We start from the raw sequence: 56,482 nt of genomic DNA on the forward strand, positions 1-56,482 counted from the left end.
GACCCCGAGGTGCGCGCACGCGTCGAGGCGGTCGAGCGCGCCGTGGCCTCCCAGGTGAGCCGCATCCTCGCCGAGGACACGCGCGTGGGCGACGCCGAGGCCGAGATCCTCTCCCGCGGCCTCGTGGCGTACGTGCTCGGCGCCGCTCGCCACTGGGCGGACCGGCTCGAGGCGGGTCGCCGCCCGGACGCCGCGCGGACGGCCGCGATCGTGGACGCCCTGCTGTGGACCGGGCTCTCCCACCTGCCCACCGGACGCGCCGCCTGACGGGGAGGGCGCCGCCGCCTCCGCGGATGCCGCCCGGTTACGCCACGCGCGTGAACCCCGCCCCCGCCGCATGAGGCGACAGGGCCGTCCCGTAGGCTGACCGCACATCCGCCGCGCGGACGCGTGTCCGCGCAGCGAGGAGTCCACGCACGAGGGAAGAGTGAGGTCCACCCATGGAGATCCGCATCGGAGTGCAGCACGTCGGCCGTGAGGTCGTCCTGGAGAGCGAGCAGACCGCCGAGGAGGTGCGCGCCCTCGTGGACGCCGCCCTCGCCGCCGGCTCCCTCCTGAGCCTGACGGACGTCAAGGGCCGCCAGGTCGTGGTCCCGGGCTCGAACATCGGGTTCGTCGAGATCGGCGCCAAGAAGTCCGGCCCCCTGGGCTTCGCGGCCTCCTGATCTGCGGGCCGCGCCGCCATGCCCCACCACGCCGTCGAGGTGCGCGGGTCTGAGGACGCCGCGCTGACCGAGCGTCTGGCCGCCCTCCGGGTCGAGCTCGACCTGCCGGGCGGCTTCGCCGCGCCCGTGCTCGCCGAGGCCGAGGAGTCCGCCGCCGCGGTGCTCGCCTCCCTCGGCTCGGACGCGGAGCGGGTCGACCTCACGGCCGTCCCCTTCGTCACCGTGGACCCATCCGGGTCCACGGACCTCGACCAGGCGCTGCACATCGCGGCCGCCGAGGACGGTCGGCTCACGGTGCGCTACGCGATCGCCGACGTGCCCGCCTTCGTCGCGCCCGAGGGCGAGGTGGACCGCGAGGCCCGGCGTCGCGGCCAGACCGTGTACCTGCCGGACGGCCGCGTCCCCCTGCACCCAGAGGTGCTGAGCGAGGGCGCCGCGTCGCTGCTGCCCGACGTCGACCGTCCCGCGTTCGTGTGGACGTTCACGCTCGCCGTGGACGGGGCCGTGGAGCGCACCGCGCTGGTGCGCTCCCGCGTGCGATCGCGGGCCCAGCTCACGTACGAGCAGGTGCAGGCCTTCCTGGACTCCGCGGACGCGCCCGAGGCGGCGGCCTGGCCGGAGGAGCTCCGCGCCTCGATCGCCCTGCTGCCGGAGGTCGGACGACGGCGCACCGCGCAGGAGGTCGCCCGCGGCGGCGCGTCCCTGAACATGCCGGACCAGGAGATCCACGTGGTGGACGGCCGGTACGAGATCAGCCAGCGCATCCCGCTGCCGGCCGAGGACCACAATGCCCAGCTCTCCCTGATGACGGGCATGGAGGCGGCACGCATCATGCTCGACGGCGGCGTCGGCGTCCTGCGCACCATGCCCGCCCCGGACACCGAGGCGGTCGCCGCGTTCCGCGCCCGCACCCGCGCGCTGGGGCATCCGTGGGAGGAGGGCGCCGACTACGGGGCCTACCTGCGCACCGTCGACCCCCGCGAGCCGCGCCACCTCGCCGTCCTCCACGCCGCCACGTCCCTGTTCCGCGGAGCCGGGTACACCGCCTTCGACGCCGAGGCCGAGGATCCCGCCCTGCGCGCCCTCCCCGCGGATCCCGAGCAGGCCGCCCTGGCCGCGCCCTACGCGCACGCCACCGCACCCCTGCGGCGCCTCGTGGACCGCTTCGTGCTGGCCGTGTGCCACGCCCTCGTGAGCGGCGCGCCGGTGCCTGCGTGGGCCCGCCGGGCGCTGCCCGAGCTCCCCGCCCTGATGCAGGACGCCGGCCGGCGCGCCTCGGCCGCGGACCGCGCGGCCGGCGACCTCGTGGAGGCGGCCGAGCTCTCGGAGCACGTCGGCGCCGAGCTGGAGGGCGTCGTCGTGCGCTCCGGCGGGGAGTCCGCGGACGTGCAGCTCGCCCAGCCCCCCGTGGCCGTGCGCGTGCCGGCCGCGGCGGAGCCCGGCACCCGCGTGCGGATCCGGATCGACGCGGTGGACGTGGCCTCCGGGAAGGTCACGGCCACCGGGGTAGACTGGCCCCACAGCTCACGCTGACCCCTGGGATGACCGGTCGCATCTGATCACCCACGAACCCCACTCGCCGCAGCGCTCCACGGTCCCTCGTGTCCGAGGCTCCTCGGCGGGTGACCGACCTGCCGGATCCGGCATGGCCCGCCTTCGCACGGCGCGGTCGAGACCGAGTCCAGGGGGCATCGCCCCCGCCCTTCCGCGATCGGCTCCACCACCGCGCGCACGGCGTGGCCGGGCCCACCCGCCCGTCGCTGCGACGCACGAGACGATCGCGAGTCACCATGACCGAGAACACCACCCCTGACACCGCCCAGACCGCCGCGGACGACGTCGACCCCGCGGTCGCCGAGATCGCCCGCGAGACGCTCACCGAGGACACCGTCCCGGCGGCCCCCGAGCAGACCTTCGCCGACTTCGGCGTGCACCCCGCCATGGTGGAGGCCCTCGAGGGCAAGGGGATCGTGCACCCCTTCCCCATCCAGTCGATGACCCTGCCCGTGGCCCTCGGCGGCCACGACATCATCGGCCAGGCCAAGACCGGCACGGGCAAGACCCTGGGCTTCGGCCTGCCGGCGCTGCAGCGCGCCATCGGCCCGGGCGAGCCCGGTTGGGACAGGCTGGAGGCCGCGGGCACCGCCGGCGCCCCGCAGGCTCTGATCGTGGCCCCCACCCGCGAGCTCGCCGTCCAGGTGGCCGGAGACCTCGTGTTCGCCGCGTCGAAGCGGCCCGTGCGCATCGCCACCATCTACGGCGGCCGCGCCTACGAGCCGCAGATCGAGGAGCTGCAGCGCGGCGTCGAGGTCGTCGTCGGCACCCCCGGCCGCCTGATCGACCTGCTGCGCCAGAAGCACCTGCGCCTGGACCACGTGAACACGGTGGTGCTGGACGAGGCGGACGAGATGCTGGACCTCGGCTTCCTCCCGGACGTCGAGACCCTGCTCTCCGCGGTCCCGGGCAAGCGCCAGACCATGCTGTTCTCGGCCACCATGCCCGGCCCCGTCGTCGCCATGGCGCGCCGCTACATGACGCAGCCGACCCACATCCGCGCCTCCGACGGCGAGGACGAGGGCCTGACGAAGAAGGACATCCGCCAGCTCGTCTACCGCGCGCACCACATGGACAAGGACGAGCTCGTGGCCCGCGCGCTGCAGGCGAACGGCCGCGGCCGCACCATCATCTTCACGCGCACCAAGCGCACCGCCGCCCGCGTGGCGGACGAGCTGGTCTCCCGCGGCTTCGCCGCCGGTCCGCTGCACGGCGACCTGGGCCAGGGCGCCCGCGAGCAGGCGCTGCGCGCATTCCGCAACGGCAAGGTGGACATCCTCGTGGCCACCGACGTCGCCGCGCGCGGCATCGACGTGGACGACGTGACCCACGTGTTCAACTTCCAGGCCCCCGAGGACGAGAAGACCTACGTGCACCGCGTGGGCCGCACCGGCCGTGCAGGGCACAAGGGCATCGCCGTGACCCTCGTGGACTGGGACGACCTGCCGCGCTGGAAGCTGATCGACAAGGCCCTGGGCCTGGGCCAGCCCGAGCCGCCGGAGACCTACTCCTCCTCCCCGTGGCTGTTCGAGGACCTCGACATCCCCAAGGGCACCAAGGGCCGCCTGCCCAAGGACAAGCGCACCCTCGAGGGCCTGAGCGGCGAGCGCCTCGAGGACCTCGGCGGTCCTGAGTCCACGCCCCGCGCGGGCCGCGGCGGGGACCGCGAGCGCGGCGGACGCGACGGCGCCCGCGAGGGCGGTCGAGGCCGTGGCGCCCGGGACGAGGACCGCAACCGCGGCGGCCGGGACGGCGAGCGTGGTGGCCGTGACGCCGAGCGGGAGGGCTCCCGCGACGGCGGCCGTGGTCGAGGACGCGGTCGGGGCGGGCGTCCCTCCGCGGGCGCCGCGGTGAACGGGCGCCCCGCCGAGGGCCGCGCGGACGAGCGCCCCCGCCCCGAGCAGGCGGAGCAGAAGGCCTCGCGCTCCGCGGATCGCGCGCCCCGCGCCGAGCGCGTCGAGAGCCCCGCTCGTGCTGAGCGGTCCGAGCGCGCCCCGCGCACGGAGGGCACCGGCCGCCGGGCCGAGTCGCGGTCCGAGGGCCGTGCGGAGCGCCCCGCGGCGGAGGCCGCGGCTCCCCGTTCCGCGGGCACCGAGCGTGCCCCGCGCACGGAGCGCGCCGAGCGGCGCGCGGAGGGCACGAGCGACCGTCACGCCCGCCGCCGCGAGCGCAGCCGCGCCCGCATGGAGGCCCGCAAGCGCGGCACCACGCGCTGAGCCTCCCCGCCCGGCTCCGCAGCGCTCGTGGCGCCCCCGCGACCCCTCCGACGGCCGATCCGGCGCGCGGAGGGGTCGCTGCGGCTCCAGGGTCGATCACGGGTGCGGCCGGGGCCCCGGGAGTGAGAAGGGACGGTCGGGCTCACCCCCGCACGACGGCGGCGCCGGTCCCCTGCCGCTCGATCTCGGCGAGGACGTCCTCGCCGGTCGTGAACTCGCCGATCAGGTTGGGCTTGCCGGCCCCGTGGTAGTCCGAGGAGCCCGTGACGATGAGGCCGTGGCGGTCCGCGAGCTCCCGCAGCCACGCGCGCTCCGGCTCGGGGTTGTCCCGGTGGTCGGCCTCGAGGCCGGCCAGGCCCGCCTCGATCATGGACTCGATGACCTCCACGCCCACCACCCGGCCGCGCATCGTCGCCCGCGGGTGGGCGAACACGGGCACGCCGCCCGCACCTCGGATGAGCTCGACGGCGACCGCCGGGTCCGGGGCGTGGTGCGGCACGTAGTACTTGGAGCGGCCGGTCAGGATCGTGGCGAACGCCGCGGAGCGGTCCGGAACCACGCCGAGGGTGACGAGCGCGTCGGCCAGGTGGGGGCGGCCGATCGTGGCGCCCTCCGCCGCGTGCTCCTGCACGAGCTCCCACGTGAGGGGGTAGTCCTCCCCCAGCCGTGCAGCCATCTCCTGCGCCCGCGTGAGGCGCGCCGAGCGCGCGGCCGTGAGCTCGCGCAGCAGGGTCGGGTCCTCGGGGTCGTGGAGGTAGGCGAGCAGGTGCACGCTCGTGCCGTCGGCGGCCATGCAGGACATCTCCATGCCGGGGACGAACGTGAGTCCCTCCTCGAGCGCCGCCTGCGCGGCCTCGGCCCAGCCGGAGGCCGTGTCATGATCGGTGAGGGCCAGTCCGTCCAGGCCTGCGCGGGCCGCGGCCCGCACCACGTCGGCGGGCGGCTGGGTGCCGTCGGACTCCGTGGAGTGGGTGTGCAGGTCATAGCGCGCCATGAGTCCCCAGCGTAGGCGGTGCCATGATGGTGGGCATGACCGACTCCGCACAGCACCCCGCCGACCCTGCTCCCGAGGGCGGTCCCGCCGCCGAGACCAGCCCGGCCCCCCAGCCCCTGGCCGAGCGAGTGGAGAACCGCTCCCAGCGCCCCAGCTCGGACGCCTTCCGCGCCTTCATGGCCTCGGGCTGGGCGCCCGCCTCACAGGACCTGCCCGCCGCCGACGCCGTGGCCCCCCACGCCGCGCGCCGCCGCGCCGCACTCTCCGCCCGCTTCCCCGGCGAGCGCCTCGTGGTGCCCGCGGGCCGGCTCAAGGTCCGCTCCAACGACACCGACTACCGCTTCCGGGCACACTCCGCGTTCGCGCACCTCACGGGCCTGGGCGTGGACCACGAGCCGGATGCCGTGCTCATCCTCGAGCCCACGGACCCCGGGGTGGGCGACGACGGGGCCGACCACGAGGCCACCCTGTACTTCCGCCCCCTCGCGGGGCGCGACTCGGAGCAGTTCTACGCCGACCCCCGCGCGGGCGAGTTCTGGATCGGACCCCGGCCCACCCTGGCGGAGATGGCCGCCCGCACCGGGCTGCGCACCGCCGGCCTCGAGGAGCTCGAGTCGGCCCTGACCAAGGACGCCGGGCAGGGGCAGGTCCGCCTGCTGGCCGAGTCCGACCTCGACGTGGACGCCCAGGTGGCCGCCGCCCGCACCGCGGCCGGCCAGGACCCCGCGGCCGCCCAGGCCGCCGACGTCGAGCTCGTCGAGTTCTGCTCCGAGCTGCGCCTCGTGAAGGACGAGTGGGAGGTCGACCGCATGCGCGCCTCGGTGGCCGCCACGATCGCCGGCTTCGAGGACGTCGTCCGCGCCCTGCCGCGCGCGGTGGGCCACCGCCGCGGAGAGCGCGTCGTGGAGGGCGCCTTCTTCGCCCGCGCCCGCGAGGAGGGCAACGACCTCGGCTACGACACGATCGCCGCCGCCGGGAACAACGCCACCGTGCTCCACTGGATCCGCAACACCGGGGAGGTCCGCGACGGCGACCTCCTGCTCCTGGACGCGGGCGTGGAGGACGACTCCCTCTACACCGCGGACATCACCCGCACCCTCCCGGTGAACGGGGCCTACACGGAGGTGCAGCGCCGCGTGTACCAGGCCGTGCTGGACGCCGCCGACGCCGCGTTCGCCATCGTGAAGCCGGGCATCCGCTTCCGCGAGATCCACGCGGAGGCCATGCGCGTCCTCGTGGATCGCCTCTCCGCGTGGGGCCTGCTGCCGGTCTCCGCCGAGGAGGCGCTGTCCGAGGAGGGCCAGCACCACCGCCGCTGGATGCCGCACGGCACCTCCCACCACCTCGGCCTGGACGTGCACGACTGCGCGCAGGCCAAGCGGGAGCTCTACCTCGACGGCGTGCTCGAGCCGGGCATGGTGTTCACGATCGAGCCGGGGCTGTACTTCAAGGCCGAGGACCTCGCGATCCCGGAGGAGTACCGCGGGATCGGCGTGCGGATCGAGGACGACGTCCTCGTCACGCAGGACGGCGCGGAGAACCTCTCCGCCGCCCTGCCCCGCGCCCCCGAGGACGTGGAGGCCTGGATGGCGCGCCTCCAGGGGTGATCGGCGCGGGGGGCTCTGGCTAGGCTCGCGGGCATGACCGCCCACCTCGTCTCCGAGCTCACCGACCTGCGGGAACGCCTCCTCGACGCCGAGGCCGAGCACGCCGCCCTCATCGAGCGCGTGCGCGAGCGCCACCGGCCCTCCGCCCGCAACCTCGTGCACTACGTGGCCCTGCGCGGCACGGACCTGCGCCCCCTCCAGGACGCGCTCAGCGAGGTGGGGCTCTCCTCCCTCGGGCGCATGGAGGCGGGGGTGCTCGGCCACCTGGACGCGGTGCTCCGCGCGGTCCGCGCGGTCCGCGCGCTGGACGGCGCGCCTGCGGCCGAGCCCGACGACGGCGCGCCGTCCGCGCTCACCCCCGCCGTGGGGCGGGAGATCCTCGAGCGCAACGCGAACGCCCTGCTGGGCCCGATGCGCCAGGACCGGCAGACCCGCGTGATGGTCACCATGCCGAGCGAGGCCGCCACGGACCCGGAGCTGGTGCGCGGCATGGCGGCGGCGGGCATGGACCTGGCCCGCGTGAACTGCGCCCACGACGGGGAGGACGCGTGGGCCGCCATGATCGACACGCTGCGCGGCCTCGGCTCGGAGGAGCGCCCCGCACCGCGCGTCGCGATGGACCTGGCCGGGCCCAAGCTGCGCACGGGCCCGCTCGAGCCGGGGCCGCGGGTGCTCAAGGTGAAGCCCTCGCGCGACGACGGCGGCCAGGTCCTGGAGCCGTCCCGGGTGTGGCTCGGCGCCGCTTCGGACGGGGCCGGGGAGCACCCGGCGGGGGACGGCGTCGTCGTGCCCCTGCAGGACCCGGACGTGCAGGTGCTGGCCGCCCTCGAGCCGGGCGACGAGGTGGACCTGAAGGACGCGCGCGGATCCCGCCGCACGCTGATGGTGGAGCGCGTGAGCGGCGCCGGACTGCTCGTGAGCACGGTCCGCACCGTGTACTGGGAGACCGGCATGCGGGTGGACACCCCGCACGGGCCCCTCACGGTCGGCGAACTGCCCCCGCTCGAGCAGAGCATGCGGGTGCAGGTGGGCGAGGACGTGGTGCTCACCCGCTCGATGCAGGCGCGCCCCGCCGTCGCCGCCCCGCCCTACCGCATCGGCTGCTCCCTCGAGCAGGCCTTCCGGGACGTCTCCGTGGGCGAGCGGGTGTGGATCGACGACGGCCGGATCGGCGGCGAGGTGACCGCCAACGACGGCGAGGAGATCACCCTGACGGTCACGAACGCCGGGCCGGCGGGCGCCAAGCTGAAGGCCGAGAAGGGGATCAACTTCCCCGACACCGCCCTCGAGATCCCCGCGCTCACGGCGGAGGACCTCTCCCACATCCCGTTCGTGGCCTCCCACGCGGACATGGTCAACATGTCGTTCGTGCGCTCGGCCGCCGACGTCGCCCGCCTCATCGAGGCGCTCGAGGAGCAGGACGCGAAGGACGTGGACGTCACCCTCAAGATCGAGACGGTGGCCGCGTTCGAGCAGCTGCCGCTCATGCTCCTGGAGGCCATGCGGTGGAACGACGTGGGCGTGATGATCGCCCGCGGCGACCTCGCGGTGGAGGCCGGATTCGAGCGCATGGCCGAGCTCCAGGAGGAGATCCTGTGGCTCTGCGAGGCCGCCCACGTGCCCGCGATCTGGGCCACGCAGATCCTCGAGTCGCTGGCCAAGAAGGGCCTGCCCTCGCGCGCCGAGATCACCGACGCCGCGATGGCCCAGCGCGCGGAGGCCGCGATGCTGAACAAGGGCCCCTACATCGAGGACGCGATCACCTCGCTGGGCGACATCCTCGCCCGCATGGGCGGTCACACCCGCAAGAAGGGGGACATGCTGCGGCGGCTGGAGTCCTGGAGCCTCTGAACGGGACGGCGGTCCCCCGACGACGACGGCCCGGCCCCTCGGGGGACCGGGCCGCGGTGTGCGGGGCGGCGCGTCAGGCGCGGTGGGAGCCGCCCTCGGCCGGAGGCTGCGGCCCGGGGCGGCCGCCGCGTGCCTCGATGAGGCGCGCGACCTCCTCGGGGGGCAGGCTCACGCCGTAGGAGCGGTCGAGGCCGGCCGGGGCCGCGGGCGTGCCGGCCGGGGCCGACGGAGCGGGCGTGCCGGCGTCGTGGTCCGCGGGAGCGGCCTGGTCCGGGGCCGCCGTGATGGGGGCCGGAGCCGCCGGCGCGGGGGCCGCCGGGGCCGGGCGGGCGGTGAGGCCGAGCTCCTGGCGGGCGCGCGCGGCGTGCTCGAAGGCGATCACGAGGTCGTAGCCGGCGGGCACCACGGCCTGCGAGGAGGCGAAGCCGTGCCGGCCCTTGCGCAGCGCGAACCCGATCACCCCGAACAGCAGCCACACGGCCAGGCCCAGCAGCGCCGAGGTGAGGATCTGGAGCGGCCCTCCCGACGGGTCCAGCAGGAGGAGGAACGCGCCGATCAGGGCGCCGAACATCAGGCCCCGCACGCCCGCCCCGAGCGCCACCTGCGCGTAGTTGAGGCGGCCGCGCACCCGCTCCACCACGCGCAGGTCCTTGCCGACGATGGAGACGGCGCTGACCGGGAAGTCCGTGGCGGCCAGCCGGTCCACCTGCTCGCGCGCCTCGGTGTACGTGGAGTAGGTGGCCACGAGCTCTCCGCGGGGCAGGCCCGTGTCGCCGGATCCGGGGGCGGGGCTGGACATCATGAAGGACATGTCCCCATTGTGCCTGGCCGCGGGCGCGGAGGCCCGGGAGTCCGCCCATTGCGGACACCCGCCCCACCGGGCGGGCGCGGAGAGGACCCACTAGGCTGGCCCGGTGAACTCCCCCAAGATCTTCGTGGCCCGCCTGCTGGGCCTGGACGTGTTCGACCCGCTGGGCGACCGTCTGGGCCGGCTGCGCGACGTCGTGGTCCTGGACCGGGGCGGGGTCGCCACCCCCGTGGCCACCGGCCTGGTGATCGAGGTCCCCGGCAAGAAGCGCGTCTTCGTGCCCATGACCCGTGTGACCTCCATGGACTCGGGCCAGATCATCACCACGGGCCTCATCAACCTGCGCCGCTTCTCCCGCCGCGGCGGGGAGCAGACCGTCGCGGGCGACCTCTTCGACCGGCGCGTGCGCCTCACGGACGGCTCGGGCGAGGCCGTCCTCGAGGACATCGGGCTGGAGCAGCAGCGCAACGGCGACTGGCTCGTCTCGGACATGTACGTCCTGCGCCCCACGGGCCGCGGCGCCTTCGGCCGCCCGCGGGGAGAGCACCTGCTCCTCACGTGGGACGAGGCCCGCTGGGCCGGGCAGGCCGAGCCGCAGGGGGCCACGAGCTTCGTGGCCGCCCACGAGGACCTCAAGGCCGCCGACCTCGCGGACATGATGCACGAGATGCCGGAGAAGCGCCGCGTGGAGGTCGCCAACGAGCTCCAGGACGAGCGCCTCGCGGACGTCCTCCAGGAGCTGCCCGACGACGACCAGGTCCAGATCCTCTCCCACCTGGACATCGAGCGCGCCGCGGACGTCCTCGAGGAGATGGACCCCGACGACGCCGCGGACCTCCTCCACGAGCTGCCCGACTCCCAGCAGGAGCTGCTCCTGGAGCTCATGGAGCCCGAGGACGCCGAGGACGTGCGCCGCCTGCTCGAGTACGAGGAGGACACGGCCGGCTCCGTCATGACGCCCGTGCCCGTGATCCTCCCGCCCGAGGCGACCGTGGCCGAGGCCATGGCCACCATCCGGCAGCACGAGATCTCCCCCGCGCTCGCCTCCCTCGTGATCGTGGCCCGCCCGCCGCTGGAGACGCCCACGGGACGGTTCCTGGGCGTCGTGCACTTCCAGCGCCTCCTGCGGTACCCGCCGCCCGAGGCGATCGGCAACATCATGGACAAGGACCTCGAGCCGGTCTCCGACCTGGCCCCGCTGGCCCACGTCACCCGCGAGCTGGCCACGTACAACCTGACGTCCATCCCCGTGGTCAACGCCCAGCACCGCGTGGTGGGCGCCGTGAGCGTGGACGACGTCCTCGACCACATCCTCCCGGACGACTGGCGCGCGATGGACCCGGACGACCATCCGGCCGCCGCCGGCTGACCCCTCCCGCACCACCCCCCGAACCGCATCGACCGCACGGACCGCACCGAAGGAGTGAGCATGTCGCAGACCACGAGGGAGCCTCGCGAGACCCGGGGCACGGGCCTGGACACGCCGCTGAGCGCGCGCCGACGCCGAGTGCCCCGCTTCAGCCCCAACCCGGACGCCTTCGGGGAGGCCACCGAGGGCATCGCCCGGTTCATGGGCACGCCGCAGTTCCTCGTGTGGATGACCCTGTTCTGCCTCCTGTGGGTCGGCTGGAACAGCTACGGGCCCGAGGGCCTGCGCTTCGACTCCGCGGCCCTGGGCTTCACCGCGCTGACCCTCATGCTCTCGCTCCAGGCCTCGTACGCGGCCCCTCTCCTCCTCCTCGCCCAGAACCGCCAGGACGACCGGGACAAGGTGTCCATGCGCGAGGACCGCGACCGGGCCGAGCGGAACCTCGCGGACACGGAGTACCTCACGCGGGAGATCTCGGGCCTGCGCATCGCGCTGCAGGACGTGGCCACCCGCGACTTCGTCCGGGGCGAGCTGCGCGGCGTGCACGAGGACCTGATCGGCGAGCTGCGCGAGTCCCTCCGCGAAGAGCTCCGCGCCGAGATGCGCGCGGACCTGCTCTCCCCCGCCTCGGACGGCGGGGACGCCGCCGGCTCCGTGAAGAAGGCGAAGAAGAAGAAGTCCCGGGACCGCGACGGCGGCGCGCGGCCCGGCGGGGACGCCGACGACGCCCAGACCACCACGCTCGCGATCATCGCGGCCCAGGAGGCCGCCGAGGAGGCCGCCGCTCGCGTCCGGGAGGGCGACGCCGCCCCCGGCCCGGACGCGACCGGCCCGAGCGCCACCGGATCGACCGCGGCGGACGGACGGCGATGACCGAGTCCCCGCAGGCCGACGCCGGCCTCCCGCTGCCCGCCGTCCGCACCGAGCTCGAGCGGGCCGTGCTCGCGGCCCTGGCCGACGTCGTCGACCCGGAGATCCGCCGCCCCGTCACGGAGCTCGGCATGGTGGAGTCCGTCCGCGAGACCGCCCCGGGCGAGGTCGAGGTGGCGGTGCTGCTGACCATCACGGGCTGCCCCCTGCGCGGGACCATCGAGGCCGACGTCACGGCGGCCGCCGCCGCGGTGCCCGGCTGCCGGTCCGTGGCGGTGCGCGTGGGCGTCATGACCCCCGAGCAGCGCCGCGCCCTGCAGGACTCGCTGCGCGGCGCGCGCCCCGCCAACCCGTTCGCCGCGGGCTCGCTCACCCGCGTCCTGGCCGTCGCCTCGGGCAAGGGCGGCGTGGGCAAGTCCACGGTCACCGCCAACCTCGCCGTCGCCCTCGCCGAGCGGGGCCTGGCGGTCGGGCTGATCGACGCCGACGTGCACGGCTTCTCCATCCCCGGGCTCCTGGGCGTGAACGCCTCCCCGACCCGTCTCGAGCAGCTGATCCTGCCGCCCGTGGCCCGCGGTGTGAAGGTCATCTCGATCGGGATGTTCCTGGACGCCGACCGACCGGTCGCGTGGCGCGGCCCCATGCTGCACCGGGCGCTGGAGCAGTTCGTGACGGACGTGCACTGGGGCGACCTCGACGTGCTGCTCGTGGACCTGCCGCCGGGCACGGGCGACATCGCGATCTCCGCGGCCCAGCTGCTGCCGGACTCCGAGCTCGTGGTGGTGACGACCCCCCAGCACGCCGCCGCCCAGGTGGCCGCGCGCGCGGGTCAGCTCGCGCAGCAGACCGGCCAGCGCGTGGCAGGCGTGGTGGAGAACATGGGCCCCATGGCCCTGCCGGACGGCACGGTGCTGGACGTGTTCGGCACGGGCGGCGGCGCCGAGGTGGCGGAGCGGCTCACCGGCGCGCTCGGTGCGGACGTCCCCCTGCTGGGCTCGGTGCCGCTGGATCCGGCCCTGCGCGTGGGCGGGGACACCGGCGCCCCCGTGGTGGCCTCGGCACCGCAGAGCCCAGCGGCGCGCGCCCTGCTGGCGATCGCCGAGCGGCTCGCGGTGCGCCCCCGCAGCCTGGCCGGGCGCCGGCTGCCGTTCAGCCCGCGCTGAGCGCCGGGATCAGCGCGGCGATCAGGTGGCGTCGACGTCGAAGGGTGCGGGCGCCAGGCCGAGCAGCTCGAGCGGATCCGGGCCCGCGGCTGCCGGGACCGGAGCCGGGCGCCCCTCGGCCACCATGGCCTCGGCGCGGCCGGAGGCCATGAGGGCGACGGCCGCGCCTCCCACGACGGCGGTCCCGGCACCCGGGACGACGGCGGCGGCCACGGTGGCGAGCTCGGCGTCGGGGGCGGCGGTGCCCGTGGCGGACGCGACGGCGGTGGACTCGACGTCGGTGGCCTCGGCGGCGCTGCTGCCCGTGCCGCCCGGGCGGCGGAAGAGGGAGCGGGGGTCCATGTCCGCGATGTCCTGGCGGGTCAGCCCGCCGTGGAGGTCCTCGGGGGCCACGCCCGTGAGCGCCTGGGCCCGGTGCGCGGCGGTGGAGGAGCCGCTGCCGCCCACCGGCTCGGTGAGGGCCTCGCGGATGATGCGGCGGGGATCGTACTGACGGGGGTCGTACTTGCGCCAGTTGACCTCGTCGAAGTCCGTCCCCGTCTCCTCCTTGAACTGCGTCTTGGCGCCCTCGGCCATGTCCCGCATCCGGCGGAGCCACTGGGTGAAGGCGCGGGTGTACTCCGGGAGCTTCTCCGGACCGAGGATGATCACGGCGAGCACCAGGAGGACGATGAACTCAGATCCGTTGATTCCTGCCACGGTGGAGACTCTACTAGAGGCTCACCGACGCCCCACCGCGAGGATGCCGGCCACCCGGCCCATGCTCGGAACGGCCTCGACGATCCGCTCGAGGCCGCGCTCGAGGCGGTCCGTCACGGCGTCGTCGCGCCGCAGCTCGGTGAGGCCGGACCGGTCCGAGACCACGAGGAGGGTGAGGAGGGGCTCCGCCTGCTCGCGTGGCAGCGTGGACTCCACGCGGTAGGCCGCCTGCGCCGTCGCGAGGTCCGCGATCCACCCCTCTCCGGACGGGTCGTCCGTCAATCGGTAGGCGACACCGCCGGGGAGCCGCCTCCCCGGCATTGCGGCGTCCTCGCGCCCCGACGCACAGCCGCGGGGCACAGCGGTCGCGGAGCGCGAGCGGCACTCGTGCACCGTGACCGCCGGCTCGGCGCGCCCCCAGACCACCGCGACCTCCAGCAGGTCCGCCGCCTGCTCGCCGCGCACCTCGAGGGGCTGCAGGCCTGCGCCGGTCAGGGACGGCACGGTCCAGCCGAGGCCGCGGAGCTCCTCCACGGTGGCCCCCGGGGAGGACGCGGCGGCGGACTGGCGCTGGACGACCCCCAGCGCGTCCGTCGGACCGGCCTGCGCCCGGGCCACGCCACGCGGCGCGCCGGCCACCCACACGGCCGCGAGGAGCCCGCCCAGCAGGACGACCATGGCCAGCGCCAGCACGACGAGGCGGCCGGACACGCCGCGCACGGGGAGCACGGGATGAGTCACGGCCGCGGGGCGGGCGTCCACGGAGCGCGCGGCGTCCAGGACGCGGGCCCGCTCACGGGCGGTCCGGGCGCAGTCCGGGCAGCGGGAGAGATGGGCCGCCAGCCGGCGGCCCGCCGGGCGCGAGAGCACGCCCTCGAGGTAGGCGTCCAGGTGGCGCAGCGAGTGATGAGGGCTCATCCCGCCCCACCTCCTCCTGGTGCGCCGACTCCCGGACCGGAGGGCCGGGGACCACGCCGACGCCGGTCCAGTCCGCCCATCATGGACGGCACGTCTGAGAGAAGTCTGAATCGTCCCCCCCGGTTCTTCCGTACACTGGGGCGGCATCCGGCCCGGTGCCGGCCGTCCGCGGAAGCCCGCGGCGCCGCCGTCGCCGGACCACCCCGCCCACCCCCGGAGAGAGCGCCCATGACCGCCCTGCACCCCCAGCCGACCGCCAAGCACGCCTCGTGGACGTACGCGGAGACCCGGCTGGAGGAGGACGCGGTGCTGCTGCGGGCACGGGAGCGCTCGGCCGAGCTCGGGGTGGCGCCGGTCAGCGAGGGCGCGGCGGCGCTGCTCACCGTGCTGGCGGCCACGCGCGCGCCGGGCGCCGTCGTGGAGATCGGCACCGGCGCGGGGGTCTCGGGCCTCGCTCTGATGCGCGGGCTGCCCGAGCGCACCGTCCTGACCACCGTGGACCCGGAGGCGGACGTGCAGCATGCGGCGCGGGAGGCCTTCTCCGAGGCGCACCTGCCGAACGGCCGCACCCGCATGATCACGGGACGCTCCCGCCTCGTGCTGCCGCGCCTGACCACGGGCGCCTACGAGATGGTCGTGGTGGACGGCGATCCGGCCTCCCGCGCGTTCGACGTGGACCAGGCCGCCCGCATGCTGGCCCCCGGCGGGCTGCTGGTGGTCCTCGACGCCCTGGACCACGACCGCGTGCCGCGTCCGGCGGTGCGCGAGCCCTCCACGGTGTCCGCCCGCGCCGTGGACCGCGGCATCGCCGAGGACGAGCGGTGGATCTCCGCCGTGGTCCCCACGGGCACGGGCATGCTGCTGGCCGTGCGCCGCTGACGCCTGCCGAGGAGCCCGGAGAAGCACGACGCCCCGCGCACCGGTCAGCGGTGCGCGGGGCGTGCGGCGTTCGGGGCGGTCAGCCCTGGGTGACGCCCTGCAGGCACTCCTTGAGCTCCTGCGCCTCCTCGGCGTTGATCTCCAGGACGAGGCGCCCGCCGCCGTCGATCGGCACGCGCATGATCAGGCTGCGTCCCTCCTTGGTCACTTCCATGGGACCGTCCCCGGTGCGAGGCTTCATGGCGGCCATTGCGACTTCCCTTCTGATGGTGTTCCCGTGTCGGCGCCGCCGGCGGATGTCGCAGACGGGCCCGGTGCCTTCGGCCCCCGCACGCGAGGCGTGGCGTGACCGGTCACACGCCCATTATCGCGGATCGCGCTGGCTGTCGCCACACGAGCCGGCAGGAGCGGCGGCGGCACGCTCCTCCTCGAGCTCGGCGATCCGGCGCTCGCGCCGGGCGAGGCTCTCCTGCAGTGCGGCCACCACCGCGTCCACTTGGTCCCGCTGGTAGCCCGGCACTGCCACGGCGAGGCGCACGTGGTCCACGTCCTGGGCCCGGGGGTCCGCGGGCAGGAGCACGGGGTGGCGGTGCTCGACGCCGGCGGGCGCGTCCGCGCGCAGGGTCGCGCGGCCCGTCGCCGCCGCCACGAGGGCGGCCACGGCCACCACGAGGGCGAGGACGAGGGCGATCCAGATCGGCTGGCTCATGCCCGGCCCCCCTGCTGGACCGCGGCCATGAGCGCCACGGCCTCCTCCGCGGTGTCCACCACGGAGAGCAGGTCGACGTCGCCGGGCGAGATCATCCCGCGCGCCTCGAGGGCCCCGCGGATCCAGTCCACCAGGGGACCCCAGAACGCACGGTCCACCAGCACCACGGGGAAGCGGCTCACGGTGCCGGTCTGCACGAGGGTGAGCGCCTCGAACAGCTCGTCCAGGGTACCGAAGCCGCCGGGCAGCACGATGAAGCCCTGCGCGTACTTCAGGAACATGACCTTCCGGGCGAAGAAGTACCGGAAGTCCACGCCGATCCCCACGTAGGGGTTCAGCCCGGTCTCGAAGGGGAGCTCGATGCCGAGGCCCACGGACACGCCGCCCACGTCGTGCGCGCCGCGGTTGGCGGCCTCCATGGCCCCCGGACCGCCGCCCGTGATGACGGCGAAGCCGGCCTCGGCGAGGCGACGCCCCACCTCGCGGGCGAGCGCGTACTCGTCGGTGCCCTCCCCCGTGCGGGCGGAGCCGAACACGGAGACGGCGGGGCCGAGCTGCGCCAGCGTCCCGAAGCCCTCCACGAACTCCGCCTGGATGCGCAGCACGCGCCACGCGTCCGACGTCGTGGAGGCCACGTCCGAGACCGGCGGCGCCGTCATGCCCGACTGGCGGGTGTCCAGCAGGAGCTGGTCGAAGGTGGGGGCGGCAGCCGCGGCGCCGCTCAGGATCTGCCCGCCGCGGCGCACGGGCCCTCGATCGGGGTCCGCGGGCTGGGACGGGTGTGTCTGGTCGGCCATGGCCCCCACCCTAGCCAGTCGGGCCCTCTGGTCGCCCCCGTGGCGCAGGCCCGCGCTCCCCGCGCACCCGGGAGATATCCTGCGGTGACATCCGCCGCCCAGCGCGGCGCGCCGTCGACCCCCAGGAGACCCCGTGCCGTCCGCTGCGTCCCCCGACCGCCACCGCCTCGCCCGTGCCCGGCGGGCAGCGGCGACGGCCGCCCTGGCCGCCACGGTGGCGCTGGTGTCCGGATGCTCCGCACCGGCCGCGCCCGAGGCCCCGCAGCCGCCCGAGGCGGCGGGGCCCGAGACCACCGCGCCGGTGGCCCCCACGCCTCCTGCCGGGCCGGGGACGCCCGTCGAGACCTCCTCCTCACCGCGCTCCGCCACGCCGGCCCGGACGACGAGCACCACGGACGCCACCGACGGCGCCTCCGCCGCGCCCACGCCCCGGCCGCGCGCGGACGGCGTGCTGCGGATCGCCCTGCCCGGCGACCGGCCCGGCCTGAGCACGGGCGAGAGGGACGACACCCCGGACGGGTTCGACGCCGACGCCGCCCGCGCCACGGCCATGTTCCTCGGCTACGAGGAGCGTCAGGTCCAGTGGGTCTGGCTCGGCACGCGCTCCCCCGCCGACGCCCTCTCCGCCGGGATCGTCGACCTGGCGGTCGGCGGGGTGCCCCTGACGCCGGCACCGGACGAGCCCATGGACGTGGCCGGCCCGTACCTGTCCGCCCGCCTGGGCGTGCTCGTGCCGGCGGACTCGTCCGTCGCGGAGCCGGCAGACCTGGAGGGCGGCACGGTCTGTGTGGAGTCCGGCTCCCCCGCCGCGGCCGCCCTCCGCGCCGAGGTCCCCGGTGAGGTGGAGCTGCTCGTGCAGGGCGGCGCCGCCGAGTGCCTCCCGGCGCTGCGCACGGGGCGGGTGGATGCGATCGCGGGCGACGAGCCTCTGCTGGGCGCGCTGAGCCGGGCGGACGAGGCGCCGGAGGCGCGCCTGCTCGACGCCGACCTCGGGGCCGCCCAGTACGGCGTCGGCCTGCCGGAGGACTCCACGCTGTGCGACGACGTCACAGCGGCCCTCGCCTCGCACCGCGCCGACGGCGGCTGGGCCCGGTCCGCCGAGGCTCTCGAGCGCGCCAGCGGGGTGCCGCTGTCTCCACAGCTGCGGCTCGCCGCCCTCCCGGATCCCGACCGCTGCGACCGCTCCCCCGCGCAGGGCGCCCAGTGAGCTGACGGGCGGGGATCGAGGCCGTCAGCCCGCCAGGAGCGTGATGCGCCGCACGGCGTCCTGTGACATGGACTATATTCTCTGCATGACCCACCACACCCCGGACACCGCCCACGGCGCCCATGCCGTCGGCACGGTGGCCTTCGGCGCACCGTCCGAGGCGCTCATCCGCCTCGAACACGTCAACAAGCACTTCGGCGAGTTCCAGGCGCTCAAGGACATCGACCTCGCCATTCCGCGCGGTCAGGTGGCGATCGTCCTGGGCCCCTCGGGCTCCGGAAAGTCCACCCTCTGCCGCACCATCAACCGCCTCGAGACCATCGACGACGACGGCGGCCGCATCCTCATCGGCGGCCAGCCGCTGCCCACCGAGGGCAAGGGGCTGGCCCGTCTGCGGGCCGAGGTCGGCATGGTGTTCCAGTCCTTCAACCTCTTCGCCCACAAGTCGATCCTCGAGAACGTGACCCTCGGGCCGATCCGGGTCAAGGGCAAGAAGAAGGCCGAGGCGGAACGGCATGCGATGGAGCTCCTGGAGCGCGTGGGCGTGGCCCCCCAGGCCAAGAAGATGCCCGCCCAGCTCTCCGGCGGCCAGCAGCAGCGCGTGGCCATCGCCCGCGCCCTGGCGATGGAGCCGCAGGCCCTGCTGTTCGACGAGCCCACCTCGGCCCTGGACCCGGAGATGGTGCAGGAGGTCCTGGACGTCATGGTCCAGCTCGCCCAGGAGGGCATGACCATGGTGGTCGTGACCCATGAGATGGGCTTCGCCCGAAAGGCCGGCGACCGCGTCATCTTCATGGCCGACGGCGCCGTCCTCGAGGACACCGACCCCGAGTCCTTCTTCACGGCTCCGCAGCACGAGCGGGCGAAGGACTTCCTCGGCAAGATCCTCACCCACTGACGCCCCGCGGTCCCGGCACGCCGCCTGGCCCTCCCTGTCCTCTCCCACCCGCACCTGATCCCAGGAGACACCATGATCACCAAGAAGCTCGCCTCCATCACCGCCGTCGCCGCGGCCGCCGCCCTCTCCCTGACCGCCTGCTCCCCGTCTGTGTCGAGCGACTCCGGCGCCTCCGCGTCCGGCTCCGCCTCGGGCAGCGCCTCCGCGGGGTCCTCCGACTCGCTGCGCATCGGCATCAAGTTCGACCAGCCGGGCCTCGGCTTCCGTGAGGGTTCGAACGCCCCCACCGGCTTCGACACGGATGTGGCCCGCTACGTGGCCCAGAAGCTGGGCGTGGACGAGGACAAGATCGAGTGGGTGCAGACCCCCTCCGCCAACCGCGAGAACGCTCTGGAGAACGGCGAGGTGGACATGATCTTCGCCACCTACTCGATCACCGACGCCCGCAAGGAGCGCGTCGACTTCGCGGGGCCGTACTTCGTGGCCGGCCAGGACCTGCTGGTCCGCACCGACGAGACCGGCATCACCGGCCCGGACGACCTCGACGGCAAGAACCTCTGCTCCGTCACCGGCTCCACCTCCGCCCAGAAGATCAAGGACAAGTTCGCCTCCGGGGTGAACCTCGTGGAACAGGGCGGCTACGCCGAGTGCGTGACCTACCTCGAGTCCGGCCAGGTGGACGCCGTCACGACGGACGACATCATCCTCGCCGGCCTCGCCGCCACGGACGCGAACAAGGGCAAGTTCAAGGTGGTGGGCAATCCGTTCACCACCGAGCGCTACGGCGTCGGCATCGCGAAGGACTCCGACCGCTGCGAGGAGATCAACACCGCCGTCAAGGAGATGAAGGACTCCGGCGAGTGGGAGAAGTCGCTCACGAAGAACACCGAGGGCACCGGCTACGAGTACGACAAGGAGCTGAACTCGGGCAAGGACGCCGAGCTCGAGCCCTGCGCCTGATCACCCCCTGACCCGACCGCCTCGGCGGCACCGCCCACCCGGGCGTGTGCGGCCGGGGCGGTCAGGCCACGGCCCCCTCCACCCCCGGAAGAGACGGCATCGGAAGACCCATGGAACCACTGTCCACTCTCATGGAGCAGTACGGCTCGGCCGTGCCGCTCGCGTTCTGGATGAACATCCGGCTGGCCGTCCTGGCCACGCTGGCCTCGTTCGTCTTGGGCGTCGTCCTCGCCCTGTGCCGCATCTCCCCCGTCCCCTCCCTGCGAGCGCTCGGCGCCGGCTATGTCCACATCGTGCGCAACACCCCGTTGACCATCATCATGCTGCTGGGAGTCCTGGCGGTGTGGGGCCAGCTGAAGGTCACCTTCGCGAGCGACTTCACCCTGAACTTCTTCATCTATGCGGTGATCGCGCTCTCCCTGTACCACGCGGCCTTCATGTGCGAGGCCATCCGCTCCGGCGTGAACACGGTCCCACTCGGGCAGGCGGAGGCGGCCCGGGCGATCGGCCTGGGCTTCCTTCCAGCGGCGCGCCACGTCATCCTCCCCCAGGCCCTGCGCGGGGCCATCACCCCGATCGGCAACACCGTGATCGCCCTGACGAAGAACACCACCGTCGCCGCGGCCGCCTCGGTCGCCGAGGCCTCCGGGCTCATGAAGACGATGATCGAGTTCCGCCCGGACATGATGGTGGCCATCTTCCTGACCTTCGCGATCGGCTTCTGCCTGATCGTCATCCCGATCGGCCTGCTCACCACGTGGGCCTCTGACAAGTGGGCGGTGAGCCGATGAGCGCCCAGGCCTCCATCCTCTTCGACGCCCCGGGCCCCGTGGCCCGGCGGCGCGTCCTGGTCCTCAACCTCGTGGCGCTGGCGGCCGTGGTGGCGGTGGCCGCGCTGGTCCTCGTCCGCATGGCCGAGCGCGGGCAGCTGGAACCCCGCCGCTGGAGCGCGGCACTCGACGCGAACGCGTGGTCCAACTACTACGTGCCCGGACTGCAGTTCACCCTGCAGGTGGCCGCGATCGCGGTGGTCACCTCGGTGGCCTTCGGCCTCGTGTTCGGCTTCCTCCGACTGGCGCCCTTCGCGCCGGTCCGGGCGGCGGCCGCCGTGGTGGTCGAGTTCTTCCGCGCCGTGCCGGTGCTCCTGATGATGGTGTTCTTCTACCAGGCCTTCGCCCTCGCAGCGCGCAGCGGCGTGCTCTCCGCCCAGGACGGCCCCTACTACGCCGTCATCCTCGGGCTCACCCTGTACAACGGCTCCGTGATCGCCGAGCTGGTGCGCTCCGGCGTCAAGTCCCTGCCCAAGGGCCAGCGCGAGGCGGCGGCGGCGATCGGCATGACGTCCAACCAGTCCCTGCGCCTCGTGGAGGTCCCCCAGGCCCTCGTCGCCATGCTGCCCTCGCTCCTCAGCCAGTTCGTGGTGATCCTCAAGGACTCCGCGCTCGGCTACCTGATCGGCTTCTTCGAGCTGCTCCAGTACGCCCGGCAGCTCGGCTCGGGCCAGGGGAACATCCTGCAGTCACTGGTGGTGGCCGCGCTCATCTTCATCGCGATCAACGTCCTGCTCACCTGGGTGGCGTCCCGTCTCTCCGGCCTGCTGTCCTCGCGCACCGCGGGCCGGACCAACCCCGCCGCGGGGTCCTCGGCCGTCGCCATCCCGGTGCACGCGAAGCACTGATCCGACCTGCGACGGCCGGCCTCATCTCCGCCCCGCGCGGGCAGGGAGGCCGGCCGTCGTCGTCGGGGAGGGGGCCGCCGCGGTCAGCCCGCCAGCCACCCCGAGAGCGCGTCCAGGCAGGCGTGCACGGCGGCGCGGTCCACGTGCTCGTCGTCGGTGTGGGCCAGCAGGGCGTCGCCGGGGCCGAAGTTCACGGCGGGCACGCCGAGGGCGGAGAAGCGGGCCACATCGGTCCAGCCGTACTTGGGCTTGGGCTCCCCGCCCACGGCGGTCACGAACGCGGCCGCCGCGGGCCGGTCCAGGCCGGGCCGGGCGGCGGCGGAGGCGTCCATGACCTCCACCTGCGCCGTCCAGTCCACCCCGGCACGCTCGAACACCTGACGCACGTGGGCGTGCGCCTCCTCGAGGGTCTTGTCCGGGGCGAAGCGGTAGTTGACGTCCACGTGCGCCGCGTCCGGGATGACGTTGCCGGCCACGCCGCCGGCGATCCGGATGGCGTTGAGGCCCTCCCGGTAGTCCAGGCCCTCCACGGTCACCGTGGCGGGGTCGTACGCGGCGAGGGCGCCCAGCAGGGGGCCGGCCTTGTGGATCGCGTTCTCCCCGCGCCAGGCTCGGCCGGAGTGGGCGGCCACCCCGGCGTAGGAGACGCGGTAGCGGCACGTGCCGTTGCAGCCTCCCTCCACGACGCCGTCGGTGGGCTCCAGGAGGACCGCGAAGTCGCCCTCGAGCAGCTCGGGGGCCTCGCGGACCACGCGGCCGAGGCCGGAGAGATGCGAGGCGACCTCCTCGTTGTCGTAGAACACCCAGGTCACGTCGTGCACGGGGGCCTGTGCGCCCGGCGCGTCCGTGGCGCCGCCGAAGCGGCCGGCGAGGGCGAGCTGCACCGCCACCCCGGACTTCATGTCCACCGCACCGCGGCCGTAGAGCGTGTCCCCGACCCACGCGCTCGGCACGGTGCCGCGCGAACCCGGGACGGTCGGCAACGGCACCGTGTCCAGGTGTCCGGCGAGGATCACGCGGGTGTCCCGGCCCAGCTCGGTGCGGGCGACGACGGTGTCGCCGAGGCGGCGCACGGCGAGGCCTCCGAGCCCGCGCAGGGCGGTCTCCACCGCGTCGGCGAGCGGCCGCTCCTCCCCCGAGACCGAGCGGATGTCCAGCAGGGTGGCGGTCAGCTCCGCGACGTCCAGGTCGGCGGCGGTGAGGTCCGGGAGTGCGGGGGCGGCGTCGAGGGCTGTCATGGCGTCCAGTCTACGGACGCGGTCGGCCCCCGCCCCGGGTCCGGCGGGGCCCGATCGGTAGGCTGGGCCCATGACCGAGACCGCCGCACACCCGTCCCCCGCCTCGACCGCCTCGACCGCCCCCTCCGGCTCCGCCCGCCTCGTGGCCGGCCATGGCCTGGCCACCCGTGCCGCTGACGGCACGGTGCTGGACGTGTGGTTCCCCGCGCCCGTCGCCGGGCCGCTCGCGTCGGCGGACGCCTCCGTCGGCGGCATGCTGGACGGCCTCGCCACGGACGACGCCGACCGCGGCACCACGCAGTCCGTCGTCGCCCTCGAGGTCGACCTGGACGCCGCCCCCGCCTCCCCCGAGGACGCGTGGCTGCGCCTGCATGCGCTCTCCCACCGCCTCGTCCGCCCGAACGAGCTCAACCTCGACGGCGTGTTCGGCCTGCTGGCCAACGTCGTGTGGACCAACCACGGCCCGTGCGCCGTGGACGGCTTCGAGCTGACCCGCGCGAAGCTGCGCGCCCGCGGCTCCGTCACCGTGCACGGCGTGGACAAGTTCCCCCGCATGACGGACTACGTCGTGCCCAGCGGCGTGCGCATCGGCGACGCCGACCGCGTCCGCCTCGGCGCGCACCTCGCCGAGGGCACCACCGTCATGCACGAGGGCTTCGTGAACTTCAACGCCGGCACGCTGGGCCATTCCATGGTCGAGGGCCGCATCTCGGCCGGCGTCGTGGTCGGCGACGGCTCCGACCTCGGCGGCGGCGTCTCCATCATGGGCACCCTCTCCGGCGGCGGCACCCAGAGGATCGTGATCGGCGAGCACGTGCTGCTCGGCGCGAACTCGGGCGTCGGCATCTCGATCGGCGACGACTGCGTGGTGGAGGCCGGTCTCTACGTCACGGCCGGCACGCGCGTCACGGTGCTCCGCGAGGGCGAGGATCCCGCCGTCGTGAAGGCCGTGGACCTCTCCGGGGTCCCGAACCTGCTCTTCCGCCGCCACTCGGGCACGGGCGCCGTCGAGGCCCTGCCGCGCGCCGGGCGCACGGTGGAGCTGAACGCCGCGCTGCACGCGAACGGCTGACCATGAGCGCCCCTGCCGCTCCGCGCCGCCGGCCGTCCCTGGCGCGGCGCGCCCTCGTCACGGCCACGGGCGTGCTCGTGCTCGGCGGCCTCGGGGCGGGCGCGTGGTGGGCCTCGGAGGCCGGCCACGGCCCGCTGCTCGGCCCGGAGGTGTGCCTCGTGATCACCGACGACGGCGCGCACCACCGCCTCTCCCCGGACCGCGCCGCCGTCGCGGGCGTGATCGCAGCGACCGCGCAGGAGCGCGGGCTGCCGCCGCGCGCGGCCACGATCGGGATCGCCACCGGCATCCAGGAGTCGGGCCTGCGGGCCCTCGACCACGGGGACCAGGCCGGCCCCGACTCGCGCGGCGTGTTCCAGCAGCGCCCCTCGCAGGGCTGGGGCACGCAGGAGGAGGTCATGGACCCGGTGTACGCGGCGAACGCGTTCTTCGCCGCGCTGGAGGACATCGCCCCGGACTATCAGGACATGGCCGTCACCGAGGCCGCCCAGGCGGTGCAGCGCTCGGCCTACCCGGACGCCTACGCGGACCACGAGGTCGAGGCCCGCGCCTGGGCCGCCGCGCTCACGGGCGAGTGGACCGAGAAGCTGCGCTGCCGCCTCGACACGCCGGGCGAGGCGGACCCGGAGGGCTTCCTCGCCACCGCGGCGCGCCAGCACCCCTCCGTCGCATGGAGCCGCCCGCCCGAGGACTCGCCGAGCGGCAGGACCGTGGCGGTCGCGGGCGGCACGGGCGGCCTGGACGATGCCGAGGCCCGCTCCCTCGCCGCCTGGTCCGTGGTCAACGCGGACGCCCACGGGGTGCGCACCGTGGAGACCGGGGACCTCGTGTGGGAGCGGTCGGGCGGCGGCGGGTTCGTCAGCCGCGCCGAGGCCGGGATCGATCAGACTCCGGTGGAGGGCGTGCGCGTCACCTTCTGAGCGGCGCGGGTTCGCGCCGACGACGACGCCGGCCCGCCGCCTCCGCGAGGAGGACGACGGGCCGGCGGACCCCCGAGCGGGGCGTGCGGTTCAGCGCTGCGGGTACTGGCGCAGCGGCTCGCCCACGTAGATCTGGCGGGGACGGCCGATCTTGGTGGCCGGATCCTCCATGAGCTCGCGCCACTGGGCGATCCACCCGGGCAGGCGGCCCAGGGCGAAGAGGACGGTGAACATCTTCTCCGGGAAGCCCATGGCCTTGTAGATCACGCCGGTGTAGAAGTCGACGTTCGGGTAGAGCTTGCGCTCCACGAAGTAGTCGTCGGCCAGGGCCTTCTCCTCGAGGCGCTGCGCGATCTCGAGGAGCTCGTCGTTGCCGCCGAGCTTGGCGAGGATGTCCTCGGCGGTCGTCTTGATGATCCTCGCGCGCGGGTCGTAGTTCTTGTACACGCGGTGGCCGAAGCCCATCAGGCGGACGCCGTCCTCCTTGTTCTTCACCTTCTCCATGAAGTCCTCGGGCTTCGTGCCCTCGGCCTGGATCTTGCGGAGCATGTTCAGCACGGCCTCGTTGGCGCCGCCGTGCAGCGGGCCGTAAAGCGCGTTGACGCCCGCCGAGACGGAGGCGAAGAGGTTCGCCTCGGTGGAGCCGACGAGGCGCACCGTGGAGGTGGAGGCGTTCTGCTCGTGGTCCGCGTGCAGCATGAGGAGCAGATCGAGCGCCTTGACCATGTCCGGGTCGATCTCGTACTCCTCGGCGGGCACGCCGAAGCACAGGCGGAGGAAGTTCTCCACGTAGTTCAGGTTGTTGTGCGGGTACATGAAGGGCTGGCCGAGCGACTTCTTGAACGCGTAGGAGGCCAGCACCGGCAGCTTGCCCAGCAGGCGGATGGTGGAGATGTGCACCTGGTCCGGGTCGTGCGGGTCCAGGGAGTCGCCGTAGAACGTGGAGAGGGCGGACACGGAGGAGGACAGCACCGGCATCGGGTGCGCGTCGCGCGGGAAGCCGTTGAAGAACATCTTCAGGTCCTCGTGCACCATGTTGTGGCGGAGGATGTTGGTCTCCCAGTCGGCGAGCGCCTCCTTGGTCTCCGGCAGCTCGCCGTAGATCAGGAGGTAGGCGACCTCCATGAAGGAGGAGTTCGCCGCGAGGTCCTCGATCGCGTAGCCGCGGTAGCGCAGGATGCCCTGGTCGCCGTCGATGTAGGTCACGGCGGACTTGGCGTTCGCGGTGTTCATGAAGCCGGGGTCGTAGGTCACGTCGCCGGTCTCCTTGAGGAGCGGGGCGATCTTGATGCCGTCGTTGCCGGCCGTGGCGCGCTCGATGCCGAGCTCCAGGCTCTTCTCGCCGACATTCAGCCGGACGGACTCGTTCTCAGTCACGGGAAACTCCCTCGTCGTGGTTCATGGATGGCCCCGCGCAGCACGCGAGGATGGGGCACACCGCACGTGGGGACGTCTGCGGCCCACGCTACCAACTCCCGTGCCCGGCGGGGCACGGGGGCGGCGCGGCGGCGACGGTGTCAGTCCCGCGCGGCTGCGCGCTCGGTGAGCCGGCGGGCGGCGCGGGCGACGGCGTCGTCCGAGGCCGTGAGCGCGACGCGCACGTAGCCCTGGCCGGCCGGGCCGTAGAAGACGCCGGGCCCGGCGACGATGCCGAGGTCGGCCAGCGCCCCCAGCAGGTCCCACGAGTCCTGTTCCGTGGCGGCGGACGGGTCGGTGTCTGCGCGGCGCGTCCACAGGTAGAGGCCCGCCTCGGAGTGGTCCACGGCGCAGCCGGCCGCCTCCAGCGCGGGCTTGAGGAGCGCGCGGCGGCGCCGGTAGCGGTCCTTCTGCTCGGCCACGTGCGCGTCGTCGGCCAGGGCCGCGGCCATCGCGTGCTGCACGGGCGCGGGCACGATCATGCCCGCGTGCTTGCGCGTGTTCACCAGGGCGGCCACGAGCGCGGGATCGCCCGCGGCGAACGCCGCGCGGTACCCGGCCAGGTTGGACTGCTTGGAGAGCGAGTACACGCTGAGCAGGCCCGTGAGGTCCCCGCCGGAGACCTCGGGGGCCAGGATGCACGGCACCTGCGTGTCCTCCCATGCATCCCACCCGAGCTCGGCGTAGCACTCGTCGCCGCACACCACGGCGCCGAGGGCGCGGCCCTGGTCCACGATCCGCTTCAGCGCGTCCGCGGCGAGGACGGCGCCCGTCGGGTTGGCCGGCGAGTTGGTCCACACGAGGCGCACGCGGGCGCGCACGTCCGGGTCCAGCTCCTCCAGGTCGTCCGCCGCCACGGCCTGCGCTCCGGCGATCTGCGCACCGATCGCGTACGTGGGGTAGGCGGTGCGCGGGTGCACCACGACGTCGTCCGCACCGAGGCCCAGCAGCGTCGGCAGCCACGCGATGAACTCCTTGGAGCCCACGGAGGGGATGACGGCGTCCGGGTCCAGCCCGGGGACGCCGCGGCGGCGGGCGAACCAGTCCACCACGGCCCCGCGCAGCGCGGCGGTCCCGTGCGTGGTGGGGTACCCGTGGGCGTCGGCGGCCTCGGTGAGGGCGCGCCGGATCAGCTCCGGCGTGGGGTCCACGGGCGTGCCGATGGACAGGTCCACCGTGCCGTCAGGATGCGCGGCCGCGCGCTCACGGTAGGGGGCGAGCGTGTCCCACGGGTAGTCCGGGAGGGTGAGCATGGGCGCTCAGGCGTCCGCGTTCTGCGGCGGCAGGGCGGCGATGATCGGGTGGTCCTTGGCGATCTTGCCCAGCTTGGCCGCGCCGCCCGGGGAGCCGAGGTCATCGAAGAACTCGACGTTGGCCTTGTAGTACTCGGCCCACTCCTCGGGGGTGTCGTCCTCGTAGTAGATGGCCTCCACGGGGCACACCGGCTCGCACGCGCCGCAGTCGACGCACTCGTCCGGGTGGATGTAGAGGGAGCGCTCGCCCTCGTAGATGCAGTCCACGGGGCATTCGTCGATGCACGCCTTGTCCTTGACGTCCACGCATGGCAACGCGATCACATAGGTCATGACTGACCGTCCACCTCTCGTCGGTGATGGGGGTTCGGGGCTTCCGCCCAGGGTACTCTCTCGGTCCGACGCGGGCCCCTGCGCCCGCCCCGGGCGGCGAGGGCCGGCAGCACCACGCCGAGCACGGGCAGGCCCGCGATCCAGGCCACCGAGGCCAGTGCGGCGCCCGGCATCGCCGCGAACACGTCCGGCGTCCACGGCAGGCCCAGGCGGTCCGTCGCCGGCAGGCGGCAGAGCGCGAGCGCGGCGGTGAACGCGCCCACCGCGACGGCGGCGCCGGCCGGGAGGGCCCGCCCGCCGGCGTCGGCGGTGCGGCGCATCCACCACCACTGGGCGGACCCCGCCAGCAGCAGCGCCAGGGCGGCGCCCCACGGCAGGGTCCAGGCGCCCGCGAGCGGGGCCGCGTTCAGGTGGGTGGCGGTGCCGAGGGCGCCGACTCCCAGGCCGAGCAGCACCCCGCCGACGGCGGACGCCGCCGGCGGGGTGGGCCGCTCGGCGGACGTGTCAGGCACGGGCGCGCTGGCGGGCGGCCTTGTTGCGCTCGTTGGCGTCCAGGATCACCTTGCGGATGCGGATCGACTCCGGGGTGATCTCCACGCACTCGTCCTCGCGGGCGAACTCGAGGGACTCCTCGAGGGTGAGGATGTGCGGCGGGGTGAGGCCCTCGAAGTTGTCGGCCGAGGCCGATCGCATGTTCGTGAGCTTCTTCTCCTTGGTGATGTTGACGTCCATGTCGTCCGCGCGCGAGTTCTCGCCGACGATCATGCCCTCGTACACCTCAGAGCCCGGATTGATGAAGAACGTGCCGCGCTCCTGCAGGTTGATCATGGCGAACGGCGTGGCGGTGCCCGCGCGGTCGGCCATGAGCGAGCCGTTGGTGCGGTACTCGATCTCCCCGGCCCACGGCTCGTAGCCGGCGGCCTCGGAGGAGGCGATGCCGGCGCCGCGGGTCTCCGTGAGGAAGCGCGTGCGGAAGCCGATCAGGCCGCGGGCGGGCACGAGGAACTCCATGCGGATCCAGCCGGTGCCGTGGTTGGACATCTCCTGCATGCGGCCCTTGCGGGCGGCCATGAGCTGTGTGACGCCGCCCATGAACTCGTCCGGGATGTCGATGGTCATGCGCTCCATGGGCTCGTGGACCTTGCCGTCCACGGTCTTGGTGACCACCTGGGGCTTGCCGACGGTGAGCTCGAAGCCCTCGCGGCGCATCTGCTCCACGAGGATGGCCAGGGCGAGCTCGCCGCGGCCCTGGACCTCCCACGCGTCGGGGCGCTCGGTGGGGAGCACCTTGAGGGACACGTTGCCGATGAGCTCCTTGTCCAGGCGGTCCTTCACCTGGCGCGCGGTGACCTTGGCGCCCTTGACGCGGCCGGCCAACGGGGACGTGTTGATGCCCACGGTCATGGAGATGGCCGGATCGTCCACCGTGATGAGCGGCAGGGGCTTGGGGTTCTCGGCGTCGGTGAGCGTCTCGCCGATCATGATGTCCTCGATGCCGGCCACGGCGACGATCTCGCCCGGGCCGGCGGACTCCGCGGGGACCCGCTCGAGGCCGCGGGTGGCGAGGAGCTCGGTGATCTTGACGTTCTTCAGCTGGCCGTCCTGGCGGGCCCAGGCCACGGTCTGCCCCTTCTTGAGGGTGCCGTTGAAGATGCGCAGCAGCGCGAGGCGGCCCAGGAACGGGGAGGCGTCCAGGTTGGTCACGTGGGCCTGCAGGACCTCGCCCTCCGTGAAGGTGGGGGCGGGGATGTTGGACATGATCACCTTGAACAGCGGCTCGAGGTCCTCGGCGTCCGGCAGGGCGCCGTCCTCGGGCTGGTTCACGGAGGCGCGGCCGGCCTTGCCGGAGGCGAACACGACGGGCACGTCCAGCACGGCGTCCAGGTCCAGGTCCGGGTCCTCCTCGGCGAGGTCCGAGGCCAGGCCGAGCAGCAGGTCCATGGAGTCGGAGACGACGCCGTCGATGCGGGCGTCCGGGCGGTCGGTCTTGTTGACCACGAGCACCACGGGCAGCTTGGCCGCGAGGGCCTTGCGCAGCACGAAGCGGGTCTGGGGCAGCGGGCCCTCGGACGCGTCCACGAGCAGGACGACGCCGTCCACCATGGACAGGCCGCGCTCCACCTCGCCGCCGAAGTCGGCGTGGCCGGGGGTGTCGATCACGTTGATGGTGACGGTCTCGCCCTCGGGGGCCGACGGGCCGGAGTAGAACACCGTGGTGTTCTTGGCGAGGATGGTGATGCCCTTCTCACGCTCGAGGTCGCCGGAGTCCATGACGCGCTCGGCCACGTCGCCGTGCGCGGCGAAGGATCCGGTCTGGCGGAGCATGGCGTCCACGAGGGTGGTCTTGCCGTGGTCCACGTGGGCCACGATGGCCACGTTGCGCAGATCGGAGCGGCGGGTTTCGGTCGAGGTCATGGGGGTCCTGTCCGGTTCGGCAGTCAAAGAGGCGGGGCGCACGACGACGGCGGCCCCGGTGCGATCATACGCGCCGGGGCCGCCGCCGTCGGGCCGGGGGACGGACGGGGCGACCGTCCGGTCCGTCAGTACACGCCCTCGCCGAGGGAGGCGAGGAACTCGCGGCGCTGCTGACGCCGCTCGGCCTGCTGGTCCGGGTCCGGCACGGGGGCCGCGGCCAGGAGCCGGCGGGTGTACTCCTCGCGCGGGTGGTGCAGCACCTCCTCCACGGGACCCTGCTCCACCTGCTTGCCGTCCTTGAGCACGAGCACCTTGTGCGCCAGCATGTCCACCACCGCCAGGTCGTGGGACACGAAGAGGCACGCGAACTCGTAGCGGTGCTGCAGCTCGGCGAACATGTCGAGCACGGCGGCCTGGACGGAGACGTCCAGCGCCGACGTGGGCTCGTCCGCGATCAGCACCTCGGGATCCAGGGTCAGCGCACGCGCGATGGAGATGCGCTGGCGCTGGCCGCCGGAGAGCTCGTGCGGGAAGCGGTTCACCACGCTGCGCGGCAGCTTCACCGCGTCCAGGAGCTCCTCGGCGCGGGCCAGGCGCGAGCGCCGGTCCCCCACGCCGTGGACCACCATGGGCTCGGTGATGATGTCGCCGATCGGGAAGCGCGGGTCCAGCGAGGCCGCCGGGTCCTGGAACACGACGCCGATCCGGCGACGCAGGGCCTTCTGCTGCGCCTTCGGGATCGTCGCGAGGTCCTCGCCCTGGATGCGCAGGGCACCCGAGGCGATCGGGAGGAGCCCGAGCACGGACTTCGCGATCGTGGACTTGCCCGAGCCGGACTCGCCCACGAGGCCCAGGATCTCCCCGGGCGCCACCGTGAAGCTGACGTCGTGCACCACGCGGTTCCTCTTGCCCCGGTGGTCGTACTCGAGGTTGAGGTTCTCCGCCTCGATCGCGTACCGGGCCCGCGTCTGCGTGGAGGTGACGGGCTCCGGCTCGGCCACCTGGTAGGCGGCGCCCAGCCGGGGCACGGCCGAGAGCAGCTTCTGCGTGTAGGGGTGCTGCGGGTGCTGGAGCACCTGGTGCACGGAGCCCTGCTCCACGAGCTCGCCGTGGAGCATCACACACACGCGGTCCGCCATGTCCGCGACCACGCCCATGTTGTGCGTGATCAGCAGGATGCCGGTGTTCATCTTGCTCTTCAGCGAGCGCAGCAGCTCCAGGATCTCCGCCTGGACGGTCACGTCGAGGGCCGTGGTGGGCTCGTCGGCGATGATCATCTTCGGCGAGCAGCTGATGGCCATCGCGATCACGATGCGCTGGCGCTGGCCGCCGGAGAACTGATGCGGGTACTGCTTGAGACGGTTCTCCGGGTCCGGGATGCCCACCATGGTGAGCAGCTCGATCGCGCGCTTGTCCGCCTCCGTGCCGAAGGCGAGCCCGTGCAGCTCGAGGGCCTCCGTGAGCTGGTCGCCCACCGTGAGCACGGGGTTCAGGGCGGTCATGGGCTCCTGGAAGACCATGGCCACGTCCTTGCCGCGCACCGAGCGCAGCCGTCCCGGGGACATCGTGAGGATCTCCTGGCCGGCCAGGCGCACCGAGCCGGTGATGTCCGCGTTCGAGGGCAGCAGGCCCATCGCGGTGGAGCTGGTCACGGACTTGCCCGAGCCGGACTCGCCCACGAGCGCCACGACCTCGCCGGGCTTGACGTCGAACGTCACGCCCTTCACGGCGTGGACCGGGCCGAACTCGGTGCTGAACTGCACGTCCACGTCCTTGAACGCGAGCACGGGCTCGCCGGCGCGGTCGTCGTGGCGGGTGACCACACCGATCGCGCTCGTGGTCGGCCCCGCGACGACGCCCTCGCTCGCGGGCTCGACGACGGTGCGCTCGCCGACCACGGGGGCGGCCGGGCGGACGTCTGCCGCATCCGCGGACGCGGTGCCCGAGGAGCCGGGCACCGCGGCACCCACGGCGTCGAGGTCGACGGCGGAGGAGCCGTGCGTCCCGGCGGCGTCGACGCCGTGCGGTCCCACCTCGGGGAAGTCCGCCGCGGTGACGGGGCCGTCGGTCGGGGCCGGCTGCGTCAGCGCGGTCTCGGTGGCCGGGGCCACGTCCTTCTTCTTCTTTCCGAACATGAAACGGCCTTTCTTGTCGTTCGCGCTCGAGCTCACAGTGCGCCGCCTCCGTCACGGCCGCGACGGGCGTCGGCCTCGGTCGGCGCGACGTCCTCGGCGGCATCGACGTCCTCGGCGGCGCGGGCCGTCGGGGCGGTCTGCAGGCCGCCGGCGGTGACGGCGCCGGCCTCGGTCACGGCGGCGCGTCGGCCGAAGAGGCCGCGCTTGGGGCGCCCGGCGCCGGCCTGGCGCGGGTCGAAGGCGTCGCGGAGGCCGTCGCCGAGGAAGTTCACGGAGAGGGCGACGGCGAGGATGATCATGCCCGGCCACCAGAACAGCCACGGACGCGTGGTGAAGGAGTTCTGGTACTGGCTGATGAGCACGCCCAGGGAGGTGTCGGGGGGCTGCACGCCGAAGCCGAGGAAGGACAGCGAGGTCTCCAGCAGCACAGCGCCGGCGATCGCGAAGGTGGCGTTCACCACGATCACGCCGATCGTGTTGGGAAGCAGGTGCTTGAGGATGATGCGGCCCGAGGAGGCGCCCATCGCGGTGGCCGCGGCCACGTACTCCTTCTCCCGGAGGGAGAGCACCTCACCGCGCACGAGGCGGGCCAGCGATGTCCAGGACACGAGCCCGAGCACCACCGCGAGGGGGAAGATGCCCATCTTCAGCCCGGCCGCCATCTGGCCGAGCACGGCCGCGAGGACGAGCAGCGGGATGACGATGATCAGGTCGGTCAGGCGCATCAGCACCGAGTCGACCCAGCCGCCGAAGTAGGCGGAGACGGCGCCGATGAGCGCGCCGATCACCGTGGACAGCAGGCCCACGATGATCGCGATGATCATCGACTGCTGGGTGCCGCGCATCACGAGGGCGAAGTAGTCCTTGCCCGTCGACTCCTGACCGAAGGGGTGTTCGCCCCATCGGATGCCCTCGCCGCCCAGGAACTGAGGGACGAGCGACATGGTGGGGCGCCCCTCGTTCACGATCGGGGCGGCGTCGGTGTAGGTCTTGTCCCACCAGCCGGGCAGGCCGCCGTAGCCGATGGAGGTGAAGGCCATGATCGCCACGAACGCGAGCACCACGAGGGAGATCATCGCGGCCTTGTGACGGAAGAAGCGCTTCCGGACCAGCGCGCCCTGCGAGAAGGACTTGCCGGAGGTCTGCCGCAGCTTGGCGTCCTCGGCCTCGGCCAGGTCGAAGATCTGCTGCGCCTCGGTCTTCGAGACCGGCGTGGAGGTGTTGTCAGTCGTCATGGGGCTCTCACACTCGGATTCGGGGGTCGAGGACGGCGTAGAGCACGTCCGCCACGAGGTTCATCAGCACGGCGGCGGTGCCGGTGACGAGGAAGAAGGCCATGACGGGCATGGGGTCCACCTCGCGCAGGCCGGTGGCGAAGAGCTCACCCATGCCCTTCCAGCCGAACACCTGCTCCGTGATCACCGCGCCGCCGATCAGGCCCGCGAAGTCGAAGGCCATGATGGTGGTGATGGGGATGAGGGAGTTGCGGAACGCGTGCTTCAGGATCACCTGGCGCTCGCCCAGGCCCTTGGCCCGGGCCGTGCGGATGTAGTCCTGGCGCGAGACCTCGAGCATGGAGGAGCGCGTGTACCGCGAGTACGTGGCCACCGAGATGATGGTCAGCAGGATGGTCGGCAGGACGAGCTGCGCGCCGCGGTCCAGGAAGAGCACCCAGAAGTGGCCCTCCATGTTGGGGGTGCCCGAGCCGATCACGGAGATCGGGCGGGGCTTCATGCGCAGGAGCGTCGGCCAGTAGTTCATCAGGTGCTCGGCCACGATGGCCACGCCCATCAGGAGCGCCGTCACGATGGAGACGGCGACGGCGGAGCCCTTGGAGAAGCCGCCGAGGAGGCGTCCCACGACGATGGCCACCAGGATCGTGAGCACCCCGAGGCCCGCGAGCAGCAGCCCGGAGGGGTTGGTCATCAGCAGGCCGTAGGTGGCGTAGTAGCCGACCATGCCCAGGGCCACGGTGACGAGCGCCGCCTTGAGCACCGAGCGGTTGCGCAGGCCGGCGACCACGATGGTGGCCCCGACGGCGACGGCCAGGCCGATGAGCAGCTGGACGATCGGGCCCATCCGCGGGTTGCGCCAGAAGTCCATCGCGAACAGCAGCCAGCCGACCAGGACCACGAAGGCCGCGGTGGTGGCGAAGGTGAAGAGCCGGCGCTTGGCGTCGCCGGCCATGACCGCCTGCAGCATCAGGCCGGCGATCAGCGCGGCCAGGAGCAGGGCCGGCCAGCTGAGCGTCGGGTCCGCGATCCAGTCGTTGAACCGGATGCCCAGGTACTCCTTCAGGATCACCGCGGCCCAGAAGACGGGCAGGGAGAAGAAGAGGAAGATCAGGAACGTCACCGCGTAGTCGAGGCCCGAGTACTGGCGGATGGCGGTGATGATGCCCACCGCGACGCCGATGATGATGGCGAGCACGGTGGCCAGCACGACGAGTCGCAGGGTGGAGGCGGCGGCCAGGCTGAGCAGCTCGCCGACCGGCTGGCCGGAGCGGTTCGTGCCGAGGTCGCAGCTGCCCGTGACGCAGCCGCCCACGCCCTTCAGCCAGTCCCAGTAGCGGACGTACCACGGCTGGTCGAGGTTCATGAAGGCGGTGCGGGTGGCGATCAGGTTCTCGCGGTTGTTGCTCTGCGACTCCCGCAGGTCCTCGAGGGGGTCACCGGAGTGGACCGTGAGGAAGAAGAGGAGGATCGAGGCGCCGAACAGCACGAGGATCGAGCTGCCGAGGCGCTTGAGGATGAATTTCAGCACAACAGGGGGTGGCCTTCCGTGCGCGTGCGGAGGATAGAGGAGGTGCGGCGGAGCCGCGGTTCACGGAGAGAGCCCGGCCGGGTCACGGCCGGGCTCTCACCGGGGTCTGCGGCGCGTGCCCATCACTGGAGGGCATCACGCGTGCAGGGCGTCAGCCACGCGTCACTGGACGCGCTTCCACTGCTCCACGTTCCACAGCGCGCCCGACTGGGCGGCGGTGTCGCGGACGTTGGCGACGTTCGCGTTGTGGCCCACGATACCGGGGTGCGCGTACAGCGGGATGGCCTGGAAGTCCTCCCACAGCAGCTTCTCGATCTTCTTGACCTGCTCGAACTGCTCGGCCTCGTCCAGGGAGGAGGCGAGCTTGTCCCACGCGGCGTCGACCTCGGGGTTCGAGTAGTTCATCTGGTTCTGGGCGCCGGTGGTCTTGTAGATGTTGGCACCGGAGGCCTTCTGGCCGGAGCCGGACCACGCGAAGAGCGCGGCGTCGAAGTCGCCCGCGGGGAGGACCTCCTTGAAGAACACGGTGCTGTTCGTGTCCTGGATGTCGAAGCCGGCCTGGTCGCACGAGGACTTGATGAGCGCGACGGTCTCGGTGCGGCGCGGGTTGCCGGCCTGGTATCCGAGGCGGACGGTCGGCTTGTCCACGCCCGACTTCTCGACGAGCTCCTTCGCCTTCTCGATGTTCGGCTGGTCCAGCTCGGTGTTGTAGGACTCGGCGATGACCTCGTCGTACGTGTCCTGGAAGGGGAACACCTCGCGGGCGTTCATGACCTTGGCCTCGGGGTAGATGGGCTTGATCAGCTTGTCCACGATGTCCTGGCGCGGCACGCAGAGGGCGAACGCCTCGCGCAGCTCCGGGCTGTCCGCGAACACGGAGCCCTTGCCGCGGTTGTAGTCGATGTGCTCCCAGGTCAGCTGGTCGCCGGTCTGGATGTTGACCTGGTCGCCGAGGCCCTTGAGCTGTTCCAGGGTGTCCACGGTGGCCTGCGGCTCGATGACGTCGAGGTCGCCGTTCTGCAGAGACTGCACGTGGGTCTTCGGGTCGGCGAAGCGGAGCACGAGCTCCTTCGTGGCGGCGGGGGTGCCCCAGTACTCCGGGTTGGCCTCGAGCGTGATGCTCTGGCCGGCCTGCCAGCCGTTCTCCTTGAACTTGTAGGGGCCCATGGAGGGGGTCAGCGCCGGGTCCGGGAGCTCGCCGGGGTTGAAGTCCCACTTCTCGTTCCAGAACTTGGCGGCCGGCGCGAGGGCCTCGGCGTCCTTGGCCTTGGCGGCGTCGACGAGCTCGGTGAGCTCCATGCCCGACTGCTCGGCGATCACGTGGGCCGGCAGGGCGGAGCCGATGAGGATCTCCCAGTCCGCGTAGGGCTCGGCGTAGGTGACAGTGAACTCCTTGCTGTCCGCCTCGCCCTCCGGGGCCTCCGGGATGTAGGTGCCGGGGTCACCCGTGATGGAGTCGAACAGCGGGGGCAGGTTGCCCTCCTCGTCCTTCTCGCCGTTCGGATCGGTGATGGTGGGATTGTCCGCGGCCCACTGCACGATGAAGTCGGCGGCGGTGACAGGAGTGCCGTCGGACCACTTCGCGTCCTCGTTGATCGTGTACTTGACCTTGAGCGGGTCGTCCGAGACCTTCTCGTACTTGCCGAAGTCCTCGTTGCGGATGATGGAGCCGTCCGTGCCGAAGTAGTAGAAGCTGGAGAACATGCGGTCGACCACGGCGGAGTTGTACGTGGTGTACGTGTTGGACTGCACGCCGTTGTAGGAGAGGAAGTCGTCCGCGCCCACGGAGTAGGCGATCGAGCCGTCCTCGGTCTTGACGTCGCCGAGGTCGGCCATGGAGGGGCCGTCGGCCTTGGCGGTGAGCTTCTGACCCTTGTCGCCCGTCAGGACCTCGCCGGAGCCGGACGCGGAGGCGTCGCCGGAGCCGGCGGCCTCGGAGCCGTCGCCCGAGGCGGCCGGCCCGGCCGGGGCGCACGCGGAGAGCATCAGGGCGGAGCCGGCGGCGAGGGCCGCGGCGGCGGAGAGCTTGGTGTACTTCATGGAAGGGGCTTCCAATCATCAGAAGGTGCAATGGGCGCCTCCCCCTTCGTGCGCCGCAAGGGGCTTCCAGGGTTCGAGACGGCCTCCGGACCGGCCCTAGTCAGGGCCTCTCCGTGAGATGCACCACACTGTAGCTGGATCGGGCCGGAATGCGAAAGCACCGTCACACGGGTGTCATTCGGCACCCGCCGGAATGCCTCTGCTCACGCCGCCGCACCCCCACGCTCTTTGAGGAGCGTCCGCACCGCCCACGCGCCGGACATGCCGTGCACGCCGGCCCCGGGCGGGGTCGAGGAGGAGGCCAGGTAGAGCCCCGGGCGTCCCGCGCGGTGCGGACGCAGGCTCGCGGTGGGGCGGGCGAGGAACTGGGCCCCGCCCATGGATCCGCCCGCGATGTCCCCGCCCACGAGGTTGGGATTCCACGCCTCCAGGTCCGCCGGACGCGTGGCGTGCGCCCGGACGATCCGGTCCCGGAAGCCGGGAGCATGGCGCTCGATCTGCGCCTCGATCACGGGGCGCACGTCGCCCGGATGGCCGTGCGGCACGTGGGCGTAGGACCACACCACCGTGCGCCCCTCGGCGGCCCCCGTGGCGCGGGAGGGATCGGCGGACTGCTGCTGGCACAGCATCACGAACGGCCGCTCGGGCATGCGGCCGGCCGCCGCCTCGGCCTCGGCGTGCTGGATCTGCTCCGCCGTCCCCCCGAGGTGGACGGTGCCCGCGCCGCCGAGCCGCGCGTCGCGCCAGGGGATGGGCCCGTCGAGGAGGAAGTCCACCTTGGACACGGCGGCGCCGTAGCGCCACCGGCGAAGGCGGCGCGCGTAGGAGGCAGGGAGGTCCGCGCCCCGCATTCCCAGCACCTGACGGGGCGTCAGGTCGAGCAGGACGGCGTCGGCCTCGGGCAGGGAGCGCAGGTCCGTCACCTCGTGGCCCAGGTGCAGGCGGCCGCCGTGCGCCTCGAGCACCTTCACGAGCGCCGCCACGATGGAGCCGGAGCCCCCCTCCGCCACCGGCCATCCGGTGCTCATGCCGAGGGCCCCGAACAGGGCACCGAACGCGCTCGTGAGCGGCCGTCCGGGCGGCATCATGGCGTGGACGGAGGAGCCGGTGTAGAGCGCGCGGGCCTGCTCCGTGCGGAACACCGTCCGGGCCAGCAGGGCCGCGGGCCATGGGGCGCGCACCCCGAACCGGGCCATCGTCACGGGGTGCGGCCAGGGGCGCACCATGGGGCCCAGCACGTTCTCCACGATCTCAGCGGGGTGCCCCACCACCGCGCGGTGGAGGAGCCGCCAGGCCCGCGCGTCCTCGCCCAGCCCGTCGGCGGTGGCGTCGAGGTCGCGGTGGAGGATGGCTGCCGGCCCGTCCTGCAGCGGGTGGCCCATGGGCACCGCGGGGTGCACCCACCGCAGCCCGTGCGCCGTGAGGTCGAGCTCGTGGAAGGCCGGGCTCACCACGCCGAACGGATGTCCGGCGGCGCCGAGGTCCACCACGGTCCCCTCCCCCAGCACGGGCGCGGAGGCCGAGGCGCCGCCGGGCGCCGCATTGCGCTCGTAGACGTCCACCTCCCAGCCGGCGCGGGCCAGCAGGGCCGCCGCGGTGAGGCCGTTGGGGCCGGAGCCGACCACCACCGCGCGGCCGGGGTCGACGTCCGGCAGGTCGAAGCCGGTGCCGAGGGTGGGGGCGATGTGGGACACGGGGACCTCCGGTGCGGGTCGTCGGACTGCGGCGCCGGGCTCCCGGCGGGGCCGCCGGTCCCGGTCTCCGTAGGATGGTCGCACGCCGCTGGCCCCGTCCGCAGGAGGTGATCGTCGGGTGGATCCCTTCTGGACCGCTGTGGCCCTGACGTGCTTCGCCGGCGCCGCGACGGTGCTGGGAGGCCTGCTCGCCGTCGTCGGGCGCCCGCCCACGGGGCGTGGGCTCGGCTTCGCGCTGGGGCTGGCCGCGGGCGTCATGGTCGGCGTGTCCGCCCTCGAGATGGTGCCCGTGTCCGTCGCGGACCTGGCCCCGAGCCTCGGCCCGCTGGCCTTCCCCGCGGCCGCCGCCGCGGTCCTTGCCGGCGCCGGCGTGGTCCTTCTCCTCAGCCGCCTCCTCCCCTGCCCCGCCGACCTCCCGGCGGCGTCCCCGCGGGCGGACGCGTCCTCCCCGGCCCTCGACGCCCGGCGGCTGCACCGTCTGGGCCTGATGACAGCCGGGGCGATCGGCCTGCACAACGCCCCCGAGGGGTTCGTCACGTTCGCCGGCACGCTGCAGGACCCGGCCGTGGGCGTGGCGCTCGCCGTCGCGATGGCCGTGCACAACGTGCCGGAGGGCGTGGCCGTGGCCGTCCCGGTGCGCGAGGCCACCGGATCGCGGGCGCGCGCATTCGGATGGGCGGCCCTCACCGGGCTCGCGGAGCCCGTCGGCGCCGTGGTGCTCTACCTGCTGCTCTCCCCGTTCATCACCCCGGCCCTGCTGGCGGTGGTGTTCGCCGCCGTCGCCGGGGTGATGACGGCCCTCAGCCTGGCCGCCCTGCTGCCCGCGGCGCGCGCGGCCGGAGGCCTTCCCACCGCCGGGGCAGGCGCGCTGAGCGGCGCCGCGGTGATGGCCCTGTCCCTCGCACTGCTCGGCTGACCCGACCCTGCGTCGCACGGCTCAGTGGACGAGCGCCTCCTGCAGCACGGCCTCGGCCTCGCGTTCCTCGCCGCCCGCGGTCTGCCACGTCACGGTGATGCGGGCCCCCACGTTGTGGTCGTTCACCAGGCGGGACATCGCGCTGGCGTCCCCGCCCACGTCCTGGCCGTCGATCGCCAGGATGAGGTCGCCCGGCACCAGGCCGATCCCGTCCCCCGCGGAGTCCGGGGCGACCTCCAGGACGCTGACGCCCTCGGGCGCCGAGGCGACGACGATGCCCAGCGCGCCGTCCGCGCCGATGCTCACCGTGTCCGTCTCCTCGCCGGAGAGCACCTGCTCCACGACGGAGAGCGCCACGGGCAACGGGATCGCGTACCCGTCCACGTCCTGCGCGGTGGTGCCGTCGCTCGCAGCCACGGTCACGGCCACCACCTGGCCGTCCGCGTCCACGAGGGGGCCGCCGGAGTAGCCCGGCACCACGTCCGCGTCCGTCTGCACCAGACCGGTGAGGCGCGCGTAGTCGTCCGTGCCCTCGGTGGCGGCCATGATCGAGCGGCCGGTGCCGAGCACCTCGCCCCGCACCGCGGTGAGGAACCCCTGCCCGCTGCCGTTGCCCACGGCCGCCACCTCGGCGCCGCGGCGGAGCGGGCCCGTGGACACGCTCGCGACCTCCAGGTCGTCCACGCCGTCGACGTCCAGCACCGCGATGTCGTGCTGGGCGTCCCTGCCGAGCACGGTGGCTGCGTGGCGCTCCCCGGTGTCCGCCACGGTCACGAAGACACGGGAGGAGTCCTCCACCACGTGGTAGTTGGTCACCGCGAGCCCGTCCGCGGAGAGCACGATCCCGGTGCCCGTGCCCATCATCGAGCCCAGCACCGTGTCCACCAGCAGCACCCCGGGCGCGTCGGTGACCTCCACGCCCGCGTCGAGGCCCTCGCCGCTCCCCCCGGGGGCGGACCAGTCGACGGCGATCCCGTCGTGGACGCCCTCGAGCGCTGCGGTCAGCTCGCTCGCGTCCGCGGTGGGCGGGGCGGCGCCGCCCGCGCCGGCGTCGGACCGCCCCGCGGAGGACGCGGACGGGCGGTCGGCCGCGGCCAGGTCCCGGATCTCACCGGTCACGAGGAGGGTGACGCCCACCGCGAGGACGATCGCGCCGAGCACGCCCAGGACGGAGACGAGCGTCGCCAGCGGGGAGCGGCGTCGTCGGGCGCCGCGGGGAGGCCATCCGGCGGGCGGCCCGCCCGATGGAGGCATGGCCGTGCTCAGGCGCGCACGGCGGCCAGCGCCGCCTCGTAGTCCGGCTCCGCGGTGATCTCGGGGACCAGCTCGGTGTGCACCACGCGGCCCTCCGGGTCCACCACGACGACGGCGCGCGCCAGCAGCCCGGCCATGGGGCCGTCCGCCAGCTCGACGCCGTAGACGGCCCCGAAGTCGGAGCGGAACACGGAGGCCGGGCGCACGTTCTCGATGCCCTCGGCGGAGCAGAAGCGAGCGGCGGCGAACGGCAGGTCGGCGGAGACGGCGAGGACCGTGGTGTCCTCCAGGTCCGCCGCGCGCTCGTTGAAGGTCCGCACCGAGGCGGCGCACACCCCCGTGTCCAGAGAGGGGAAGACGTTGAGCACCACCGTGCGTCCCGTCAGGTCCGCGAGGGACACGGGAGCGAGGTCCTGGCCGACGAGCGTGAACGCCGGAGCCTGCTCACCGGGCGAGGGGAGCTCGCCGACGGTGTGGACGGGGGTGCCGCGGAAGTGGGTGGTCGCCATGGTGGACAGCCTAGGATGAGCGCGAGCCGCCGCGGCGCGTCCGCGCCCGGAGTCGGCGGTGGGCGAACAGGAGAGAGCCGCCGTGCATGAACCCCTGACCTCGAACGTCACCGACGTCGCGCTGCTGTTCGAGGGGGGCGGCATGCGCGCCTCCTACACCTCCGCCGTGGTGGCCGAGCTGCTGCGCGAGCGGATCCACGTGGACTTCGTGGCCGGGATCTCGGCCGGCTCCTCCAACTCGGTGAACTACCTGGCGCGGGACGCCGAGCGGGCCCGCGCCGCGTTCGTGGACTTCGCGGACGACCCGAGGTTCGGGAACTGGCGCACGTGGGTGCGCGGCAAGGGCCTGTTCAACGCCGAGTACATCTATGAGCACGCCGGGCTGCCGGAGGCGGACCTGCCCTTCGACTTCGCCACGTTCGAGGCCAACCCGGCCCGCCTCGTGCTGGCCGGCTTCGACGCCCGCACCGGCGAGACCCGCTGGTGGGACCGCTCCGACATGACCTCGCTCGGCGACCTGATGGTGCGCGTGCGCGCCTCCTCCACGATGCCGGTGCTCATGCCCCCCGTGCACGCGGAGGGCACGGTCTTCGTGGACGGCGCCCTCGGCGTGGACGGCGGCGTGCCCGTCACGGCCGCGGATCGGGCGGGGTTCACGAAGCTGCTCGTCGTGATGACCCGCGAGCGCGGGTACGTGAAGCGACCCGAGCGCTTCCCCGCCTTCTACCAGCGGACCTTCCGCCGCTACCCGGCCGTGGCCGAGGCCCTCCTCACGCGGTGGCGGCGCTACAACGCCACGCGCGAGCGCCTCTTCGAGATGGAGCGCTCCGGCGACGCCTACCTGTTCGTCCCGGAGACCATGCCGGTCTCCAACGGCGAGCGCTCCGTGGCGAAGCTGGCGGCGGCCCACGCGCTCGGGCTGGAGCAGGCGCGCCGCGAGATGCCCGCGATCCGGGAGTTCCTGGGGCTCTGAGGGCTCACCCGGCGCCGCCGGCCGAGTCGGGCAGCCCGAACACCGAGTCGAACACGAACGCGTACACGGCCGCATAGACGAGGAAGAACACCAGCAGGCCCGCCTCGATGAGGAACGCCTCCCACAGGCTCACACCGAGGATGAGCGCCACAGCGGGGACGAGGAAGAGGATGAGACCCCCCTCGAACCCCACCGCGTGCAGGGCGCGCACCCACCAGGGGCGGCCGGCGATGCCCGCGGTGCGCTCCCACCGCTCGAAGAGGGAGTTGTAGACCACGTTCCAGATCAGCGCCACGGTCGAGGACACCACGGCGACCGCGAGCGAGGACCCTCCGGGCTTGCCCAGCGCCGCCAGGATCCCCGTGGTGAAGAGGATGGCCAGCGCCTCGAAGACCACGGCGTACACGACGCGGCGCTGCAGCGGCGTGCGGAAGACCCGGCGGGCCACGAGGGCGCGGCGGCCGCCGGGGCCGCGGGGAGCGGACGGGGAGAGGACGGGATCGGTGGGCATCGCGGCTCACCCTAGCGACTTCCGCCGCCGACGACCTCGAGCTCTCCGGCATGGCCGCGTGGCTGCGCCATCAGGCGGACGAGGAGATCGTCCACGCCAACACGTTCATCGACCACGTCACGGACCGCGACGGCTTCGCCCGCATCGGCGCGATCGCCGCCCCGCCCGAGGCGAAGGGCATGACCGCCCTGCAGATCTACGAGGCGGCCCTCGCCCACGAGCAGAAGGTGTCCGAGTCCATCCGCGACCTCTACCGCGCCACCGAGGCCGCCGGTGACCTCAACTCCCGCCCGCTGCTCAACTGGTTCCTGGACGAGCAGGTCGAGGAGGAGTCCACCGTCTCCGAGATCGTGGGCCAGTTGAGGCTCGTGGGCGACGACGGCTCGGGCCTGCTGCGCATCGACGCCCGCCTCGGCCAGCGCCCGGTGGAGACCACCGAGAGCGCCTGACCCCTCCCCCGGTCCGAACGGACCGGCGCCGACCGGAGGCGCGCGGGTCGTTATGCTCGACTCGCGCGCTTCCGCGCGTCGGCGCCCCGTGCGTCCCCCCGCACCCCAGGAGGAACTATGAGCGGTCTCGTCGCTCTGCTCGATGACGTCGCAGCCCTGGCACGCCTCGCCGCCGCCAGCGTGGACGACGTCGCCGCCGGCGCCGGACGCGCCTCGGTCAAGGCCGCCGGCGTGGTCATCGACGACGCGGCCGTGACGCCGCAGTACATGGCCGGTGCGGCGGCGAACCGCGAGCTGCCCATGATCTGGAGGATCGTGAAGGGCTCGCTGCGCAACAAGCTGGTCTTCATCCTCCCCGGCCTGCTGATCTTGGACTGGATCGCCCCGTGGGCCCTGCCCTGGCTGCTCCTCGCCGGCGGCACCTACCTCTCCTACGAGGGCGCCCACAAGGTCTGGGGCAAGCTGACCGGCCACCATGAGGAGACGGACGCCCCCGCCGTCGAGCAGGGCCCGGAGGCCGAGGACAAGGTGGTGCGCGGCGCAGTGACCACCGACTTCATCCTCTCCCTCGAGATCATGGTGATCTCCATGAACGAGGTGGCGGACCAGGGCTTCTGGCTCAAGGCCGGGATCCTCGCCGTGGTGGCGGTCTTCATCACGCTCGCCGTCTACGGTGCGGTGGCGGCCATCGTGAAGATGGACGACGTCGGCCTGCACATGAACCAGAACGCCCGCACCTCCGGTGCCCGCTCGTTCGGCCACGGCCTGGTGAAGGCCATGCCCATCGTGATGACCGTGATCACCGTGATCGGCACCGTCGCGATGCTGTGGGTGGGCGGCCACATCGTGCTGATGGAGCTCTCGGCGCTCGGCCTGCCGTGGCTGTACGACGCCCAGCACCACCTCGTGGAGCCCGTCACCCAGGCCGCCGGCTCCGTGCTCGGCTGGCTCGTGGAGACCCTGAGCTCCGCCCTGTGGGGCCTGATCTGGGGCTCGGTCGCCGTGGCCGTCATGGCCGTGGTCGGCCGCCTGCGGGGCAAGAAGGAGACCCTGCAGCACTGACCTCGCGTCGGACGCAGGAAGGGCGCCGTCGGATCCTCTCCGACGGCGCCCTCGGCGTCTGGGGGGGCGGGTCAGTCCGCCGTGAGGAAGGTGCGCACGGCGGAGACGAACGCCTCCGGCTGGTCGGCGTGCACCCAGTGCGAGGCGTCGCGGACCATGACGCGCACGACGCGCGGGAAGAGCGCCTTCATCTCCGGGACGTCCTCGTCGAGGATGTAGTCCGACTTCTCGCCGCCGAGCCACAGCACGGGGTGGTCGAACACGCGGTCCGGGTCCTCGGGGACGACCGGGTCCGGGAACCGCCCGACCTCCTCGAGGTGCTCGAAGAGCATCCGCACGTTGGGCTGCCATGAGAAGTGCCCGCCCTCGCGGCGCAGGTTCTGGAGGAGGAAGCCGCGCACACGTTCGTCGTGGACGTGCTCGGCCATCGCCGCGTCCGCCTCGGCGCGCGTGGAGTAGGCACCGAGGTCCATCTCCAGCATGGTGCCGAGCAGGTGCACGAACTCGTCCGTGGCCGAGGGGGACATGCGCGGGGAGATGTCCACCACCACGAGCCGCTCCACGAGATCAGGGTGGCGCAGCGCGAGGACCATGGCCACCTTGCCGCCCATCGAGTGGCCGAGCAGGTGCACGGGCCCGTCCGCGGCGAGCCCGGCGCGCAGGTGCTCGGCCACGCGGTCGGCCATCCCGGGGTAGTCCACCGCGTCGGTCCACGGCGACTGGCCGTGGTCCGGGAGGTCCACGAGCTCGAGCGTGAAGTCGTCGGCGAGCGCGTTCGCCACGCCCGTGAAGTTGCGGCCGCGGCCCATGAGGCCGTGGAGGAACGCGACGCGGTGCGGGCCCGATCCCACCGTCGTGGAGGCGAGGGGCTCGGCGTCGGTGGACGGGGAGGAGGAAGAGGAGTCGGTGGTCGGCACGGGCTCCAGGGTAGTGCCGCGCGGGCCGAGGGGCGCGGCGTCCTCGCCTCCGGCGCCCTCGAGGACACGGGGCGCGTCCGCGAGGGCACCCGGCACCGGCCCCCGCCGGCCTCAGCCGGTCACGCGGGGCGCCCGGGTGTGCGCCGCGTCGGACATGTCCTCGAGCTCGCGCCCCTTGGTCTCCGGGATCATCGTGGCGACGAAGAGGAACGAGAGGGCTGCCATCACCGCGTACAGGCCGTAGGCGAACATCAGGCCGAGGTCCGCCAGCGCCGGGAACGTCGTGGAGATCGCGAAGTTGGCCACCCACTGGGCGGACGCGGCCACCGCGAGCGCCCCGGCGCGGATGCGGTTGGGGAACATCTCGCCGAGCAGGACCCACGTGATGGGGCCCCACGAGACGCCGAAGAACACCACGAACGCGTTCGCGGCGATCAGCGCGACGGTGGACATGGGAGCGGCGAGCACCACCGAGGAGGAGCCGTCGGCCGCGGTGACGGCCGTGGCCGTGGAGAAGGCGTAGGCCATCGCGCCGAGGCTCACGGCCATGCCCGCGGAGCCGACCAGCAGCATCGGACGGCGCCCCACCCGGTCCACGAGGGCGAGGGCCACCAGCGTCACCACGATGTTCGTGACGGAGGTGATCACCGTGATCGTCAGGGCGTCGGACTCGCCGAAGCCGACCGAGCGCCACAGCGTGGTGGAGTAGTAGAAGATCACGTTGATCCCCACGGCCTGCTGGAACACGGAGAGCAGGATGCCGACCCACACGATGGGCTTGAGGCCAAGGGCGTCCCCGCGCAGGTCGCGCAGGCTCTCCCGCTGCTCGGAGTTCAGCGAGCGGCGGATGTCCTCGATCATGGGGGCCGGGTCGGCGACGCCGGTGAAGTCGCGCAGCACGTGGGCGGCGTCGTCGAGCCGGCCCCGGGCCACGAGGTAGCGCGGTGACTCGGGCAGGCGCAGGGAGCAGACGCCGTAGAGAACCGCGGGCACGGCCGCCGCGAGGAACATCCAGCGCCACGCCGGCATGCCGAACCACAGCGTCTCGGCGGCGCCGCCGGCGACGTTGGCGAACAGCGCGTCCGAGAGGAGCGCCACGAAGATGCCGAGAACGATCGCCAGCTGCTGCAGCGATCCCAGCCGGCCGCGGACCCGGGCCGGGCTGACCTCCGCGATGTACGCCGGTGCGATCACCGAGGCGGCGCCGACGCCGAGTCCGCCGACCAGACGCCACAGGATCAGGTCCACGACCCCGAAGGCGAAGCCTGAGCCGATCGCCGAGACGAGGAAGAGCACGGCCGCGATCACCATGACGGGGATGCGGCCGCGGCGGTTGGCCAGCGGTCCGGCGAACCAGGCGCCCACCGCGCAGCCGATCAGCGCGGAGGAGACCGCGAAGCCGGTGAGGGCGGGGCCGAGCGCGAAGTCCGCCGCGAGGGCGTCCACCGCACCGTTGATCACCGACGTGTCGAATCCGAACATGAACCCGCCGAGGGCGGCGGCGAGGCTGATGCCCACCACGCTGGCGTTGAGTCGCGAGGTGACCTGCCCCGCGGGGGCGTGCTGCTCTGCCATGGTGGGCCGCTTCCTGTCTTCGGTGGAGCCGGACGCCGCCCCCGGAGACGCACAGTGTCCCGTCCGGATGCGCCCCCGCGCAACCGCATCCTGCCGAGTTCCCGACGGCGGCCCGTCGCCGGCCGTTCACCAGCAGGTCACCGTCCCCGCATCTGCGGGGCGGACCATGGGATCCATGAGCGAGACACCGCGTCCCCAGTCCACCGCCCGCCGCACCGTCCTGGCCACCGGCGCCGCCGCCTCGGCCGTCCTCCTGCTCCCCGCATCCGCCGAGGCCGCCCCCGGCCGCTCCGGCAGGGCCGCCTCGCGGCACTCCGGGCTCGTCTCCTCCCGCCTCACGCTGCCCTCCGGCGTGGCCACGGGCGACGTGTCCTCGAACTCCGCCGTCCTGTGGGCCCGCAGCTCGGGCACCTCCCGCCTGCGCGCCGTGCTCCGCGCCGTGGACGAGTCCGGGCAGGTGCTGCGCGGGCGCTTCGAGCACGGCGTGACCTTGCGCTCGGGCTGGGTCTCCGGTCAGACCGACCACACCGCCAAGATCGTCGCGGGCAGGCTGCCCTCCGGCACCCGCTTCGAGGTCACCTACGCGTTCGAGGACGAGCTGGGCCGCCTCGGCGAGTCCGCCGTCGCCCACTTCACCACGGCCCCCGGCACGCGCTTCGGGAAGAAGACCACCGCCGCGCAGTCCTTCGTGTGGACCGCGGACACCGCGGGCCAGGGGTACGGCATCAACCCCGAGATCGGAGGCATGCGCGGCTACGCGGCCATGCACGCCACCAAGCCGGACTTCTTCCTCCATTCGGGGGACACGATCTACGCCGACAACCCGATCCCCGAGACCGTGGAGGTCAAGGGCGAGCCCACGTGGCGCAACATCACCACCGAGGAGACGTCCAAGGTGGCCGAGACGCTGAACGAGTTCCGCGGCCGTCACCGCTACAACATGATGGACGTCAACCTCCGCGAGATGTACGCGGACGTCCCCGTGATCGCCCAGTGGGACGACCACGAGACCACCAACAACTGGTGGCCCGGCGAGGTCCTCGAGGACCCCCGCTACACGCAGGTGCGGGACGTGGACACGCTCGCCGCCCGCGCCCGCCGCGCGTGGCAGGAGTACATGCCGATCGCCGACGGGCGCGCCCTGCGCGGCGGTGACGGCTTCGAGCCGGCCCGCATCCACCGCAAGATCTCCCGCGGCCCCTCACTCGACGTCTTCGCCCTCGACATGCGCACGTTCAAGGGCGAGAACACCCCCGGTCTCGAGCAGACCGAGACGCCGATCCTCGGCGAGGAGCAGCTGCAGTGGCTCATCCGCGAGCTGCGCGCCTCCACCGCCACGTGGAAGGTGATCGCCAACGACCTCCCGCTGGGCCTCGTCGTCCCGGACGGCAAGGGCCAAGAGTCGATCTCCAACGCGGAGCACGGCGCCCCGCTGGGCCGCGAGCTCGAGCTGGCCCGCCTCCTCAAGGCGATCAAGGACCACGGCGTGAAGAACGTCGTGTTCCTGACCGGAGACGTGCACTACTGCGCGGCCCATCACTACTCCCCCGAGCGCGCGGCGTTCACCGACTTCGAGCCCTTCTGGGAGTTCGTGGCCGGGCCCATCAACGCCGGCTCCTTCGGGCCCAACGCCCTGGACGGCACGTTCGGCCCGCGCCTGGACTTCGAGGCGCACGGACCCGTCATGGGCTCCCCGCGCACGGGCGAGCACCAGTACTTCGGGCACGTGGAGATCCCCGAGGACGGCCGCGCGTTCCGCGTCCGCCTGATCAACGCGCAGGGCACCACGGTCTACTCGCGCACGCTCACCGCGCGCTGACCCGGGTGCCGGGCTCCGGCCCGGTTCCCCCACGACGACGGCGACGCGCCCCGGGCGGGGAGGCGTCGCCGTCGGCGCGTGCCGGGAGGAGGCGGCGGGGACGCAGGACCGGGAGCCGCGGCCGCCCGTCGTGACGGGCGTGGCCGCCGGCCGCAATGAACGAGAGTTCGCCCATCGCCCGGCATGGCTCGCGCTAGCGTCTCGCCCATGTCCCCCTCGCCCTCCGAGGACGCCGCGCGCCTCGACACCCCCGCCACGGCCGACGCCGCCCCCGCTCGGCGCCCCCGCTTCGGCCTGCTCGCGCGCGTCCTGACCGGCATCGTCCTGGGCATCGTCCTCGGCCTGACCGCCCCCGACTGGCTCGCCCGCACCGCGGCCACCTTCGCCGGGCTCTTCAGCGGGTTCCTGGGCTTCATCGTCCCGGTCCTGATCCTCGCGCTCGTGGCGCCGGCGATCGCCGAGCTGGGCCGCGGCGCCGGGCGGTGGCTCGGGCTCACCGCGGCGATCGCCTACGCCTCCACCGTGTTCGGCGGATTCCTCGGGCTGGCGGCCGGGCTCGCGGTGTTCCCGCACCTCCTCACGCCCGGCTCCATCTCCTCGGTGACCGACCCCACCGCGGGGCAGGCCGAGGCCTTCTTCACGGTGGAGATGGCGCCGCCGTTCGGCGTCATGACCGCGCTCGTGCTCGCGTTCGTGATGGGCATCGGCATGACGCTGATCCCGCGGGGCACCCTGCAGCACGGCTTCGAGGAGCTGCGGAGCATCGTCGAGAAGGTGATCAGCGGCGTGATCGTGCCCCTGCTGCCGTTCTACGTCTTCGCGACGTTCCTGACGATGGCCGCCGCCGGAGGCGTCGCCGAGGTCGTCCTCACGTTCCTGGGCGTCATCGCCCTCGTCTTCGTCCTCACGCTCGTCCTGCTGCTCGTGCAGTTCGCCGTGGCCGGCGCGGTCGCGCGCCGGAACCCGTTCACGGCTCTGCGGGCCATGCTCCCGGCCTACGCCACCGCGCTGGGCACCTCGTCCTCGGCCGCGACCATCCCCGTGACCCTGCGCCAGGTGGGCACGCTCGGCGTCCGCCGTCCGGTGGCCTCCTTCGTGGTGCCCCTCGCCGCGACCATCCACCTGGCCGGGTCCACGGTCAAGATCGTCTCCTTCTCCCTGGCCGTGCTCGTCCTCTCGGGCCAGGCCGTGGACGTCCCCGTGATGATCGGCTTCATCTTCATGCTGGGCATCACGATGGTGGCCGCGCCGGGCGTGCCGGGCGGGGCGATCGTGGCGGCGTCGGGGCTGCTGGCCTCGATGCTCGGCTTCACGGAGCCGCAGGTCGCGCTCATGGTGGCGACCTACCTCGCCATCGACTCGTTCGGCACGGCCACGAACGTGACGGGCGACGGCGCGATCGCGCTCATCGTCGACCGTGTCGCCGGCGACCGCATCACGGCGGCGACGGGCGGCGCAGGCCCCACGGAGCCCACCGGCCTCACGCCCGCCGACTGAGTCCGCGCGGCTGACGCCCCTGCGCGTCGTGGCCGAGGACAATGGGGCGCATGCTCATCGTCCTCGGCCCCTCCCCCGCCTCCGGCGGCGCGGCCGCGCCGCCGGACGAGTGGTCCGCCGTCGTCGTCCCGGACGGCGAGGGCGCCCCCGAGCCCGCGGTGCGCTTCCGCCGCGCCCAGGCGCCCGACGTCGTCCGGGGCCTGCCGGCCCGCCTCGGCGCGGAGGCGGCGCAGGTGCGCTGGGTGCTGGCCTCAGTGGCCGAGGCGTACGCGCCGTGGATCGCCGCGGGCGTGCACGTGGACCGCTGCTGGGACCTCGGGCTCGTGCAGCGGATCCTGACGCGTGCCGCGTCCGCCCCCGGCAGCGGGGTGGGGCCGACCGGCGGCTCGGGCGGCGCGGGCTACCGGCCCGTGTGCGAGATCCCCGTCCTCGAGCCCGAGGACCCCGCCGCCCACCCCCGCCACGATCCCGCCCAGGACGCGTTCTTCGACCTGCCCGGCGCGGCGCAGACCGGGCCGGACGCGCTCATGCTTGCCGCGGAGCTGAGAGCCCAGCGCGCGGCGGTCGAGCACTCGGCGCACCCCCACCGGCTGCGCCTGCTCGTGGCCGCCGAGTCCCAGGGGGCCCTCGTGGCCGCGGAGATCCGCGCCGCCGGCCTGCCGTGGAGCCGGCCCGTGCACGAAGCCCTGCTGGCGGAGCAGCTGGGGCCCCGCCCGCCCGAGGGGGAGCGCCCTGCGCGGCTGCAGGCGCTCGCCGAGCGGATCGGCGCGGCCCTCGGGGCCCCCGGCATGAATCCGGACTCGCAGCCCACGCTCCTGCGGGCCCTGCAGACGGCCGGAGTCACCGTGGAGTCCACGCGGCAGTGGGAGCTGAACCGGTGGATCGAGCAGGGCGGGGCGGCGCGCCAGGAGCGGGCCGCGCTCCTGGCGCCCGTGATGGAGTACAAGGCGCTCGCCCGCCTCTGGACCGCCAACGGCTGGCACTGGCTGGACCAGTGGGTGGGCCAGGACGGCCGCTTCCACGCCACCTACCTGGTGGGCGGCGTCGTCACCGGCCGCTGGGCGGCCCACGGGGGCGGCGCCATGCAGGTGCCCTCCGGAGTGCGCGACGCCGTGCGCGCGGATCCCGGCTGGACCCTCACGGTGGCCGACGCCTCCCAGGTGGAGCCGCGGATCCTCGCGGCGATGGCCCGCGACGAAGCGCTTGCCCGGGCCGGCACCACCCCGGACCTGTACCGCGAGGTCGCCGAGCAGGGACGCGCCGCGGGCACCGCGCTGGCCGACCGCGCCCGCGCCAAGGTGGCGCTGCTCGGGGCGATGTACGGGGCGACGACGGGCGACTCCGCCGCGCTCATGCCGCACCTGCGCCGCCTCTACCCGGCCGCGATCGGCCTGCTCGAGCGCGCGGCCGCGGTGGGCGAGGCCGGGGGTCAGGTCTCCACGTGGCTGGGCCGCTGGTCGCCGGCACCGGATGAGGAATGGCTCGCGTCGGTGGCGGACGTGTCCACGCAGGCGGCCGAGTCCTCGGCCCGACGTCGGCGGCGCTCGGCCGGGCGCTTCACGCGCAACTTCGTGGTGCAGGGCACCGCGGCCGAGTGGGCGCTGTGCTGGATGGGCGAGATCCGCCGGCGGCTGCGGGCCGCGGGGATGGCCACGCAGCTGGTGTTCTTCGTGCACGACGAGGTGGTCCTCCACGGACCCGCGGAGGAGGCCGAGGCGGTGCGCGCCCTCGTGGCGGACGCGGCGACGGCGGCGGGGCGCCTGCTGTTCGGGCAGGCACCCGTGGACTTCCCGCTCACCGTGGCGAGCATGGGGTCCTACGCCGAGGCGAAGTGACGGGACCTACCCACGACGCGCGCGGCGCCGGCGGGGCCGCTCACGCCTTCTTCACCACCGAGGACTTCAGGTACATCTGGCCCGCGCCCGGCACCTTCGCCGCGATGTCGTGGCCGTCCACAGGCGACTCCAGCAGGCGGATGCCGCGCACCTTCGTGCCCGCCTTGATCCCGGCGCCGCCCTTGACCTTGAGGTCCTTCGCGATCGTCACGTCGTCCCCGTCGGCCAGCGGATTGCCCACCGCGTCCCGGGTCACGACGGCGGCCTCGGCCTCCGCGGGTGCGTCGCCCTCCTCGGCGGACCATTCGTGGCCGCACATGGGGCACGTCAGGAGGGCGCCGGTGCGAGGGCCGTCAGGACGGCAGGGCGCCGCTCGTCATGAGCGAGAGCATCATGAGGTCCTGCTGCGTGAGGCGCACGGCGCCGTCCGGCACCGCGAAGTCCCGCACGTCCTCGGAGAGGTCCAGGGCGATGGGCATCTCGGATTCGCGCATGCGCTGGAGCTGCTGCCGCTCCTCCTCCGTGGCGTCCGCCGCCGGCTCCATCAGGTCGGCGAACTGCATCGGGTCCGTCTCGACCCGACGCATCACGGTGTCCTCCACGGTGTAGACCATGTCCAGGGTGCCGTCGTTGAGCCGGGCGAGCAGCTCGTCCACGTCCGGGGTCTCCTCGCCGCTCTGCGCGGCGAGGTGCTTGCCCACGAGGTCCTTGTTCGCCTCGACGTACTCCTTCACGCGCAGGCGCATGCGGTAGCGGCCGTCCTCCACCTTCTCCGTGTCGCTGTGGTCCAGGAGGGCGTCCTGCAGCTGCTGTCGCTCCTCCCCCGTGAGGCCCTCCGTGTCCACGCCGGCCTGCTCCTCGAGGCCCTGGGTGACCTGCTCGGCCAGGGTGCTTTCGAGACCGAGCCACCCGCCGGTGACCAGGGTGCGCATCCACTCCATGCCGGAGGGGATCGAGCCGAGCTGGCTCTGCATCTCCGCGAGCGTCGGGGCCTCTGCGCTGCCGCTCAGCCGCATGAGCGCCGGCAGGTCCGCCCGGACGAACAGGTCCATGTCCCCGGTCTCGAGCGCCTGGAGGACCATGGAGTCCTTCACCTTCACGTCCATGCCCCAGTCCATGTCCTCCGGCCGGGCGAGGGTGCCGAGCGTCTGGTCCGTGGTGCTGCGCACGTCCATCACGACCGTGGTGTCCCGGAGCGTGGCGATCACACGGTCGAGCGACTCGCGGTCCTCGGGGGACATCGCTCCGTCGGCGGACTCCATCGCGGAGCGCAGCTGCTCTTCGCTCGCCGTGGTGCGGATCTCGGTGCGGCGCTGCTTCTGTGCGTCGACGTCCTCGAAGGCGGAGCGCAGGACCTCGTCCGGCTTCGGCTCGAACATCCCGCAGCCGGAGAGCGTGAGCGCCCCCGCCAGTCCCAGTGCGGCGATCGTGGTGGTCTTCCTCATGACGGTCCTGTCCCCTCGTGCGTGGCCGACGGCGGGCCGTCCGCTCACGGCCCGCCCAGCACGAACATTAACAGGCGAGGCCGCCTCCCCGGTGCGCCGCACGGCCCCCGTCGGCAGGTTCGCGGACCAGAGAGCCCGCGCCGTCGTGGCGCCCGGAGAGGGCCGGTGGGATCCTGGGTGGATGCACCCCCTGACCCCGCGCCGACGGCGCCCCGCCCCCGCCTGGGCCCGGCGAGCCGACTCCGGGCGGCTCCGTGGATGAGCTGCGCGTCCGCCCCGGCCCCGGCGCACCGCACGGGCTCCGGGTGCCCGCCGACGAGCTGACGGAGCGGTTCTCCCACGCGTCGGGGCCGGGCGGGCAGGGCGTGAACACCGCGGACTCCCGCGTCCAGCTCAGCCTCGACCTCGCCACGACCACAGCGCTCGACGAGGCCCAGCGCGCGCGGGTACTGGACCGCCTGGCCACGAGGCTGCACGGAACGGTCCTGACCGTCGAGGCTCACGAGCACCGCTCCCAGCGGCGCAACCGCGCGGCCGCCCGCGAGCGCCTCGCCGGTCTGGTCCGGGACGCGATCGCTCCGCCGGTGCCCCGCCGGCCCACGAAGCCCACGCGCGGGTCCCAGCGCCGCCGCCTCGAGGCGAAGCGGCAGCGCGGCGAGGTCAAGCAGGCGCGCCGACGTCCTGAGGCGCACTGAGCGCTGACGCGCGGAGACCCTCAGCCCTCGTCCAGGGCCAGCGGGGCGTGGCCCGGGTTGGAGAGCGAGAGCACGACCGCGGCGACGTTCGGGTGCTCGAGCAGGGTGTCCTCGACGCGCTGCAGCATCACCGCGGCCTCGCTCTCACGCTCGTCCCCGGCCAGGTCCACCGCCCCCACGAGGAGCATGCGCTCCGGCCCGACGTACTCGAGGTGCAGGTAGCTGACCGAGACGACCTCGGGCCGCTCCTGGAGCCAGCGCAGCGCGCGGGCGCGCACGGCCGGGTCACCCACCTCGCCGACGAGGAACGCCATGTTGCGGGCGAGCAGGAAGACCGCCACGACGCCGAGCAGGACGCCCACGAGGATGGAGCCGACGGCGTCCCAACGGGCGTCGCCCGTGACCTGGTGCAGGAACATGGCCGCCGCGGCGATCACGAGGCCCGTGAGGGCCGAGGCGTCCTCCACCCACACCGCACGGAGCGTGGGGTCGGAGGTGCGCTGGAGGAACTGGAAGCGGCTGATGCGCCGTTCCTCGGCGTCCCGGTTCACGCGGCGATGCGCGTTGAGGAAGGAGTAGCCCTCGAGCACGAAGGCGACGGCGAGCACGATGTACGCGAGCGTGTAGTCCGACTCCCCCTCGTCCACGCCCCACACCGAGATGCCGTGCCACACGGAGACGGCGGCGCCGACGGCGAACAGGCCGAACGCCGCGACCATGGACCACACGTAGGCGGCGCGGCCGTAGCCGAGGGGGTGCCGCTCGTCCGCGGCCTTGACCGCCCGCTTCTCCGCGAGGAGCAGGAAGACCTCGTTGCCGGCGTCCGCCCACGAGTGCGCGGCCTCCGCGACCATGGCCGCCGATCCGGTGATCGCGCCGACCACCGACTTCACGATCGCGATCGCCGCGTTCACGCCGAGGGCGATGAGGACGGTCAGCAGGCCCTCGCCGCCTCCGTCCTGCGACGTCGTCCTGGGTGCTTCCTCGAGGCCGGTGTGACTCATGGGCAGAAGTCTGCTCCCTTCCGGCCCGAATTCCCCGCGCGGAGGGCCGTGCCGGCCGCGCGAGATCCGTCACTCATGGAGCTCGCGGTCGGTCGGCGCGCCTCACTCCTGGGCGGACCCGGCGTCCCCCCGCGCCCAGTGCTCGCCGCGCCGGGCCAGGAACACCTCCTCGGGCCAGCTGCTGACGCCGGTGACGCGCACCCGGGTGACACGCCCGTCGTCGTCGAGCTCGAAGGGGATGCGCTCCCCCGCGGCGCCGAAGCCGTCCGTGTCCTCCACGCGCAGCGTGGTGGCGTCCAGGGCGCGCAGCTCCTCCTTCGCGTCGAGGGGGCCGGGGGTGATGGGGTCGAGACGGACGAGCCGGTCACCGCCGCGCACGATGTCCATCTCCCCCCACAGCGAGACGTAGCGGCCGGTGAGGCGGTCCAGATCGGCGGGTGCGACGCCGTCGGGCAGGGCCTGCCAGTCCGCGGCGGGCGCCGTGAGCAGGTCCACGAGCTGGACGAGCCCGACGGCGAGCGACTCGGCCGGCCCGTCCACCGCGTTGGTGAGGACGCAGACCGCGAGCCCGTCCGTCGGGTCCACGAGCGTGCGGGTGATCTGCCCGGGGAACCCGCCCGAGTGGCCGACCATCCGCCGCTCCCCCACCGTCGTTCCGATGAGGCCGAGTCCGTAGGTGCCCGTGCCGGTGCCGCGCTCGAACGTGGCCTCGGCGCGGTGCATGAGGCGCAGGGTGCGGTCGGTGAGGAGCTCCCTGCGCCCCAGCGCGAGGGTGCCGAAGAACCTGCTGAGCTCCTCGGCGCGGGAGACGAAGCCGGTGGCGGCCGCGAGCGCGCCGGTGGTGGCCTGGTCGATGGTCACGCGCCGGCGGTCGCGGCCCGTGCCGTGCGCGCGGGTGTG

51 protein-coding genes and 1 pseudogene (2 of these 52 cut by a window edge) are annotated in these 56,482 nt (G+C 73.6%); 25 read left to right on the plus strand and 27 right to left on the minus strand.

Annotated elements, in window-relative coordinates; genetic code table 11:
* The 4 genes from LG274_RS04205 to LG274_RS04220 all read left to right on the plus strand — a co-directional run.
* A protein-coding gene (locus LG274_RS04205) for a TetR/AcrR family transcriptional regulator (protein WP_248117630.1) crosses the window boundary here: on the plus strand, positions 1-267 show its end. 381 nt of this gene lie to the left of the window's left edge; 267 of the gene's 648 nt are visible here — the last part of the coding sequence; its start codon lies beyond the left edge, outside the window; it ends in the stop codon at positions 265-267.
* 173 nt (positions 268-440) lie between these two features.
* Positions 441-665, plus strand: a complete 225-nt coding sequence (locus LG274_RS04210) for a DUF3107 domain-containing protein (protein WP_248117628.1) — start codon at positions 441-443, stop codon at positions 663-665.
* Positions 666-683: 18 nt separating this feature from the next.
* Positions 684-2,198, plus strand: a complete 1,515-nt coding sequence (locus LG274_RS04215) for an RNB domain-containing ribonuclease (protein ID WP_404465585.1) — start codon at positions 684-686, stop codon at positions 2,196-2,198.
* Between the two features lie 257 nt (positions 2,199-2,455).
* Complete coding sequence (locus LG274_RS04220; protein ID WP_404465587.1) at positions 2,456-4,435, plus strand: DEAD/DEAH box helicase; 1,980 nt, start codon at positions 2,456-2,458, stop codon at positions 4,433-4,435.
* Between the two features lie 142 nt (positions 4,436-4,577).
* Here the strand turns inward: LG274_RS04220 and LG274_RS04225 are convergent, their stop codons facing one another.
* The gene (locus LG274_RS04225; protein WP_319076477.1) at positions 4,578-5,429 is read right to left on the minus strand and encodes a PHP domain-containing protein; all 852 of its coding nucleotides are present in this window, start codon (positions 5,427-5,429) and stop codon (positions 4,578-4,580) included.
* 35 nt (positions 5,430-5,464) lie between these two features.
* Here LG274_RS04225 and LG274_RS04230 point away from each other — a divergent pair, with 35 nt between their 5' ends.
* Both LG274_RS04230 and LG274_RS04235 read left to right on the plus strand, forming a co-directional pair.
* Positions 5,465-7,036, plus strand: coding sequence for an aminopeptidase P family protein (locus tag LG274_RS04230; RefSeq protein WP_404465590.1), 1,572 nt, complete (start codon positions 5,465-5,467; stop codon positions 7,034-7,036).
* 33 nt (positions 7,037-7,069) lie between these two features.
* Positions 7,070-8,887, plus strand: a complete 1,818-nt coding sequence (locus LG274_RS04235) for a pyruvate kinase (protein ID WP_404465592.1) — start codon at positions 7,070-7,072, stop codon at positions 8,885-8,887.
* A gap of 73 nt (positions 8,888-8,960) precedes the next feature.
* Here LG274_RS04235 and LG274_RS04240 read toward each other — a convergent pair whose 3' ends face one another.
* On the minus strand, positions 8,961-9,698 hold the full coding sequence (locus LG274_RS04240) for a general stress protein (protein WP_366370955.1): 738 nt from the start codon (positions 9,696-9,698) through the stop codon (positions 8,961-8,963).
* A gap of 103 nt (positions 9,699-9,801) precedes the next feature.
* Here LG274_RS04240 and LG274_RS04245 point away from each other — a divergent pair, with 103 nt between their 5' ends.
* From LG274_RS04245 to LG274_RS04255, 3 genes are read left to right on the plus strand one after another with little or no spacing between them, the layout of a single operon-like run.
* Positions 9,802-11,064 (plus strand): magnesium transporter MgtE N-terminal domain-containing protein, encoded by a 1,263-nt coding sequence (locus LG274_RS04245; RefSeq protein ID WP_248117614.1) that lies wholly within the window; start codon positions 9,802-9,804, stop codon positions 11,062-11,064.
* A 60-nt stretch (positions 11,065-11,124) separates the two neighbouring features.
* Entirely contained in the window at positions 11,125-11,937 is an 813-nt protein-coding gene (locus LG274_RS04250; RefSeq protein ID WP_298987492.1) for a DUF1003 domain-containing protein, read from the plus strand.
* On the plus strand, positions 11,934-13,097 hold the full coding sequence (locus tag LG274_RS04255) for an Mrp/NBP35 family ATP-binding protein (protein WP_404465595.1): 1,164 nt from the start codon (positions 11,934-11,936) through the stop codon (positions 13,095-13,097). Before LG274_RS04250 ends, LG274_RS04255 begins: the two co-directional genes overlap by 4 nt.
* 21 nt (positions 13,098-13,118) lie before the next feature.
* Here the strand turns inward: LG274_RS04255 and LG274_RS04260 are convergent, their stop codons facing one another.
* Positions 13,119-13,796, minus strand: coding sequence for a twin-arginine translocase TatA/TatE family subunit (locus LG274_RS04260; protein ID WP_298712028.1), 678 nt, complete (start codon positions 13,794-13,796; stop codon positions 13,119-13,121).
* A gap of 21 nt (positions 13,797-13,817) precedes the next feature.
* Positions 13,818-14,714: an anti-sigma factor gene (locus LG274_RS04265; protein ID WP_248117600.1), complete on the minus strand. Its 897-nt coding sequence runs from the start codon at positions 14,712-14,714 to the stop codon at positions 13,818-13,820.
* A gap of 228 nt (positions 14,715-14,942) precedes the next feature.
* On the opposite strand from LG274_RS04265, the gene LG274_RS04270 reads away from it, so the two are divergent.
* Positions 14,943-15,593, plus strand: a complete 651-nt coding sequence (locus tag LG274_RS04270) for an O-methyltransferase (RefSeq protein WP_298712025.1) — start codon at positions 14,943-14,945, stop codon at positions 15,591-15,593.
* A gap of 79 nt (positions 15,594-15,672) precedes the next feature.
* On the opposite strand, the gene LG274_RS04275 is transcribed toward LG274_RS04270, so the two are convergent.
* The 3 genes from LG274_RS04275 to LG274_RS04285 all read right to left on the minus strand — a co-directional run bounded on the left by LG274_RS04275 (position 15,673) and on the right by LG274_RS04285 (position 17,099).
* The gene (locus LG274_RS04275; RefSeq protein WP_248117596.1) at positions 15,673-15,843 is read right to left on the minus strand and encodes a DUF3117 domain-containing protein; all 171 of its coding nucleotides are present in this window, start codon (positions 15,841-15,843) and stop codon (positions 15,673-15,675) included.
* Between the two features lie 114 nt (positions 15,844-15,957).
* On the minus strand, positions 15,958-16,302 hold the full coding sequence (locus LG274_RS04280; RefSeq protein WP_298712022.1) for a cell division protein DivIVA: 345 nt from the start codon (positions 16,300-16,302) through the stop codon (positions 15,958-15,960).
* Positions 16,299-17,099 (minus strand): TIGR00730 family Rossman fold protein, encoded by an 801-nt coding sequence (locus LG274_RS04285; protein ID WP_298712019.1) that lies wholly within the window; start codon positions 17,097-17,099, stop codon positions 16,299-16,301. Before LG274_RS04285 ends, LG274_RS04280 begins: the two co-directional genes overlap by 4 nt.
* A gap of 133 nt (positions 17,100-17,232) precedes the next feature.
* On the opposite strand from LG274_RS04285, the gene LG274_RS04290 reads away from it, so the two are divergent.
* The 5 genes from LG274_RS04290 to LG274_RS04310 all read left to right on the plus strand — a co-directional run bounded on the left by LG274_RS04290 (position 17,233) and on the right by LG274_RS04310 (position 21,842).
* Positions 17,233-18,306 (plus strand): transporter substrate-binding domain-containing protein, encoded by a 1,074-nt coding sequence (locus LG274_RS04290; RefSeq protein WP_298712017.1) that lies wholly within the window; start codon positions 17,233-17,235, stop codon positions 18,304-18,306.
* Between the two features lie 85 nt (positions 18,307-18,391).
* Entirely contained in the window at positions 18,392-19,204 is an 813-nt protein-coding gene (locus LG274_RS04295; RefSeq protein WP_248117588.1) for an amino acid ABC transporter ATP-binding protein, read from the plus strand.
* A 72-nt stretch (positions 19,205-19,276) separates the two neighbouring features.
* Entirely contained in the window at positions 19,277-20,164 is an 888-nt protein-coding gene (locus tag LG274_RS04300) for a glutamate ABC transporter substrate-binding protein (RefSeq protein ID WP_298712014.1), read from the plus strand.
* Positions 20,165-20,274: 110 nt separating this feature from the next.
* Positions 20,275-20,955 carry an amino acid ABC transporter permease gene (locus tag LG274_RS04305; protein ID WP_298712011.1) on the plus strand — a complete coding sequence of 227 codons (681 nt, stop codon included), beginning with the start codon at positions 20,275-20,277 and terminating at the stop codon, positions 20,953-20,955.
* Positions 20,952-21,842 (plus strand): amino acid ABC transporter permease, encoded by an 891-nt coding sequence (locus LG274_RS04310; RefSeq protein ID WP_298712006.1) that lies wholly within the window; start codon positions 20,952-20,954, stop codon positions 21,840-21,842. The genes LG274_RS04305 and LG274_RS04310 overlap by 4 nt, the downstream gene beginning before the upstream one ends.
* Positions 21,843-21,925: 83 nt before the next feature.
* On the opposite strand, the gene dapE is transcribed toward LG274_RS04310, so the two are convergent.
* A complete protein-coding gene (gene dapE / locus LG274_RS04315; RefSeq protein WP_404465601.1) occupies positions 21,926-23,080 on the minus strand; it encodes a succinyl-diaminopimelate desuccinylase in 1,155 nt (384 codons plus the stop codon).
* Between the two features lie 70 nt (positions 23,081-23,150).
* Between dapE and dapD the strand changes: the two genes are divergently transcribed.
* The gene (gene dapD / locus LG274_RS04320; RefSeq protein ID WP_404465603.1) at positions 23,151-24,152 is read left to right on the plus strand and encodes a 2,3,4,5-tetrahydropyridine-2,6-dicarboxylate N-succinyltransferase; all 1,002 of its coding nucleotides are present in this window, start codon (positions 23,151-23,153) and stop codon (positions 24,150-24,152) included.
* 2 nt (positions 24,153-24,154) lie between these two features.
* Entirely contained in the window at positions 24,155-25,072 is a 918-nt protein-coding gene (locus LG274_RS04325) for a hypothetical protein (RefSeq protein WP_404465605.1), read from the plus strand.
* Positions 25,073-25,162: 90 nt separating this feature from the next.
* On the opposite strand, the gene LG274_RS04330 is transcribed toward LG274_RS04325, so the two are convergent.
* The 10 genes from LG274_RS04330 to LG274_RS04375 all read right to left on the minus strand — a co-directional run bounded on the left by LG274_RS04330 (position 25,163) and on the right by LG274_RS04375 (position 39,121).
* Positions 25,163-26,449, minus strand: coding sequence for a citrate synthase (locus tag LG274_RS04330; RefSeq protein ID WP_404465607.1), 1,287 nt, complete (start codon positions 26,447-26,449; stop codon positions 25,163-25,165).
* A gap of 140 nt (positions 26,450-26,589) precedes the next feature.
* Positions 26,590-27,741, minus strand: a complete 1,152-nt coding sequence (dapC, locus tag LG274_RS04335; protein WP_404465609.1) for a succinyldiaminopimelate transaminase — start codon at positions 27,739-27,741, stop codon at positions 26,590-26,592.
* Positions 27,742-27,747: 6 nt separating this feature from the next.
* Positions 27,748-28,074, minus strand: coding sequence for a ferredoxin (gene fdxA, locus LG274_RS04340; protein WP_248117572.1), 327 nt, complete (start codon positions 28,072-28,074; stop codon positions 27,748-27,750).
* Positions 28,071-28,586 (minus strand): hypothetical protein, encoded by a 516-nt coding sequence (locus tag LG274_RS04345; RefSeq protein ID WP_404465611.1) that lies wholly within the window; start codon positions 28,584-28,586, stop codon positions 28,071-28,073. Before LG274_RS04345 ends, fdxA begins: the two co-directional genes overlap by 4 nt.
* Positions 28,579-30,489 carry a translational GTPase TypA gene (typA, locus tag LG274_RS04350; protein ID WP_248117568.1) on the minus strand — a complete coding sequence of 637 codons (1,911 nt, stop codon included), beginning with the start codon at positions 30,487-30,489 and terminating at the stop codon, positions 28,579-28,581. Before typA ends, LG274_RS04345 begins: the two co-directional genes overlap by 8 nt.
* A gap of 125 nt (positions 30,490-30,614) precedes the next feature.
* Positions 30,615-32,624 (minus strand): ABC transporter ATP-binding protein, encoded by a 2,010-nt coding sequence (locus LG274_RS04355; protein WP_404466004.1) that lies wholly within the window; start codon positions 32,622-32,624, stop codon positions 30,615-30,617.
* A gap of 32 nt (positions 32,625-32,656) precedes the next feature.
* Positions 32,657-33,859: an ABC transporter permease gene (locus LG274_RS04360; RefSeq protein WP_343282012.1), complete on the minus strand. Its 1,203-nt coding sequence runs from the start codon at positions 33,857-33,859 to the stop codon at positions 32,657-32,659.
* 7 nt (positions 33,860-33,866) lie between these two features.
* Positions 33,867-35,387 (minus strand): ABC transporter permease, encoded by a 1,521-nt coding sequence (locus tag LG274_RS04365; protein WP_404465615.1) that lies wholly within the window; start codon positions 35,385-35,387, stop codon positions 33,867-33,869.
* Between the two features lie 162 nt (positions 35,388-35,549).
* A complete protein-coding gene (locus LG274_RS04370) occupies positions 35,550-37,427 on the minus strand; it encodes an ABC transporter family substrate-binding protein (protein WP_404465617.1) in 1,878 nt (625 codons plus the stop codon).
* A 203-nt stretch (positions 37,428-37,630) separates the two neighbouring features.
* On the minus strand, positions 37,631-39,121 hold the full coding sequence (locus LG274_RS04375) for an NAD(P)/FAD-dependent oxidoreductase (RefSeq protein ID WP_248117544.1): 1,491 nt from the start codon (positions 39,119-39,121) through the stop codon (positions 37,631-37,633).
* A gap of 118 nt (positions 39,122-39,239) precedes the next feature.
* Here LG274_RS04375 and LG274_RS04380 point away from each other — a divergent pair, with 118 nt between their 5' ends.
* Positions 39,240-40,037 carry a ZIP family metal transporter gene (locus tag LG274_RS04380; protein ID WP_404465619.1) on the plus strand — a complete coding sequence of 266 codons (798 nt, stop codon included), beginning with the start codon at positions 39,240-39,242 and terminating at the stop codon, positions 40,035-40,037.
* Between the two features lie 21 nt (positions 40,038-40,058).
* Here the strand turns inward: LG274_RS04380 and LG274_RS04385 are convergent, their stop codons facing one another.
* Positions 40,059-41,291, minus strand: coding sequence for a S1C family serine protease (locus LG274_RS04385; protein WP_366370944.1), 1,233 nt, complete (start codon positions 41,289-41,291; stop codon positions 40,059-40,061).
* 8 nt (positions 41,292-41,299) lie between these two features.
* The gene (tpx, locus tag LG274_RS04390) at positions 41,300-41,800 is read right to left on the minus strand and encodes a thiol peroxidase (protein ID WP_248117532.1); all 501 of its coding nucleotides are present in this window, start codon (positions 41,798-41,800) and stop codon (positions 41,300-41,302) included.
* Between the two features lie 82 nt (positions 41,801-41,882).
* On the opposite strand from tpx, the gene LG274_RS04395 reads away from it, so the two are divergent.
* On the plus strand, positions 41,883-42,773 hold the full coding sequence (locus LG274_RS04395; protein ID WP_298711965.1) for a patatin family protein: 891 nt from the start codon (positions 41,883-41,885) through the stop codon (positions 42,771-42,773).
* A gap of 4 nt (positions 42,774-42,777) precedes the next feature.
* Here LG274_RS04395 and LG274_RS04400 read toward each other — a convergent pair whose 3' ends face one another.
* Positions 42,778-43,284 (minus strand): PACE efflux transporter, encoded by a 507-nt coding sequence (locus tag LG274_RS04400; RefSeq protein WP_298987556.1) that lies wholly within the window; start codon positions 43,282-43,284, stop codon positions 42,778-42,780.
* A 23-nt stretch (positions 43,285-43,307) separates the two neighbouring features.
* Between LG274_RS04400 and LG274_RS04405 the strand changes: the two are divergent.
* Positions 43,308-43,733: pseudogene (locus LG274_RS04405) on the plus strand (ferritin); the annotation flags it as partial.
* A gap of 117 nt (positions 43,734-43,850) precedes the next feature.
* Complete coding sequence (locus tag LG274_RS04410) at positions 43,851-44,795, plus strand: DUF808 domain-containing protein (protein WP_298711962.1); 945 nt, start codon at positions 43,851-43,853, stop codon at positions 44,793-44,795.
* Positions 44,796-44,866: 71 nt separating this feature from the next.
* On the opposite strand, the gene LG274_RS04415 is transcribed toward LG274_RS04410, so the two are convergent.
* Together LG274_RS04415 and LG274_RS04420 are read right to left on the minus strand one after the other, a co-directional pair.
* Positions 44,867-45,712: an alpha/beta fold hydrolase gene (locus LG274_RS04415; RefSeq protein WP_404465623.1), complete on the minus strand. Its 846-nt coding sequence runs from the start codon at positions 45,710-45,712 to the stop codon at positions 44,867-44,869.
* A 111-nt stretch (positions 45,713-45,823) separates the two neighbouring features.
* Entirely contained in the window at positions 45,824-47,287 is a 1,464-nt protein-coding gene (locus tag LG274_RS04420) for a sugar porter family MFS transporter (protein WP_404465625.1), read from the minus strand.
* Between the two features lie 175 nt (positions 47,288-47,462).
* On the opposite strand from LG274_RS04420, the gene LG274_RS04425 reads away from it, so the two are divergent.
* The 3 genes from LG274_RS04425 to LG274_RS04435 all read left to right on the plus strand — a co-directional run bounded on the left by LG274_RS04425 (position 47,463) and on the right by LG274_RS04435 (position 52,438).
* A complete protein-coding gene (locus LG274_RS04425; RefSeq protein ID WP_404465627.1) occupies positions 47,463-49,106 on the plus strand; it encodes an alkaline phosphatase D family protein in 1,644 nt (547 codons plus the stop codon).
* A 207-nt stretch (positions 49,107-49,313) separates the two neighbouring features.
* Positions 49,314-50,603 (plus strand): dicarboxylate/amino acid:cation symporter, encoded by a 1,290-nt coding sequence (locus LG274_RS04430; RefSeq protein ID WP_404465629.1) that lies wholly within the window; start codon positions 49,314-49,316, stop codon positions 50,601-50,603.
* A 50-nt stretch (positions 50,604-50,653) separates the two neighbouring features.
* Positions 50,654-52,438 carry a bifunctional 3'-5' exonuclease/DNA polymerase gene (locus LG274_RS04435; RefSeq protein ID WP_404465631.1) on the plus strand — a complete coding sequence of 595 codons (1,785 nt, stop codon included), beginning with the start codon at positions 50,654-50,656 and terminating at the stop codon, positions 52,436-52,438.
* 40 nt (positions 52,439-52,478) lie between these two features.
* Here the strand turns inward: LG274_RS04435 and LG274_RS04440 are convergent, their stop codons facing one another.
* Together LG274_RS04440 and LG274_RS04445 are read right to left on the minus strand one after the other, a co-directional pair.
* Complete coding sequence (locus LG274_RS04440) at positions 52,479-52,757, minus strand: alkylphosphonate utilization protein (protein WP_404465633.1); 279 nt, start codon at positions 52,755-52,757, stop codon at positions 52,479-52,481.
* A gap of 34 nt (positions 52,758-52,791) precedes the next feature.
* Positions 52,792-53,883, minus strand: coding sequence for a hypothetical protein (locus tag LG274_RS04445; RefSeq protein WP_404465635.1), 1,092 nt, complete (start codon positions 53,881-53,883; stop codon positions 52,792-52,794).
* A gap of 254 nt (positions 53,884-54,137) precedes the next feature.
* Between LG274_RS04445 and arfB the strand changes: the two genes are divergently transcribed.
* On the plus strand, positions 54,138-54,578 hold the full coding sequence (gene arfB, locus LG274_RS04450; protein ID WP_404465637.1) for an alternative ribosome rescue aminoacyl-tRNA hydrolase ArfB: 441 nt from the start codon (positions 54,138-54,140) through the stop codon (positions 54,576-54,578).
* A gap of 20 nt (positions 54,579-54,598) precedes the next feature.
* Here arfB and LG274_RS04455 read toward each other — a convergent pair whose 3' ends face one another.
* Positions 54,599-55,582, minus strand: a complete 984-nt coding sequence (locus tag LG274_RS04455) for a cation diffusion facilitator family transporter (RefSeq protein WP_298987577.1) — start codon at positions 55,580-55,582, stop codon at positions 54,599-54,601.
* A gap of 102 nt (positions 55,583-55,684) precedes the next feature.
* Positions 55,685-56,482, minus strand: the 3' portion of a protein-coding gene (locus LG274_RS04460; protein ID WP_404465639.1) for a serine hydrolase. The gene runs 657 nt beyond the window's last position; only the last 798 of its 1,455 coding nucleotides appear in the window; its start codon lies off the right edge, out of view; it ends in the stop codon at positions 55,685-55,687.

The organism is Micrococcus antarcticus, from assembly GCF_044872765.1.
GTDB lineage: Bacteria > Actinomycetota > Actinomycetes > Actinomycetales > Micrococcaceae > Micrococcus.

Coding starts and splice junctions, on each gene's coding strand:
- LG274_RS04230 (WP_404465590.1), top strand. CDS start 5,465: ATGACCGACTCCGCACAGCACCCCGCCGACCCTGCTCCCGAGGGCGGT.
- LG274_RS04355 (WP_404466004.1), bottom strand. CDS start 32,624: ATGTTCGGAAAGAAGAAGAAGGACGTGGCCCCGGCCACCGAGACCGCG.
- LG274_RS04370 (WP_404465617.1), bottom strand. CDS start 37,427: ATGAAGTACACCAAGCTCTCCGCCGCCGCGGCCCTCGCCGCCGGCTCC.
- LG274_RS04240 (WP_366370955.1), bottom strand. CDS start 9,698: ATGTCCTTCATGATGTCCAGCCCCGCCCCCGGATCCGGCGACACGGGC.
- LG274_RS04310 (WP_298712006.1), top strand. CDS start 20,952: ATGAGCGCCCAGGCCTCCATCCTCTTCGACGCCCCGGGCCCCGTGGCC.
- LG274_RS04295 (WP_248117588.1), top strand. CDS start 18,392: ATGACCCACCACACCCCGGACACCGCCCACGGCGCCCATGCCGTCGGC.
- fdxA (WP_248117572.1), bottom strand. CDS start 28,074: ATGACCTATGTGATCGCGTTGCCATGCGTGGACGTCAAGGACAAGGCG.
- LG274_RS04400 (WP_298987556.1), bottom strand. CDS start 43,284: ATGCCCACCGATCCCGTCCTCTCCCCGTCCGCTCCCCGCGGCCCCGGC.
- LG274_RS04220 (WP_404465587.1), top strand. CDS start 2,456: ATGACCGAGAACACCACCCCTGACACCGCCCAGACCGCCGCGGACGAC.
- LG274_RS04325 (WP_404465605.1), top strand. CDS start 24,155: ATGAGCGCCCCTGCCGCTCCGCGCCGCCGGCCGTCCCTGGCGCGGCGC.
- tpx (WP_248117532.1), bottom strand. CDS start 41,800: ATGGCGACCACCCACTTCCGCGGCACCCCCGTCCACACCGTCGGCGAG.
- LG274_RS04440 (WP_404465633.1), bottom strand. CDS start 52,757: ATGTGCGGCCACGAATGGTCCGCCGAGGAGGGCGACGCACCCGCGGAG.
- LG274_RS04300 (WP_298712014.1), top strand. CDS start 19,277: ATGATCACCAAGAAGCTCGCCTCCATCACCGCCGTCGCCGCGGCCGCC.
- LG274_RS04435 (WP_404465631.1), top strand. CDS start 50,654: ATGCTCATCGTCCTCGGCCCCTCCCCCGCCTCCGGCGGCGCGGCCGCG.
- dapE (WP_404465601.1), bottom strand. CDS start 23,080: ATGACAGCCCTCGACGCCGCCCCCGCACTCCCGGACCTCACCGCCGCC.
- LG274_RS04250 (WP_298987492.1), top strand. CDS start 11,125: ATGTCGCAGACCACGAGGGAGCCTCGCGAGACCCGGGGCACGGGCCTG.
- LG274_RS04455 (WP_298987577.1), bottom strand. CDS start 55,582: ATGAGTCACACCGGCCTCGAGGAAGCACCCAGGACGACGTCGCAGGAC.
- LG274_RS04215 (WP_404465585.1), top strand. CDS start 684: ATGCCCCACCACGCCGTCGAGGTGCGCGGGTCTGAGGACGCCGCGCTG.
- LG274_RS04420 (WP_404465625.1), bottom strand. CDS start 47,287: ATGGCAGAGCAGCACGCCCCCGCGGGGCAGGTCACCTCGCGACTCAAC.
- LG274_RS04275 (WP_248117596.1), bottom strand. CDS start 15,843: ATGGCCGCCATGAAGCCTCGCACCGGGGACGGTCCCATGGAAGTGACC.
- typA (WP_248117568.1), bottom strand. CDS start 30,489: ATGACCTCGACCGAAACCCGCCGCTCCGATCTGCGCAACGTGGCCATC.
- LG274_RS04360 (WP_343282012.1), bottom strand. CDS start 33,859: ATGACGACTGACAACACCTCCACGCCGGTCTCGAAGACCGAGGCGCAG.
- LG274_RS04410 (WP_298711962.1), top strand. CDS start 43,851: ATGAGCGGTCTCGTCGCTCTGCTCGATGACGTCGCAGCCCTGGCACGC.
- LG274_RS04210 (WP_248117628.1), top strand. CDS start 441: ATGGAGATCCGCATCGGAGTGCAGCACGTCGGCCGTGAGGTCGTCCTG.
- dapD (WP_404465603.1), top strand. CDS start 23,151: ATGACCGAGACCGCCGCACACCCGTCCCCCGCCTCGACCGCCTCGACC.
- LG274_RS04305 (WP_298712011.1), top strand. CDS start 20,275: ATGGAACCACTGTCCACTCTCATGGAGCAGTACGGCTCGGCCGTGCCG.
- LG274_RS04270 (WP_298712025.1), top strand. CDS start 14,943: ATGACCGCCCTGCACCCCCAGCCGACCGCCAAGCACGCCTCGTGGACG.
- LG274_RS04265 (WP_248117600.1), bottom strand. CDS start 14,714: ATGAGCCCTCATCACTCGCTGCGCCACCTGGACGCCTACCTCGAGGGC.
- LG274_RS04225 (WP_319076477.1), bottom strand. CDS start 5,429: ATGGCGCGCTATGACCTGCACACCCACTCCACGGAGTCCGACGGCACC.
- LG274_RS04235 (WP_404465592.1), top strand. CDS start 7,070: ATGACCGCCCACCTCGTCTCCGAGCTCACCGACCTGCGGGAACGCCTC.
- LG274_RS04285 (WP_298712019.1), bottom strand. CDS start 17,099: ATGGCCGACCAGACACACCCGTCCCAGCCCGCGGACCCCGATCGAGGG.
- LG274_RS04445 (WP_404465635.1), bottom strand. CDS start 53,883: ATGAGGAAGACCACCACGATCGCCGCACTGGGACTGGCGGGGGCGCTC.
- LG274_RS04255 (WP_404465595.1), top strand. CDS start 11,934: ATGACCGAGTCCCCGCAGGCCGACGCCGGCCTCCCGCTGCCCGCCGTC.
- LG274_RS04280 (WP_298712022.1), bottom strand. CDS start 16,302: ATGAGCCAGCCGATCTGGATCGCCCTCGTCCTCGCCCTCGTGGTGGCC.
- LG274_RS04385 (WP_366370944.1), bottom strand. CDS start 41,291: ATGCCTCCATCGGGCGGGCCGCCCGCCGGATGGCCTCCCCGCGGCGCC.
- dapC (WP_404465609.1), bottom strand. CDS start 27,741: ATGCTCACCCTCCCGGACTACCCGTGGGACACGCTCGCCCCCTACCGT.
- LG274_RS04430 (WP_404465629.1), top strand. CDS start 49,314: ATGTCCCCCTCGCCCTCCGAGGACGCCGCGCGCCTCGACACCCCCGCC.
- LG274_RS04425 (WP_404465627.1), top strand. CDS start 47,463: ATGAGCGAGACACCGCGTCCCCAGTCCACCGCCCGCCGCACCGTCCTG.